Genomic DNA, 57,671 nt, shown 5'->3' on the forward strand with positions numbered 1-57,671 from the left:
GGACATATCACCAACATCTGTAGCAATAGAGGTTAAACGCTGATTCGCCCCTTCTAATAAAACAAGGGGGAAACTTTCACTATACGATGTTAATAAATTTATATGCGCTGCGGCATATAAATTCTTTGCATCTTCACGATGTCCTAAAAATAGAACTTTATCTTCTAATCCTTTTTGTTTCACTGTTTCTTTTAACTCATTCTCCATCGGTCCATCACCAAGTAACAGCACTTTAATTTGGGGAATTGTTGTGTTTTGCAACGCTTCAAATAATATTTCATGCCCTTTAACAGGGTGTAAACGGGCTACTTGAATTGCTGTAAATACATCTTCTTGTATATCAAAATTCTCTTTTAAATCATAAGGCTTTGCTGGCGTATGATCATATTCAATCCCGTTATAGATTGTACAAATTTTCTCTTCTGGTACACCTAGTGTTACCGTATTCATCTTAAAACGCTCTGTAATAGCAAAAAATAAATCAACTTTCTTAAACGAACGTAAATTTAACTTTGTAAAAATCCAACCTTTTAAACCACTCGTCATAAAATCTAACGTTGGATCACTGTGAATGGTTGTAACCCATTTTGCTTTTATCTTTCTTTTTAATAAAGAAAGATAAAAGTTGGCTCTTGCCCCGTGTGTATGCACAATATCAAAACCTTCTTTATTAATAAAAGAACGTATTTTTGAAAGAATAGATATATCATAACGAGATGATTGTGAAAAAACGTGTACTTTTATCCCTAATGCCCTCGCCTCGCTTGCTATTGCACCTTCTTCAAATACCGCTAATTCTACTACATCTTTTGGGAATTGTGACAAAAGTGAAATAATATGCGTTTTTCCGCCACCTGTTTCTGCTCCAGCATTCATATGTAACACTTTCATCTTTTTTCCTCCATTAAATATATTTTCTTATTTTTTACTATAGCAAAAAATAAAAGCTAACATAATGCTAGCTTTTATTTTTCCATTATTCTATTTCTAAATCAACGATTAAATATGCTAATAATACGACAAAGTAAATACTTACTCCCGGTGCCGTTAGCACATGTCCTGCTGTAAATGCAATTCCTAATGCTAATCCAAGGCCTGCTGCTAACAATGCGTACTTAACTGTCAATACTTCACGGAACCTTGTTATTAATACCATTAAGATTCTCAAACCATAATACAAAAACGGAATCATAAGAAAAATGAAACCGATAATTCCAAAAGTATAAAACCAATCATGGAAATCTCTCTCAATTATTTTTAGTTCTGAGACATCTTTAAGGTTACCACCATACCCCATACCAAGTAATTTCTGAGACATAGGTGCTTGTTTATAGAACTCTTTATACGTTTGCATAAATAATTCACGTCCGCTAAAAATAATAGCTTGTGTCTCAGCCTTTTTCTCTTCTTCTTTCGTTTTTTCTGTCCCTTTTACCGTTTCCTCTTGTTTAACATGATTCTTTTGTTGCCTTTCTTCCTCTTGCAATTTAAATACTTTATGACTGATCCCTGTATTTTTATATATTGGAGATAATGGAAAATATCCTGCTACTCCTACTAATATAACTGTTGCAATTAAACCATTTAACAAATATGGCTTTTTATTACGCTCTTTCCGTTGTAAAAATGCTTGTATAAAGCACATAAAAACAGCAATAACAACTGTGCAGACAATAGCTCCAGCCCCTACTTTTGTACCAATTGCAAACAATGAAAATATGATTAAAAGAGACGGAATCCAAAAATAACTTTTTGCTAAGCTTGTTGTTTTTTCAATAGAATATAAAACAACAACTGGGCATATAATCGCTAAAATCGATCCAAGTTCGTTTCCTGCAAAAAACCAGCCACGAGAACCTTCTTTAAAATAATCATAACTATTATAATCCGTTCCAGTTGCGATAGCTGCAACCATCGTTACATTTATAATTAGAGCTGCATATGCTATATAATTTCTCATCTTTGTATGCATTGTTTCTTTCATCTTTAATGACTTGAATACGAGAATATAGCAACTTATCATCACAAATGGATATAACGCCTTTGCAATAAACTTAAGGTCTTCCATTTGTAACATCGGATGTTTAATCATTTTATTATTTAAAAATCCTAATCCAAGGACAATTCCTAACCCAAGTAAATAGATAACATATTTTCGATTTTCTTTCATACGGGCTTGTGTAAGAATATAAATGCCACCAAGAGCCATAACAAATAAGCGTGTTATTACTCCAACCGTTGCATCGATTTTAAGCTCTAAAATACAAAACGATGTAAGTAAATCTATAATTGGTTGTAATATAATAAAAATCAATAGAAATTGTTCAAATTTATAACTTAAACTATTGTGATTTAACATCTTTACCCCCTATAAATATAGTTGCGTCATTCCAAATACTTATTATAGCATAAGTTTTCAATTGACTAGATGGTATTTTAATTGAATCATAAAATCCTATAAAATGTAATTTTCATTTCTTCCTTATCTACTTGCAAATACGGAAATCATCGCTATGCAAAATAAAACATATCCGTCACTCCAAGAACATTTATCCCGCTATTTGTGGGCAGTATTAAGATTAAGAGAGAAGAGTTGTCCAGCTCTATCAGCTAGAATCTCCGGGCATTTCATCCCCTCGGGAGAGGAAAAAAGTCCCTCTCCACCTTGTGCGTGGGCGCCCTGCGATTCTGAGCGAGCTGCTTCTGCCTTTCTAAAGAAGATAAGTGGGAATAGCTGTTCATAAATTCCCGATTGGTGAGGGTTTTCCATCAGTGGGATACAAAGAAGAAGTTTCACTTTATATGGCATTTTCAAACGCTTTCTTTCCTTATTCTTTCATTTTTTTTACATGTAGCGAAACAGTAATTGTTATTTTTATAACTTTAGTGTATATTCTTTCCTTGGAACATCTTTAGAAAGAAGGGATCGGAGCGATGTTTTTAATTGATGTGTTTACGTTTCTCGGCCTTATCGCAGCTGCCATTTCTGGTACATTAGTAGGTTTAAAAAAAGAACTTGATTTATTTGGTGTCCTTTGTTTGTCTGTAGCAACTGCACTTGGCGGCGGGATCATTCGAGATGTTATGATTGGAAACTTACCTCCAGTTGCATTTGTTCAACCCATTTACTTTTTTATTAGTATTTTAGCAGCATTATTTACTTGTATGTTTTTTGAACGAATTCATAAATTACAAGTTGTAATTATGCTCTCAGACGCCGTCGGTTTAGGCGTATTTACTGCTATCGGTGCAAATGCGGCCATTACTCATCATATGAATGCTCCTTTCTTAGTTGTTTCTATGGGAGTCATTACAGGTATTGGTGGTGGAATTTTACGTGATATGTGTGCGCAAGATATTCCATATGTCTTTCGTAAAGAAATTTATGCAATTGCCTCCATCCTAGGCGCAATTAGCTTCCTTATTACTTATGAGATGGGATCACACGTATTAGCTTTCTATATTTGTTTACTCGTAACATTTTTTATACGTGTAGTAACTTTTATCTATAATGTACATTTCCCAGTCTTTTTTAAAACACATGCAAAAATCCATAAAGGTCATTGACCTATTTTATAAAAAGGGAATTCTTTCATGGATTCTCTTTTTTTATATCAAATAAATCCGTTTAATTTCATATAACGATATGGAGAAATTTCAATAAAGTATATATAATAAATAAGGCACAGATATTGGAAATGCTTTAACAAGGGGTTTTTTACAAGTAGAGAAAGACATATATACAGGGGGACGATTATGCTAAATTTTTTTAAAAGGGAAAGTAATCAAACGAAAGAAAGAAGTATAAAAGAGCAAAGTAAAGATAAAACTGTAACATTTCTTGTACCCAAAGATTCCGATTTAGCCGCACAAATGAACATGTTACACGTAACAAAAGAAGATTTACAGATTGTAAAAGTGCTACAACCTTTTATTTATGAACAATTGGATTGGATTACAAAGAAATTCTATGAAAATATTACAAAGCAACCATACCTTATACAAATCATTGAAAAACATAGTTCCATTCAAAAATTACAAATAACATTAAAAAAACATATTGAACAACTATTTAGCGGTGATATTGACGAGGATTTTATTCAACGTCGCGTTCAAATTGCACGAAGACACGTAAAAATTGGTTTACATAGAAAATGGTATACATCTGCATATCAAGAATTATTCCGTTCCATCATTAAAATTTTCAAAGAGAAATTCACAAAAATTGAGGATTTTTCCTGCGCTGTACATGTACTAAACAAACTCTTTACGCTCGAGCAGGAACTTGTTTTAACGGCATATGAACAAGAATATGAAGCGATTCGAAAAGAACATGAGCAAGAAAAAGAAATGACCCAAATGACAATCAGCCATATCGCTCAAGAACTTGCTGTTGTATCAGAGAAAACAAATGCCTCCATTCACCAATTAACACAGCAATCAGAGAATATGATTGACATTGCCAAAACAGGTACATCACTAGCAATACAATCAGAACAAAAAGCAAATCAAGGAAAACAGCAGCTACATATTCAAAATCAGCAAATGGAAAGCATGAAGGGCAGCATGCAAACCATTATTCAAGATACACAAGAGCTACTTGTCATTTCCAAAAAAATTAACGAAATCATCGACATTGTAAAATCGATTGCTGATCAAACAAACTTACTTGCCTTAAACGCAGCGATTGAATCTGCACGTGCTGGTGAATTTGGAAAAGGATTTGCAGTTGTAGCAGGGGAAATCCGTAAATTATCAGAGCAAACAAAAGAATCTATTTCAAATGTAACGAAGCTTGTCGAAAAAACAAATGAACAAATTACACATGTTTCATCTTCTGTTGAACAAATTAATAACTTTGTCTCTGATGGAACAAATAGCATGAATGAAACCGACAGTTACTTTGAAGAAATTGTAAAAGATATGTCGAATTCAAAAGAACAAACTCAAAAAATTGAAAGTGAACTTGAGTTAATTACACATGTTATAAAAACAATTAAAGAGGCTTCTACAAAAATGTCCCTAACAGCTGATAGTTTAATGTCAGAATTAAATCGATAAAGCGAAGCTTCCATTCGTGGGGATTTTACTATCAACGAATAACGTGATAAAACAAAACTCCTATGAGTGCGGAATCAAAACATCCACACTCATAGGAACTTTACTTTTTAAAAAATAACTTTTGACAATATTGATTTATCATATATATCCCATAGCTTTGTAATATCAATAGACTTGGGACTAATACACCCTCATATACAATATGCATATTCATAAACTTTGTATACAAATGGCTCGCAATTATGAGTAGAAACAGCATATAATTTCTATTTTCCTGTTTTTGAACTAGAAGATGTAACATAGAGATTGCCGCAAATATCGTAATCATCATGTATATAAAATATCCACCTTTTATAAAGGTGTTTTTCATTTCTTGTTCCTCTAGCTTTCCTAAACTCATTTGAATAGAAGAAAAACGATCCTTCTCTATTTTATTCAACTTTTTGTTTATAAAATCCATATTATATTCTTTTTTCCCTTGTTCTGCTCTTTTTTCATTTTTTCCTACTAGGACAGATTGAATATACCCCTCGTTTGTAAAGGTGTATCGCGAATTACTTGATGTTCCAAGTGCATAACTTACTGCGTAATGAACACCATAAAATATAACACATACACCTACTAGTCTAATCAACATTCCTTTTCTATCTGGACTTTGTAAAACTTCTACTAATACAAGATACAAAACAAGAACTATAATTAAAAATAAGCCTAATGGACGAATCATATTACTGAAAGCAAATAAAGCAACGGCGACTCCCCACATATACGAATGACTTAATCCTTTATGTATAAGTAAGTAACAGGCAAAATAAAATAAACATGTTGCCAAATGCTCATTCGTTAACACAGAACAAAGCATGATATTAGGAATATACAAAGCATATAATACCGCTGCAATTCGGCCACATTCTTCATGAAATAGTTTTGAAGCAAGCTGATAAATAAAATAAGCGGTAGCTCCGCAATATAAAACATTACATACCTTTAAGACAAACGTTGCATCTCCGAAAAAACGAATTAAAAAGGATTCGTACATAATAAAAGGAGATTGAACTACAGTTTCTAGACTGCTAAAAATAGTATTTCCTTGTGCAACTTGTTTAGCAGCTTCATACATCACATTCATATCACTTTCGATCGGATCTTTCATTAATACAATAGATAGAAACCGGAGTAACACAGTACCAGAAATGAGAAAAATAATAAATTGTTTATCCGTAAATCGATATTGTAAAATAGAGGTAGTCAGCAAAAGTAAAATGATACAAACGCCTAATACAATCGCTAAACTAGAAGATTTTACATCAAAAACAGTTTTTGCCTCTCCAAAAGAATACCAAAAGGAATATGCAAAAAAGAGGAACATGAGTCCAACTACTACCTTGTAAAAAAAAGCTGAAAAACCTATCTGCATCTTGTCCATAACTTTATCCTATCGCACCTCTTTTTTCTCTTGTTAATAGGTATATATACCCTTAACTTCATATTTGTAACAAAACGATTTTATCACGAATAAAGAGAATACCGGTACTCTATTTCTATGACAAAGTTAGTAACATCGTATATTCTCCTTGCAATGTAAGCGAAATCTCTTTTACACTACAATCTATATACAGAGAAACTTTCATCCACTATTTCTAATGAATGATGGATGAAATAAATTAAGTTCTGATGAACATCATTAGAACACACGAAACAGGAGTAGATAACATGGAAAAGAAATTTATGAGAGAGTCAAGAGCGATAAAAACAACACGTGTTTTCCCCAATGACTTAAATAACCATCAAACATTATTTGGCGGAAAATTATTAGCAGAAATTGATAGCATCGCATCTATCGCCGCTGCCCGCCATAGCCGTGAGCATTGTGTAACTGCTTCTATCGATTCTGTTGACTTCTTAACACCAATTCATCAAACCGATTCTGTTTGCTATGAAGCATTCGTTTGTTATACAGGAAGATCTTCTATGGAAGTGTTCGTAAAAATCGTTGCAGAGGATTTATTAGGCGGAGAACGCCGCATTGCCGCTACTTGCTTCATCACTTTCGTCGCATTAAGAGATGGAAAACCAGCCTCTATACCAGGTGTAATTGCTGAAACAGAAGAAGAGCTCTGGTTATATAACACGGGCGGGGAACGTGCAGAAAAACGAAAAATGAACCGATTAAAAAGTAAGGAAATGGCAGAAGTACTAACAATTCAAAAACCGTGGAATGTGTAACTCCACAACCTCTTCTTGGCGAATGTATTCGCCAAGTTTTTTATATTTATGAAGAAATACCAAGCCCCCTTATATGCTATTTCCATACATTATATGCTATTTTTAATACAATTAAGAAAAGAATCGACTGTTGCTTTACAAAGTTTATCTGCGGTAAACTTATATCCGTAATTACTTAGAATGAAATACCTTACATAATTTGTTAGCTAGAAAAATATTTCGTACATATCACTCAATAAAAAAATCTTATACTATATATACAAGTTATAAAACCGGCCTAAAAACCCTTTTCTTTTTAGGAGAGACGAGGGAATTTGGCCTCGCATAAAGGCTCGTATGCAAAGCTTAAAACAAAGGTAAAAAGCGAGTACAGATCATATAGCAGCGACTTATATGTCGAAATTTAAAATGAATTTATATAAAATGGAATTGATTCACAATATCCGGCAGGTCATAACAGTCAAAATTATAGAATTAAAAATGCAAATTAGACTTCCAATATTGAATTCCTTTCAATAGAAAACACAAAAACATTTTATTTCAAGAACTATCAATGAAAGGTGAAATTATGCAAAAATCAATTGTATCAAATATTTTTTATAAATTATTGCTCAACACCTTTAATATCATCCTTCCACTTCTAGTAGGTCCATATGCATATCGAATGCTTGGGTCTCATTCAATGGGGACAGTTAACCTTAGCGAAACAATTTTTAATTATTTCTTTGTTTTTGCTACATTTGGCGTATATCAATATGGTTTACGTGAAATTAGCTTAGTAAAAAAAGATAAGAAAAAAACTTCACAATTGTTTACGAGTTTATATCTTATTAACTTTACAACTAGTATCCTTGCTTTAATTGCATTTTTACTTTTTAGTTACATTGGATATGGAAATAAAGAGGAGTTTCCAGTCCTTCTTATTTTTGGATTCAACTTTATTTCAAGTTTATTTTATGTAGAATGGTACAATGAAGCACATGAAAATTATGATTTCATTGCGAAAAAAACAGTTATTGTTCGTCTCATTTATGTTGTCCTTCTATTTATTTTTATTCATGGTGCAAATGATTACAAACAATTTGCAGGTTTATTAGTTTTATCAACATTTTTAAACCATTTTATCAGTTTTATATATGTAAAACGTCAAGTTAAGTTTGATTTTTCTAACATAACCATTGTTCCGCATTTAAAACCATTATTTTTAGTTGTTATTTTTTCAAATGCAAGTATCCTGTATACACAATTAGACCGACTTTTATTAGGGGAGTATGCTGGTAAATCCGAACTTGCTTACTATGTAATGGCTTTTCAAATTATGACGATTATTAATACACTTATGTTAAGTGTAATTCAAGTTACCGTTCCGCGGCTCTCTTATTTATCAGGAAATGCAGATGAAAAAGAGTATGAAGCATTATTAAATAAAATCTCAAAAGTGTACTTTATTACATTATTTCCAGCAGCTATTGGCTTAATGCTTATCGCTCATGGAACTGTTGTTATTTATGGAGGAAGTGAATATGCTAACGCTGGTAACACATTAGTTGCTTTTGCATTATACATGATTTCAATAGGTATCGAGTCCATCTTATCTAATCAAATTATTTACGTAAAAAAGAAAGAAAGCATTTTAGTACGTTTTTTATTCATTGGTGGTTTCCTAAACCTGATTTTAAATATCTCGCTTATCGTCTTTCATGTATTCACACCAACAACAGCAATTGTCACAACTACGATTGCTTACTGCTTGTTAATTGCACTGGAATATATATATGTAAAAAAGAAACTAAAAGTAAACTATACATTATTCGATATGTCGAAACTGAAATATCTCTTCTACTCACTTACATTTATACCGTTATCATTTCTCGTCCATATAACAATAGCAGGAAAAATCCTTTCTGTTCTTGTTACAATCATCACATGCGGATGTGTATATGCCTTGATTTTATTGATAACAAAAGATGAGATATTGTTTATGTTTTTAGATAAAATTAAAGGAAAACTGAAGAAAAAATGATGTAAGTAACAAAACACCATCTTGCTTGTTTAAGTGAATGAAACTTCTTTAAAGGAGCTGTTCCGATTGAAATTCTCTTTAATCATGGCGACCTGCGGCAGACGTGATGATATTATAGATTTACTAAAATCGTTAGAAAAACAAACATATAAAGGATTTGAACTCATTGTAGTCGACCAAAACGATACACCAATCGCTGATTTATTTAATGACTATAAAGAAAAATTCCCAATCAATTATATATACACACCAATCAAAGGGCTTTCCCGTGCACGAAACACAGGTTTAAAAGTAGCTGATGGTGATATTATCGCTTTTCCAGATGACGACTGTATTTACGAAACAAACGTGTTAGAAAACATTCAAGAAACGTTTAAACAAAATAAAAATATTCATTTTATTTCTACCAATACAACAAATGTAGAAGGGACAGGCTCTTTAATACACGCTCCTAAAACAGATATTATTTTAAATAATAAATATGGATTCATGGGTCCTTCCTTTGCCCTTTTCTTCACAAAACAATTTGTACAAGATGTAGGCACTTTTGATGAAGACTTAGGAGTTGGAGCGGGAACAATTTACGGAGCTGGTGAAGAAACTGACTTTGTACTTCGCGGTATGAAGAATGGGTATACAGGTTTATTTAAAAAAGATCTTTTCGTATATCATCCAGTAAAAGAAGAGATTATTAATGAACAATCATTAAAAAGAGCTATTTCCTATGCCGGCGGTTTCGGAAGAGTCATTCGCTTACATTATGGATTCCCTTACTTTCTACGCGCCATTGCCGCTGCTTCATTCCGTGCAGTGCAAAACGTCTCTACTGATAAACGAAAATTCCATACAAATCGCTTAAAAGGGATTGTTAGAGGATACTTTAAATAAATAAGTTCAGCAGTAAGCCCCCTATTTTAGCAGGGGGTTTACTGCTGGAAAATAGCACAATCAACTGACGCTTCCAACAGCTAATCTCAAATAAATAGAATAAAAAAACAACTGTCCAATACAGGAACAGTTGCTCTTTCTACAAGGGGTCTTTTCGTAAAAACAAGGGGTTTCTTTATAATCTCTAAACAATTATAAAATGAATAGACTAATGACTATTTATCATATTGGTATACAGCACACATTATCGTAGTTTTTTTATCATTATGTTTATTCACCTTTACAGTGTTTGTACCACCTTACTAACTAAAGTTTATAATATATACAAGAACTCCACTATCGATTTAGCTTACAAGAACATTACAATATTGTAATAAAAATCACATTATCTCAATAGAAAATCCCATAAAATTACAGTCGATTTTCATAAGGAATATGCGATAATTCAAAGATAAAAGATAGCATTATATTTAAGAATTTAGTATCATGATTCAAGATACTATTCTAAATAAAAATTGAAAAACCGACCTAAAACCTCTTTCTTCTTAGATAGGCAAGAGCATCTGAACATATAAGGATGAAAACAAAGGGAGAAAGTGAATGAGGTCATTTTTTATGCTGCGTAGCAGCGACTTTTATATTGAAAAATTAAAATGAACTTATAGATTTGAAATAGAGCGGAGGACACTATGAGCTTATTAACAGTTGAAAACCTAGGTCATACTTTTGGTGATCGTACACTATTTAAAGATGTATCAATGCGTTTATTAGCAGGAGAACATGTTGGATTAGTCGGTGCAAACGGAGTTGGAAAATCAACCTTTATGAATATTATTACAGGACAACTGATTCATGATCAGGGACGTGTAGAATGGACACCTGGCACCCACTATGGATACTTAGATCAGCACACAATTTTAACACCTGGACGAACTATTCGTGATGTATTAACAGATGCGTTCTTATCTTTATTTGAAAAAGAAAAAGAATTAAATACGATTGCTGAAAACATGGCAACAGCATCACCAGAAGAATTGGAAGAACTACTTGAAAAAATGGCAGAAGTGCAAGATGCACTTGAAGCAGGCGGCTTTTATTTATTAGATATTAAAATTGAAGAAGCGGCACGCGGTCTTGGAATTGATGCAATTGGCCTAGATCGTGATGTTTCGGCGTTAAGTGGTGGACAACGTACGAAAGTATTGCTTGCAAAGCTATTACTTGAACAACCTGAAGTACTATTACTCGATGAGCCAACTAACTATTTAGACGTTGAACATATTCAATGGTTAACAAGCTATTTAAAGGAATATCCTCATGCGTTCCTTTTAATTTCCCATGATACAGAGTTTATGAACAAATGTGTAAATGTTATTTTTCATCTTGAATTTTCAAAAATGACACGTTATACAGCAACATATGAAAAGTTCTTAGAACTAGCAGAACTGAACAAAAACCAACATTTACAAGCATATCAAAAACAACAAGAATTTATTAAACAGCAAGAAGATTTTATTGCACGAAATAAAGCGCGTTATTCAACAACTGGACGTGCAAAAAGTCGTCAGAAACAACTCGATCGCATGGAACGTATTGATCGTCCAGAAACTGCTATGAAACCGGAGTTTTCTTTTAAAGAATGCCGTGCAAGCAGTCGTTTTGTCTTTGAAGGAGAAGGTATAGAAATCGGCTATACGCACCCTCTATTACCAAAATTAACAATGACTGTTGAACGTGGTGAAAAAATTGCTATTGTTGGATGTAACGGGGTCGGAAAATCAACATTACTCAAAACAATTCTTGGAAAAATTAAACCGCTGAACGGGAAAATTAGCCTTGGTGATTTTTTAGAGCCTGCTTATTTTGAACAAGAAGTTAAGGCTGAAAATATTACACCAATTGATGATGTATGGAATGCGTTCCCACACTTAGATCAACATCAAGTACGTGCAATGCTTGCAAAATGCGGCTTAAAAAATGAACATATTTCTCGTCCATTGAGCCAATTAAGTGGTGGTGAACAAGCAAAAGTTCGTTTATGCAAATTAATGGCAACAGAAAGTAACTGGCTATTATTTGACGAGCCAACAAACCATCTTGACGTAATAGCTAAGGAAGAGTTACAGCGTGCTATGAAAGCATATAAAGGTACAATTATTCTTGTTTGCCACGAACCTGACTTTTATGAAGGTTGGATTACAAAAGTTTGGAACGTAGAAGAATGGGCAGAGAAAGCGGCTCAACAATAAAGTTTAACCAATTGGAGTCTTACTATTTACACATAGTGAGATAAAAGTATGCCTCTTGTCTAAAACAAGGGGCATATTTTATTATTTTTCTTCTTGAAAAACATTTTACCTTGTTGAAAAAAATTGTATTCTTATAAAGTGAAACTTTGAGTTCTTAAACGCCATAAATAGTGCTCTTTATTCCTGTATAAATCATTCTATTCAACAAGGGGTGTATCAAATCATGCTATCTATACAATGGAATCGTTTCAATTCATTTTTAGCAAAATGCTTCGTAATTTTGTGCTTATTTATCTTTTCTTTTTCTATTTGGAATTCTTATTTAACTGTTAAAGAAACTCTATTCGTTCGAACACTTATTAGTGCTCCCAGTATAATTATCATCATGATTTTGCTTATACTACTAACTTATCTTTGTAATACATACTTTTCAAAAACTACATTTATTATTTTATTAACACTTTGTGCGTTTATCACTCGATTCATTTGGATTCTAAAAATCCCAACACCAATTGAATCTGACTTTGCATTAATGTATAAGGGGGCTGTACAAGCGGCTCAAGGTGACTATAGTTTTTCAAGTTCTCCATACTACACAACATGGGTGTATCAACTTGGATTTACAATGTACCAAGCTTTCGTCATCAAATTATTTGGTAACCATATATTTATTTTAAAGTTGTTAAATGTTCTTTATTGTACAGGAACTACACTATGTGTATATAGCATTACAAGCGAAATTTTCAATGAGTGGACTGGACGCATAGCTGGATTATTGTATGCTTTTTTTATTCCAAGCATTATGATGAGTTCAGTCTTAACTAATGAACATCTTGCAACATTTTTATTTTATTTAGGGTTCTATTTATTAGTAAGGTTGTACAGTAAATATACTTGGATCTTTGTCGGAATTACACTAGCATTTGGTGATATAATACGCCCTTTAGGTAGTTTCGTCTTATTAGCTGTTATCATTTATCTACTCCTTCATGAATTTCTTGGAAAAGATAAAAAAACAATGTTTACTACAACAAAGAAACTTATTGGTATTCTTGTTACCTTTTTCGCGGTCCATTATATTGTAAGCTCTATATTCATTGCTACAGGAGTTACAAAGTATCCTTTATCTAACCGTGATCCTCTTTGGAAATTTGTCTTAGGACTTAATTCCGAAACAACAGGGACATATTCAGCGTCAGATGCTGAACAAATCATGAGTCTAGAAATAGGTGAAGAACGAAAAGCAATAGAAATGAAACTCATTAAAGAACGAATTGCTGATAAAGAAAAGCTATTCACACTCTTTGGAGATAAATTTTCCTCTATGTGGGGTGATACTGACTCCGCTGGTTACTGGAGTTTAAATCAATTAAATAAAAAAGAATTAATTGATACATCCATGAAGTATGAAAAATATGTGTATATGGCAACTATGTTATTTGGTGTGATAGGATCATTATCCCTTCTTTTCACAAAACAGAAAAACCTTCAATATACATTATTTCTCTTACTTATTATCGGATATATAGCTGTGCATTTTTTAATAGAGATACAGACAAGGTATCGATATTTTATCATTCCTAGCTTCTTCATTATTCAAAGCTATGGAATCTATGTAATTCATCGATATATGAGAAAAAAACCTCTTTCTTTTTAAGGTAGAGACCAGAGCATCTGGGCTGTCAGGGCCTTTTCTTGCCACATGCGGGGGTAAGTGCAGGTCATATTTTGAGTAATCTATATGTTTAAACGTCACTATAGATATATAAACTTGTAAATTTCATTGTTCTTTAAATTACATGTAAAATATTCACACCCAAAAAGATACTGGTGATTTCTGAATCGTCGATTGTGCCAGATGTGTTCCAATATAATAACAGCCTGTCCAAAAATGAAATAAACGGAACAGGCTGTTACATTTTTAGCGTCTAAACAGGATGAGAAAATCCCCATATCCCTCTTTTTCTAAATCCTCTTTAGGGATAAAGCGTAATGCAGCAGAGTTAATACAATAGCGCAAACCATTTGGTCCCGGTCCATCTGGAAATACGTGTCCCAAATGAGAATCTGCCTCTTTACTGCGCACTTCCGTTCTCGTCATATTATGACTTACATCTGTTTTTTCCTTAATACTTGCTGATAACATTGATTTCGTAAAACTGGGCCACCCACAACCGCTATCAAATTTATCTAACGAACTAAATAAAGGCTCTCCTGACACGATATCAACGTAAATACCTTCTTCTTTATGGTTCCAATATTCATTTTGAAAAGGTGGTTCTGTTCCGTTTTCTTGCGTAACATAAAATTGCATGTCAGTAAGCTTTTCCTTTAAATGAGCATTATCCTTTGGCCAATATCTTTTGATAAACGCATCACGCCCTGAACCTTGGCGATATAAAGCGTATCGAAACGAATTTTTCTCATGGTAACCTTGATGATAATCTTCCGCAGGATAAAATGTTGTAGCAGGTAAAATTTTTGTGACAATCGGCTTCGAAAAGCGCCCACTTTCTTCTAACTCACGTTTAGACGTTTCTGCGGCTTTACGTTGCTCTTCATTATGATAAAAAATGACTGTTTCATATGATTGTCCACGATCATGAAATTGACCTCCGGCATCAGTTGGATCAATTTGTTGCCAATATAAGCACAGCAATTGCCCATACGACATACGCTCTGGATCAAAAGTAATTTGTACCGCTTCATAATGCCCAGTTGTTTCTGAGCAAACTTCTTTGTATGTTGGATTTTCCTTATGTCCACCTGTATATCCAGATACAATCTTTATAACGCCATCCATTTCCTCAAATGGCGACACCATGCACCAAAAACAGCCTCCAGCAAATGTTGCAAATTCATATTTTTCATTTACAACCACTTCTTCACCCCATTATCTTTTTTTACAGTATGGCATACAAAAATGTAAGTTATAAATAAAAAAGCATCAAAATAGATGCTTTTTATTTCTTATTTACCATTTCTTCTTTCTCATCACTTATTACTTCTAACACATCGAGTAAAAACATAAAAATTGGAATTCCTATAATCAATCCCCATACACCTAAAAAATGTTCAGAGAAAATTAAAATCATAAATGTATAAAATATAGGTAAATTTGTTTTTTCTGACATAAACTTTGGATTTAAGAAATAACTTTCAATCGCATGAATAACTGCCACAATAATTAAAACATATAAAATATAAACCATGCCACCGGTATTATAAGCAATTATACAAAGTGGAAACAGCGAAATAATTACACCCGCGACTGGAATAAGCCCCAACAAGAAGATCATTAACGCTAGTCCAAGTAACTGTGGGAAACCTAAAATCCAAAGTGCAATGGTCGATAACACACAATTTACAATCGCAATTAAAAATTGCGCCTCAATCACTTTTCCGAATGAGCGAGCAAATTTTCTTCCAAAATACTCAATTTCATTATAGAAAATGGCTAGTTTACTCTCTTTGAACTTCGCTGTAAACATAACAATTCTTGACTTTTCTAGCAAGAAAAATAAGCTCAAAATAAGTGAAAGTAAAATTTGCAAACTTACTTTCCAAACGTTTGTAAGTGAATTATAAATAATATCAACGCCTTGATTCACATACTTCGATAATTCCACATGATCAATTGCAGAAACTAGATATCTAACTACCTCATTATCAGGTGGATTTCTTATAAATACATTAAACTGATACACAAGTTGCGTAATTTGTACCATTAAAACTGGTACATATTTGTATAATGTAATAACGATTCCACTAATTAATGCTGCATATAAAAATGCAATAATTATTTTCCTATTAATTGGTAAAAAATGTTCCAACTTGCGAGAAATAAATTTTTGAAATCTATCCATTAAATACGTAAGAATAAATGTAATCAAAATTAAATTAAACATGCTTTTCATCCCATATAAGATGAGCACAAGTAACCCTAATATGGCTAATCTCTGAAACCCTTTACTTTGAAACAGGTTTTTCATTTGCATAATCGAAGCGTGATCTCTCCTGTCCTTATAATTCATTTTTATTTTATTGTACAATATAAACGATACTTTCAGAACGTATTATTATAAACTAAATAAAAAGTTTTATTATGAAACATTAAAAACTGACGTATAAACAGTCAGATACAAGGTTTAAGAAAACCAGTACACGCCACAGTAACTTATAGCAAAATTTAAATGGATAGAAAAAACCCTCATCTGCTTTAACTATAGATGAGGATTTTTTCCATATACTCCACTTGCTTCTGTTTCACATTAATGTCTTAACTAAAGAATAGAGCAAATCTTTTTGTTGTTCAGTTGTCATAGTAAACCACAAGTTTTACAAACTTTTATCCTTATAGAGTAGGTATTTTCTTTCTGCTCCTTCTACAAATTGCGTATGCTCAGCAACTAAACGATAATTTTCACGAAGATAAGGAACTGTAACCTGATTTGGGCTCATTTTTGGATCGACTCTTAATACAACAAATTTAACTTTTCTCTCTTTTATATAACGATGTTGTTCATCCATATTTTCAGGATATTCATTATAATCAATGTTTTGTCTTTCAAAATAGCGGATATTCGGTACAATATCTGCCACCAAATAAAACCCTCCGTCTAACTCACCATAATTTAATAACGTTGGATTCGGTTCTTGATGCATGATTTCTGCAAATTTTTCTTGTGCAAGAGGTTCCTTCTGATAGAACTTTGAAGACTTCATATTTGAATTATAACCGAAGCAAAAGAAAATTGTTGCCATTGCCATCATTGATAGGGCAAACCATTTACTTTTATCAAGAGTAATCTGTGACTTGATATTAGCATTTTGAATAAAATGAGCGATTGCTATCAATCCAAATAGTCCTAAAGGAGTTATAATAAGGAAGTAGTATGGATAGCCTCTTCCCCCAATATATACTCCTACTATTAGGAAAATGATCGTACTTAAAAGCATCCATTTTTGGCTTCTATCTTTAAAATACTTCCATGTAAACATAAAATCAATTAGACCAACAAGAATTAACACTTTACTTTCGAAATTACCATTAAATGCATCTCCAAAAGTAAACGCAAAATTGGCTAGTTTTTCAACTTTACCAACTTGTGATGAATAAGTACCAAGATTAAATTTTAAATACACATCTATCAAATCTTGAATTGCATGATTCATACCAAAATAGATAAACCATGGAATACTTGCAAGAACTAGCCCCGCAAACGTGAAAACAATTGCGTTCACTAAGTCCTTCCATCTTTTTTCACCTATACAAATAATTAAAATTGCAAGATAGAATCCAATCCAAGCCCCGACAAGGGTAAATTTAATCCAAAATACACAGGCAATCATAATCCCATTTAGAAGAAAAATTCCTCGTTTAAATAGAGAATCAGAGCCATACTTATAATATTTAAATATCATATAAAGAAGTGTCATTATGAAAGGAATTGAAAACTCTTCAGCACTATCCCCAAAACGAAATGCATTTTGATTTAATACTAATACTGGGAAAAAAATAGATATAAGTGCAGAAGGCATCCACTTCAAATAAAGACGGGAAATCTTGAATGCTAAAACAACGTTAGCAAACATCGCAAGACTTTCCAGTATGTATACTCCAACGAAAGTAGTATGAGAAAACGAATAAGCTAATGCATGCAAACCATATAACAAAGGACCCTTTTGTTCAAAAATATCTTGATAAGGGACTACTCCATTAGCCATACCTTTTCCAACTGTAAAAAAGGCATTAGAGTCTACCCACTCACTTAACGTAAAGAATGGAGATGTCTGCGTAAAAAACAGCATAATAAAAAAGGAATAAAAAAATAAAAAGATATTTAGTTTTTCAAATGATATTGTATTTATCCTGAGATCATTAAATCTAACTGACTTTTTCATTTCTTTTAAGTCTTCCTCTCATTCATTTAATTAAGGCCAGGAACATTTGATAGCTAGCTTTAAATGCCACGCTAATGTAATACCTACCCTAAAAATTCATCCCCATCTTCAGACACGTACTAGGCAATAACCCAGCAGTAAGATGGGGATGATTTTGATTAGACACAGCCTAAATAATTGTTAGTAAATACTTATAAGGTTTGTCCATCCTAAGAATATTTTTCTATGGAATTCTCCTTAGCCATACATTCAACGAAAAACTTATACTAGACTCATAGCTTTTTTACGAATATCCACTCCAAAATACTTTTGTGAGGATGAATTTTCTTACTTTTCATTTACTTTTTGATCAAGTCTGATACGTACTCTTTTTGTTTCTCAAGAACACTATTTTTTTCAATTGTATACCTCGGTCGCCCTTTTGTTTCTTTGAAAATTTTCCCTATATATTCACCAATAATTCCAATTGCCAACAACTGTACTCCTCCAACAATCCAAATGGATAGCATTAACGAGGTCCAGCCACTAGTTGTATATGAAAAAACTTTTGCAAATAATGCATAAAGAGCAATTCCGATCCCAATAAGCACCATTAAAAACCCTAAATATGAAACGAATCTTATTGGTGCAACGCTAAATGAAGTAAGTCCGTCAAAAGCGAAGGCAATCATTTTCTTTAATGGGTACTTCGATTCGCCAGCAAATCTTTCTTTGCGGTCATAATAAACATTAGTAGATTTAAAACCTAATAGAGGAACAATTCCGCGAATAAATAAGTTTTCTTCTTGATATTTTATAAATTCGTCTAACGCTCTTTTGCTCATTAAACGATAATCTGCATGGTTGGGTACTAACTTAACACCCATTTTTCCCATTAGACTGTAAAACCATAAAGCAGTATTTCTTTTAAATTTAGTGTCAGTGTCTCGCTTATCCCGAACCCCGTATACAATCTCATAACCCTCTTGATATTTATCAATAAATTGATAGATAACGTTAACATCATCTTGAAGGTCAGCATCTATTGAAACTACGCAATCTGAAAACTCTCTTGCTGATTCTAAACCCGCGATTAACGCTCCTTGATGACCAAAATTTCTACTTAATTTTAAACCTTGAACATAAGGGTTTGTTGCTGTTTTCTCTTCAATTATGCCCCAAGTATTATCAGCGCTTCCATCGTCTACATAAAAAATGATACTTTCATCACTTATTTTGTTATTTGCAACTAAATCGTCCATAACCCTTGTTAGTTCTTTTGTTGTTTCTTCTAATGTAGCTTCTTCATTGTAGCAAGGAACAACAATCGACAATAGAGGTACATTGCGTGCCATTTTTCCACTCCTTAATTTTCAAAAAACTCTATTTCATATATCTTAAAAATTTTTAGCTTCAGTAATGCCTCAACTATTTTAACATATCCAGTTATAAAATGTAATAATACCCAGTAGCTTTTCAATTAAAATTAAAATTATTGTTAAGTATTTCTTTAACGTCTCTCCTAAGCAATGAGGAGCCTATTTGCTTATGGGAAGGTTTTCTTTGACTAATTTAGTTATAAAATGAAACTTCCATCAGTGGGGACTTACTGTCCGTTAATGCTGATAAACTTTTTAGCACTGACCTAATAAAAATTAATTTTTTATCCCTTTCGAATCCCAAAATAAAAAAGAAGAGAAATATTGATTCCTTTATTTCTCTTCTCCTTTTCATTCAGTTGATACCCTTAATCGTAATGAACCTTATCTACTTATGATAAGGTTCATTACGATTAATTCGAAATGCTCTATATACTTGTTCTAACAGTACCAAACGCATCAACTGATGCGGCAACGTCATTTTCGAAAACGACAATGACTCATTAGAGCGTTTCATCACTTCTTCACTTAATCCAAGCGATCCCCCAATAACAAATGCCACTTTGCTCTTCCCATATGTAGCAAGACGGTCTAAGTTTGCAGCAAATTCTTCTGATGATTTTTGTTTTCCTTCAATTGCTAATGCAATCACATGCGTATCATCAGAAATTCTATCCAAAATACGAATTCCTTCCTTTTCTTTTACCATTTGCATTTCTGCTTCACTCAAATTTTCTGGTGCTTTTTCATCTGGCAATTCAACAACTTCCACTTTCGCATAAGAAGATAGTCGTTTTAAATATTCTTCAATACCTTGTTTTAAATATTTTTCTTTTAACTTTCCGATTGAGATAATTAAGATATTCACATGTACTCCCCACTTTACAAACACATTATCCACAGAAGTTATCCACATATCCACATGCATCATCCACATATTGTGTGGGAATCTGTGTTCGACACAACATATATCGCCTTATTTTGACAAAATTCACATATTTTTTTCTCGTCTTCTGCATTATCCACATTGTGGATAACTGGAGCTACTTCACATTCATCCACAATGATATCTAGCGCCAACTCTACATGTTCTAAACAACAAGGTAACTTCATAATTTTCACCTCACTTATCCACAATAGAAAACAGGAGGGGGCCGCCTCCTGTTTTAATACTGCTGACTGCCTAATTTTACAGTTGTTGTTACTCGTTTTGCACCACGATAATATGTAATCGTCATCTTATCGTCAATTTTCTTATTGTATAGAATTTTTCGGAATGCAATAATATCCTGGACTGTTTTTCCATCAACCGCTACAATGACATCATATTCATGTAAACCAGCATCGTTACCTGGCGATGGACTTTTTACATCTAAAATACATACACCTTCCGTTACATTAGCTGGGATATGCAATGTTTTATCCCAATAATAAGTAGGAATTTCATTTAAAGATCTAAGCTCAACTCCAACATAAGGCCGTCTTACTTTCCCATACTTTTCGAGCTCATTCATCACAGGGACAGCTCTTGCAACAGGAATTGCAAGTCCAATTCCCTCTACCTCTTTTGCAGCAATTTTCATGGAGTTAATGCCAATAAGTTGCCCTGCTTCATTTACAAGAGCCCCACCACTATTACCAGGATTAATCGCAGCATCTGTCTGCAATACTTCTACTTGCCAATCATAATGTCCATCTTGATCTAAATCAACCGGTACAATGCGTTCATTGGCTGAAATAATCCCTTGTGTTACAGTACCTGAAAATTGTAAACCTAGTGGATTTCCGATTGCAAGTGCAGCTTCACCACGTTTAACTTTCGTAGAATCACCAAGATCAATAATCTTTTTCGCATATTTTTCATCAATTTGTACGACAGCTAAATCTGTTACAACATCGGTTCCTAAAATTTTTCCAGGAACTTTTTTTCCATCGCTCAAACTTACTTCAATGCGATTTGCTCCTGCTACGACATGATTATTCGTTACAATGTACGCGTGTCCATTTTCTTTCTTATAAATCACACCAGACCCTGTTCCTGCTTCTGAATCTGCTTCTGAAAAATTATCACGCTGAATGTTAATAATACCAACAACTGCTTCTGAAGCGCGGTCAACAGCCTTAACAAAACCATCTCCGGTATTCGCAACCTGAGGAGTAGACTGTGCTATATACTGTTTCTCTTCACTCGCCTCTGTTTCTCTTATTGTAGTCCAACCTAATTTCGAAAACGTTGGAATAGCAAAAGCAAATAATGTAGCACCAATGACTGTTCCCGCTACACCAGAAATAAAAATATGTTTATGCTTTTGCTTTCTTTTTCGTTTCATTTGCATATCTTCTTCATCAATAAAGGACATGTTTGCTCACCTAACCTTCCGAAAGCATCTCTATTTTCCTTTATTGTTTACCAAAATGAAGAATTATACGTATTGAATTTTAGTTGGCGCTTTCGGATCAGTATCGTGCAGCTGGAACGCTTCTCCTACAGCAAGTCCTCTTTCTTCAAGCACTTGCGCAACAGACATACGAGCAAGTTCTTTCATATTGTTATCTAAACTAAGGTGAGCCAAATAAATATGCTTTGTTTCATCAGTAATTACATCAGTCATTGCTAGAGCTGCATCTTCATTACAAACATGCCCTACATCACTTAAAATTCTTCGTTTAACACTCCATGGATAACGTCCCATTCGGAGCATTTCAACGTCGTGATTACTCTCAAACACAAAAGCATTGGCTCCCTTAATAATCCCTTTCATTCGGTCGCTAACATACCCAGTATCTGTAATAAGCGCTAATTTTCTTCCGTTATGATGAAACGCATAAAACATTGGCTCCGCAGCGTCATGTGAAACGCCAAATGATTCCACTTCAATATCTCCAAATGTTTTCACTTCTCCAGTCGAGAAAACAAATTTTTGCTCCGTTGAAATATTGCCAATTAAGTGCTCCATTGCATTCCATGTTTTCTCATTTGCATAAACAGGTAAATGATACTTACGAGCCAACACACCTAGCCCTTTAATATGATCACTATGTTCATGTGTGACAAGAATACCAGATATACTATTTATATCTAATTCGGCTTGGTGAAACAACGCTTCCATTGCTTTCCCACTCAATCCCGCGTCTACTAATAATTTTTCACGTTCTGTCCCTACATACAGCGCATTTCCCGTACTGCCGCTTGCGAGTACACTAAAATGCAAACTCATTTAGCCTCACTCCATTGCTCAATTTCCTTGTTGTCCTTACCTAATTGAATAATTTGTCCTTCTATTGCATTTACAAAGTAGTCCATTTTGTCTGTATACAAATTCCAGGTTGGAACAAGAACTTGTACATTTGAGGAAGAAGGAGCTACCACTGTTGCATAGCCTAATTTTGCTCCTTTTATATGAATCCCTTGTTTCAATTCAGTTTTCGTATATAACGTTTCTAATGCATTTCGGGCAGAAATAATATCCAACTCTTTATTTCGATCTCCCATCTCTTTAAATTCATACAGCATTGTTTGCGTATACGATACAATTTCCTTCTTTTCATTTAGTTCAGCAACAATCATCCCATGTTGATTATAAAAAAGTGGTTTATCCTTATATTTTTGAAAAAAATACACTCTCGATCCTTCCACTTTTCCTGCAGCACTGTATTTTTGTCCATCAATTACATAAGAACGTAGAAATTCACTATAATTATCACTTGCTGTTGTTTTTGCATTCCAAAATGGCTCTTTAAGCTTACTTACAAGTGTATTTGTCTCTTGTAGAGACACCGTTTGATTTTTTAAAGAATGTATATCTTCATCGGAAAAAACTCTATTTTTCGCCATAATATACGTATCTTTCGTCGGTTCTTTCGGAAAATTCTCAGCTGTAATTTTATCTGCCTTCATTTGTTCTTCAATATTCGTTTCCGTCGTATAATCAAGTTGGCTACTATCTTTTTTGTCTACAAACTGAAAGACGAGGAAGAGATCTAAAATGAAAAAGGTAACAATAAAAATTGTTTTAATCCTATTCCAATCCAATGAGCTCTCCCCCCTTCTCTTCACACCACTCTTGAACTTTATTGTCTTCACCGTACACAACATACCAAATAGGTTTTAAATTTACTGCAGCAATATTTTTCCCATCTGTCCCTGACTCCGGTGTAAGCTTATAACCTAATCGAATATCCTGAATTAATTTCATATCCACATTTTCATTTTTCCCCAGGGATTGTATAACAGTCTTACCATCCGCAAGAGAGATTGTTTGATCATCACCATATTTCCATGATAGCTTAAACAATGGACGCTTATAGGAAATTAATTCTTCTCCCCCCCATACTTCTTCTAACGTTGCCATGCCATTTTCGTTAAATACAGGTAAGCTATCAACATATAAACGATACGTTGTTTGTCTTTTTCTAGGGTTCATATATTCAAAACGATAAGCATCTGTTAAACCACCATGACCATTAATAAAATCAAAACTACGTTGAACAAGCGCATTTCCAGATATATTTGCTTGTTCTGATACAGCTGAATTTGTGTACTGTAACATTTGCTTTTTCTTTACTACCTGCATGAGGCGAATTCCATCTGTATATGTGTTTTCACGTTCATCAGATACTTTTTTTACATAACGAGGATCTGTAAATAGTGCATTTATAAATACATCCTCGGATATGTCACTTACTAAATACCCCATACTCTGCATATCCGTTTTCGTATCTGGTAAAAATATCTCTCTCGTTTCACTTAGTGCGTATTGAGAGTAATCCCTCGCACTAGCTGCAAATTGATCACGTGCCGTTTCAAGCTCTCGAAGCATAACTCCTTTTAATACCATATGATATACCTTGTGATGTTCATATGAAATGAAATATACAGGAATATTACCATCCCGACTTTTTTGTAAATCAATCATTATACGATTAAAGCTATATGACTCTGGGATTTTTTCTTTAATGGAAAAAACGCCTCTCGTAGAATCCAATGGTATATGTGTAGGAAAAATCATTTCAATCTTGTTTTTACCACGAATAAAGGAGAAGAATTGCTGTTTTGGGATATCATTTGATATATCTTTAAAGTCGGACAATTCTCCTCTTTCAAGCAACTTATATAACGGGTCAATGCTATCCATATTTTCGCTTCCAAGATGCGTATTCTCTTTATGAAAAAGAACTACAGAAGGCAAAATTACATTTACAAGGCTCTTCTGTTCTCCTTCTGTATTATCTTGTAAATATTTCGCATTTTGCAACTTACTAGAATCAGGTACATAGGTCCATAAATTAAAAGTAAGAAATATACTAATAACAACTAAGTTAATTAGCAAGACTGATTTTAATTTCTCAATATTCATTCCCAGTCATCCTCTTCTTCCTTTTCCATTGGAAGCGTGAAATAAATAGTTGTCCCTTTTCCTTCTTCGCTTTTTGCCCAAATGGAACCGCCATGAGCTTGAATCATTTCCTTGGCAATTGCTAGACCTAATCCTGTTCCGCCCAATTTACGTGAACGCGCTTTATCAACGCGATAGAAACGTTCAAAAATCTTATCTACGTTCTCTTTCGGAATCCCCATTCCTTGGTCGCTAACGCTTATTTCTAACATATCTTCTCTTTCCCGTAAACGATATGTTATTGTTCCACCTTCTGGAGAATACTTTAATGCATTTGAAATAATATTATAAAGAACTTGTGTAATTTTATCTTCATCGATCTCAATAAAACGTGTTCTCTTAGAAAATGAACGTTTAAACGATACATTCTGCTCTTTCGACATTTCAAAACGATCAATGATATTACTAAAGAATTGTGTAAAGTCTACCCATTCTTTCATTAAACGATATTCTGTACTATCTAATTTTGAAAGTTGTAGCAATGCGTTAACAAGTCGAATCATTCGCTCCGTTTCTTCTTGTGTTACCTGTAAGAACTGCGGTGCAATATTCGGATCTTGCCACGCCCCTTCACCCAATGCTTCCAAATAGCTTCGCATCGTTGTTAATGGTGTACGTAGTTCATGAGAAACGTTTGCCACAAATTCACGACGTTCCCCCTCAATTCGTTCCTGTTCTGTCACATCATATAGTACAGCGATGAAACCATTTACCTTTCCATTGTCTTTTTGAATAATAGAAAAGCTAGCTCGTAAAATATATGGCTCATCTCTTGTACTAAAATCTAATATAACTGAGTCTGGTTCTTCATATAAGTTCTCTAATGTGTAATCTTCTTGGATGCCTAATATTTCTAAAATTGATTGATCTAATGCCGTTTCACGTGAAACGTTGAGCATTTTTTCTGCCGGATCATTTAATAAGATAATATCTCCTTTTCGATCCGTCGCAATTACTCCATCTGTCATATGAGATAATACAGACGAAAGCTTCCTTCTCTCGCTCTCTGTAGAAGAACGGGCTTGTTGCAACTTCTTTGATAAGTTATTAAATGCCAATGCTAATTGACCAATTTCGTCATTACCATGCACTTTTACTTTACGAGAGTAATTTCCCTTTGCCATTTCAATAGCTTGCTTTCGCATATCTGAAATTGGTCTTGTAATGGTTTGTGCTAATAAAATACCTAGCACAGCTGTTACTAATAATGCGATAACTGTTCCCGTTGCAAAGATTTGATTAATGAGCTTCATTTGTTTATAAACATCTTCCATAGAAGCAACGATATAGATTACACAAGGTTTATCATTATTTGCTTGGATGGGCACCTTGATTGGAGTAGCAACAACCTGCACACGATTTCCTGTATTACGGTCTATTTCCAGTTTTTCAACAGGTTTTTCTTGCACTAAAGCTCGCTTTACCAATAAATCCGTTGTTTTTTTTCCGACAATACCTTGATTATGTTGATTTGATGTTGCTAACACACGACTATTCTCATCAATGACGCGAACCTCTTGGATGTCTGCTTTTCGATCAGAAGCAAAATCTTCTATACTCGTCTTAAGTGCTTCTTCAAGGGTAGAATCTTTTGTTTTATCTCTTTCTTTTGCAAATTCCTGCTTTAAATTGTAAGCAAGTAAGTTCGTTCGTTGTGTTAATGATTCTTTAAAACTCTTCACAAGATTTTTCTCTAACTCTCGAACGAAATAGACACCAATAATTTGCATTGCCATTAAAATTAATAGCATGTAAATTAATACGAACTTTAAGTGAATAGACTGAAAAAAACCAACTTTCTTCATAATATTACTCCTGCTCTGGATCGCGTAAGTAATATCCCACACCACGTCTTGTTACAATTAAAGTCGGATGACTTGGATTATCTTCAATTTTCTCACGTAAACGACGAACCGTTACATCTACTGTACGCACATCACCAAAATAATCATAGCCCCAAACGGTTTGTAATAAATGTTCACGCGTCATAACTTGTCCTAGATGCTTCGCTAAATAATGAAGTAATTCAAATTCGCGATGTGTTAACTCAATATTTTCCTCGCGTTTTGTTACACTATATGCATTTGGGTTAATCACAATTGGACCAATAACCATCTCTGCATTTTCTTCTTTTTCAGCTGCCCCTCCTTGTTGATGACGACGTAAATTCGCTTTTACTCGTGCTAATAATTCACGTGTACTAAACGGCTTTGTTACATAGTCATCTGCCCCCAGTTCTAATCCAAGAACTTTATCAATTTCAGAGTCTTTTGCTGTTAGCATAATAATTGGCATTTCATAGTTTTTTCGTATTTCACGACAAACTTCTAAACCATCTTTTCCCGGTAACATAATATCTAATAAAACCATATCTGGTTGTTCTTCATTTGCTTTTTCAATAGCTTCATCACCATCATGAGCCATTACAATTTCAAAACCTTCTTTTTCTAAATTAAACTTTAAAATATCTGCAATTGGTTTTTCATCATCAACGATTAAAATTTTCTTTCCCATCATATTAGTTTCCTCCTAAACATTTAATGCCTTCCTTACAGAAAAACCTCTAGCTTCAAATGCTAGAGGCTTCCTTTCATTCTATTTTAAAAGAACTAATCCCATTTGTAAAATTGCACAATATAAAAAGGATATTAAGCGGGCCCACTTAATATCCTGGAAGTGGCTCGGGACGGAATCGAACCGCCGACACGAGGATTTTCAGTCCTCTGCTCTACCGACTGAGCTACCGAGCCAAAACATATATATAAAACCACTAATTGTGGTATTAAACAAAAGTGGCGGTCCCGACCGGGGTCGAACCGGCGATCTCCTGCGTGACAGGCAGGCATGTTAACCACTACACCACGGGACCAAAACATACTATATAAAGAAGTGACCCGTACGGGATTCGAACCCGTGTTACCGCCGTGAAAGGGCGGTGTCTTAACCACTTGACCAACGGGCCACGAAAATAAAAATGGTGAGCCATGAAGGACTCGAACCTTCGACCCTCTGATTAAAAGTCAGATGCTCTACCAACTGAGCTAATGGCTCGTGTTCACCAATGTCATGTTTTCGTGACGACAGGATTTATAATATCATGAAATGTTTTCTTTTTGCAATACTTTTTTAAAATTTTTTATAAAAACGTGAAAAAAGAACCCATTTAATGTGGGTTCTTTTTTAATATACCGTATTTTTAAGAAAAAGACAAGATTAGATACCGTATACGTTACGAACAATATTTGTTTGGCTACGGTCTGGACCAACTGAGAACATAGATAATTGAATTCCTGTTAATTCAGAAACACGCTCTACATATTTTCTTGCATTTTCAGGAAGCTCATCTAATGACCTTACACCAGTAATATCTTCCGTCCAACCTGGAAGCTCTTCGTAAACAGGCTCACATTTTGCTAAAATGTTTAAGTTTGCTGGAACTTCATCTAAAACTTCTCCGTTGTATTTGTAAGCAACACAGATTTTAACAGTTGGAATACCCGTTAATACATCGATAGAGTTTAATGATAAATCCGTTAAACCACTAACACGACGTGCATGTCTTACAACAACACTATCAAACCAACCTACGCGGCGTGGACGACCTGTTGTTGTACCATATTCACGACCAACTTCACGAATTTGATGACCAATTTCATCATGAAGTTCAGTAGGGAATGGACCGTCACCAACACGGCTTGTATATGCTTTACACACACCTACTACACGATTAACTTTTGAAGGACCAACACCAGATCCGATTGTCACACCACCAGCAACTGGGTTAGAAGATGTAACGAATGGGTACGTACCATGGTCAATATCAAGCATAACACCTTGTGCACCTTCAAATAATACGCGACGGTTGTCATCTAATGCATCATTTAATACGACAGATGTATCGCATACATATTGTGCGATTTGTTGTCCATATTCGAAGTACTCCTCAAAGATTTCTTCTACACTGAAACCTTCTGTATCGTACATTTTTTCAAATAAACGATTTTTCTCTGCTAAACTGCGTTCAAGCTTTTCTTTAAATGCTTCACGATCTAATAAATCAGCCATACGGATACCAATACGAGCAGCTTTATCCATATATGCAGGACCGATACCTTTTTTCGTAGTACCGATTTTGTTATCGCCTTTACTCTCTTCTTCTAACTCATCTTGTTTTAAGTGATAAGGTAAGATAACGTGTGCACGGTTACTAATACGTAAGTTATCAGTGCTTACACCACGATCGTGTAAGTATTTTAACTCTACAAGTAATGCTTTCGGATCTACTACCATACCGTTTCCGATTACACAAATTTTTTCTTTATAGAAAATACCAGATGGAATTAAGTGTAATTTATATTTAACTCCGCCAAAAACAATTGTATGCCCAGCGTTATTTCCACCTTGATATCTTGCAACTACTTCCGCATGCTCAGAAAGAAAATCAGTAATTTTACCTTTTCCTTCATCGCCCCACTGTGTTCCTACAACTACTACTGAAGACATTATTCAAGCACCTCCGAAATTTTCAAACGAACTTTTCAAACAATATAATTGTACCAAAATGCAAAGAGAAGTCAATTTAAAAACGAACATTTTTTTATCTTTTATCTTTTTCGTTCGTAAGAACTTCTCTTTACCTATGTAAAGCATGATTTTTTACAAACAAAAAAAGAAACACATTTTATTATAAGAAATGTGTTTCTTTTTTATACTCTCACTATGCCGGCGGTGCATGCCCATCATCAAAGCGCCGTTCTAAGTTTACGAATTTGTTAAATTCCTTCACAAACGCCAGTTCAACTGAACCTACTGGACCATTACGCTGCTTAGCAATAATAATTTCAATTGTATTTTTATTTTCTGTTTCTCGGTCATAGTAATCTTCACGATATAAGAATGCTACTATATCAGCATCTTGCTCAATACTTCCTGATTCACGAATATCCGACATCATCGGACGCTTATCTTGACGAGATTCTACACCACGAGAAAGCTGAGATAAAGCAATAACTGGAACTTCTAGTTCACGCGCAAGCCCTTTTAGTGTACGAGAAATCTCTGATACTTCTTGCTGACGGTTTTCGCCAGATTTCCCGCTACCCTGAATAAGCTGCAAATAATCAATTAGAATCATTCCAAGACCATGTTCTTGTTTTAAACGTCTGCACTTTGCTCGAATTTCACTAACACGAATACCTGGTGTATCATCAATAAAAATACCTGCATTTGAAAGACTTCCCATTGCCATCGTTAGTTTCGCCCAGTCTTCTGAAGTTAAAGTCCCTGTACGAAGACGCTGTGCATCAATATTTCCTTCTGCACAAAGCATACGCATAACAAGCTGGTCAGCACCCATCTCCAAACTAAAAATCGCAACGTTTTCGTCCGTTTTCGTCGCAACGTTTTGAGCAATATTTAAAGAAAATGCTGTTTTCCCTACAGATGGACGCGCCGCTACAATAATTAAATCATTGCGCTGGAAACCCGCTGTCATACGATCTAACTCGGTAAAACCAGTTGGAATTCCTGTAACTTCACCTTTTTGATTATGCAGTAATTCAATTTTATCGTAAGCTGCTACAAGGACATCTTTAATGTTTTGAAAACCTTTTGTATTCGTACGCTGAGATACTTCTAATATTTTTTTCTCAGCTTCATTTAATAGGCTCTCAACATCATCTTCTCGTTCATAACCATCCGACACAATATGCGTTGCTGTCCGAATAAGCCGACGCAAAATCGATTTTTCCGCGATAATACGTGCATAATATTCTACATTGGCAGCCGTCGGTACAGCTTCCGCTAGTTCAGCTAAATAAGAAACACCGCCAATTTCTTCTAACAAATTTTGATCAGCAAGTGCTGCTGTTGCAGTAACTAAATCAATGGGCTCTCCTTTATCAGAAAGATCAAGCATCATCTGATAAATTTTTTGATGTGCCGTTCGATAGAAGTCTTCTGGCATTAGCATTTCCGAAGCTGATGTTAACGCTTCTTGATCGAGAAAAATAGCTCCTAATACGGCTTGTTCAGCCTCAATATTATGCGGAGGGGTACGATCAGCAAATACGTCACTCATACGTAAACCTCCTCTTCAATCTTTTGTTTATTGTTCAGTAACATGCACTTTTACTGTTGCCGTTACTTGTGGATGTAATTTCACAATAACGTTCGTATATCCTAATGCACGAATCGCATCGTCCATTTCAAATTTACGTTTATCAAGTTTAATATTATGCATTTTTTGTAAGCTATCTACAATTTGTTTACTTGTAATAGAACCAAATAAACGGCCACCTTCACCAGATTTTGCTTTTAATTCTACTGTTAACTTTTCTAGAGTTTCTTTTAATTCTTTGCATTTTTCAAGCTCTAATTCTGCATCTTTTTCTTCTTTACGCTTTTTCGCATCCAATGTTTTCACATTTGCATTTGTCGCTTCAATTGCAAGTCCTTGCTTTAATAAAAAGTTATTCGCATAACCATCTGGTACGTTTTTTGTTTCCCCTTTTTTCCCTTTACCTTTTACGTCTTTTAAAAAGATTACTTTCATAATTGTATTCCTCCCTCTAAATACTCATTTATAACAGATTGTAAGTTCATTTCTGCTTCATCAATTGATATGTCTTGTATTTGCGTTGCCGCATTCGTTAAATGACCGCCCCCGCCTAAATTCTCCATAACAAGCTGTACATTTACTTCCCCTAATGAACGTCCACTAATTCCAATCACACTTTCACTGCGCTGCGCAATCACGAAAGAAGCAACCACTCCTGTCATTGTAAGTAATGTATCAGCTGATTGGGCGATTAATACTTGATCATAAAACCCATCACCATCTACCTTTGCAATTGCAATACCATTTTTATAAATGTACGCATTTCGAATTGTTTTTGCAATTTGTAAATAATGGGCCATATCTTCTTTTAATAACTTTTGTACCAATATAGTATCCGCTCCATGAGAACGAAGATAGGAAGCTGCATCAAACGTACGTGCTCCAGTGCGGAATGTAAAACTCTTCGTATCCACTATAATACCTGCTAGTAAAGCTGTTGCCTCTAGCATATTCATTTTCAAACGCTTAGGCTGATATTCCAACAGCTCTGTTACAAGTTCTGCTGTAGATGATGCATAAGGCTCCATATAAACAAGCAACGGATCTTCAATGAAGTCCTCACCGCGGCGATGGTGATCAATTACAACAACATTTTCAATCTTATCAAGTAACTTCCTTTCCATAACCATAGATGGTTTATGCGTATCTACTACAACCAGAAGCGAATCATCATTCGCAAATTCAAGAGCCTGCTGCGGTGTAATAAAGCGCGACCATAATTCTTCGTGCTGCTTAACTTCGTCCATTAAACGCTTAATCCCTTTATCAGAATCATTTTCATCTAATACGATATATCCTTCGCGCTCATTCAGTTGTGTTACTTTTAAAATCCCAATTGCTGCTCCGATTGCATCCATATCCGGCGCTCGGTGCCCCATAATAATGATATTGCTACTTTCTAACACAAGATCTTTTAAAGCATGAGAAATCACTCGTGCACGTACACGAGTACGTTTTTCTACAGGATTCGTTTTCCCGCCATAAAACTTTACTTTCCCTGTCGCTTGTTTAATAGCCACTTGATCTCCACCCCGACCAAGCGCTAAATCGAGACCAGATTGCGCCATAGCTCCAAGTTCTACTAATGATAAATCACCAGAACCAACACCAATACTAAGAGTAAGAGGAATATTTCGTTTAGACGTCTCTTCACGTACTTGATCTAAAATATCAAATTTCCCTTTCTCCATCTGCATTAAAATACTTTCATTTAATACAACGAAGTATCGTTCCGATGAAGCTCGCTTCAAATACGCCCCATGCTTCACAGCCCATTCATTTAGCAAAGATGTAACATGACTTGTAATATTTGTACGCAATTGATCATCTAATCCTTGTGTTACTTCATCGTAGTTATCTAAATAGATAACAGCAAGTACCGTCCTTTGGTCTTCATACATTTTCTCAATTTCTGTTTGCTCTGTTACATCAAAGAAATAGATTAACTTCTCTTCTTTCCTCGCAAATACACGAAATTTCCGATTGTTTAAAGATACAATATCATTAGCTGTTTCCCCTTTTGTAAATAAAAGCAAGGTTTCTGATAGATCATACAAGTGCCATCCAGCTAAAGAATGTTGTCCTAAACAAGAAGATAAATATGGATTTGCCCAGTCAATCCCGTAATCCTTATTATATAGTAAAATTCCAATCGGCATTTGATTGAAAGCCTCATTACTTACTTTTTTTACCCTTGTAATCGTATCATTCGTATACTTTTCAACACTTTTTTGAAATGCAAGTTCAAATTTAATAACGAAAAATAAGACAATACAAAAAACAACAAAGGAAATCATCCCTGTCATCCAATGAAAATAAAGAAGAATGGTAATGAGCAAAAATGCTAAAAACGCCAATACATAAACAGGATATAGAAACCGCTGTTTCTTATAAAATTCAGGCATATATACAACTCCTATAAAGTGAAACTTCCATCAGGTAAGTTTTTATCCTCTACTGATGTTCAGTCGAGTCAGCTACACTTATCCTAGACGATCAAAGCCTGACCGTTTAGGATAAAAGCTTCGATTTCTATGTTTCGTTACAAAAAAGCCTTATAAAAGCACTTTTTTTCAAATATTTATTTTACCTGTACTTTCGATCGTAACGAAAAGCCTAAATCAATTATACCTAAGATTGTCATAAGAGGAAACAAAACCGGCACAAACAAACCTACAACAAAGATTAAGATTGGAACAGCTTTAGTATATCCTTTTGTATTTGTAAAAAAAGCAAGGAACGAAAAACCTTGAAACAACAGTAAAAAGGTAAAAATTGTTGATAAATTCAAGAACATCATTTCTACATATGAACCAGCTTCTATTTTTACAAAAGAAGCGGACAAAATAATCACGACATACAACCAAACAATACTCTTTGGAATTTGTATATCACGAAATTTGGGCCAAGATGCCGCCGTGTACTTTAATCGTTTTAAAACACGATTGGCAATTAAAATAGTAATCCAAGAAGAGAATAGCGAAGCCATAGCAAGTACAGTTGGTAAAAGCATCCCAATTGTATTAACCGCTTTTTTCAATTCAGCTAGCTGCCCTTCATTTACAGATGCACCCGCCATTTTCATAAACTTCTCGCTTTGTTCCATCGATTGTTTGAACATATCTTGCATCTGTTTCACAATATCTATATTAAAAAACTGTATGCTAACAATATACAGCAATACAAAACTTACAAGATATACAAGTGTCCCAACCAATAAAATTTCAATAACACTTTTTTTCTTTTTATACATATACCCTAATATAACACCTGTTACTCCGAACATAAGTGTATTCGCAATACTAAGAGGCGAACTCACAATAAGCGTTACTAGAACTGCCGCTCCTAATAACATACAAGCACCACTTAACTGATATCTTATCGTAAAAATAAGAAATGGCAACGGCAATGCAAACATAAATATAGCCCCTAAAACAGGCATATACAGAGAAGCAAGAAGCAAAATAGCATATAAAGCAAGTAATACTGCTCCTTCTGTAATGAGTCGTGTGCGTTTCATTTTTCACACCCTCTTTCTATAAAGTGAAACTTCTATCATGGTTAACAAAAAGAAAAGAATAGCAAAATGCACAGTAGAGTATCACTCTACTGTGCATTTCATACCTTTTTATTCACCAACATATGGTAAAAGTGCCATTTGACGAGCACGTTTAATTGCAACTGTTAATTTGCGTTGGTATTTTGCGCTAGTACCTGTTACACGACGTGGTAAAATTTTACCACGCTCAGAAACAAAGCGTTTTAGTAAATCAACATCTTTATAGTCGATGCGAGTGATACCGTTAGATGTAAAGAAACACACTTTACGGCGTTTCGCACGTCCACCTTTGCGTCCTCCTGCCATGTTCATTTCCCTCCATTTCGTGTTAAAATGTTCCGTCTACCCCATTAGAAAGGTAAGTCATCGTCTGAAATATCAATCGGTTGACCTACATTTGCAAATGGATCGTCATTTCTAGTAAATCCAGCATTATTGCCATTGTTACCAGATTGACCAAATGGGTTTTGAGAGCCTTGATTTCCGAACCCTGCTCCCGATGGTTGCTGATTGAATGAACCGCGTTGCTCACCACCGCTATTACGCGGCTCTAAAAATTGTACGTTCTCCGCTAGCACTTCTGTTACATATACACGCTTACCATCTTGTCCATCGTAATTACGAGTTTGAAGACGTCCGTCTACGCCTGCTAAGCTACCTTTTTTCAAATAATTTGCCACGTTCTCTGCTTGTTTACGCCATATTACACAGTTAATAAAGTCAGCTTCACGCTCACCTTGCTGATTCGTAAATGCGCGATTTACAGCTAACGTGAAAGTAGCTACTGCAACACCATTGGGCGTGTAACGTAAGTCAGGGTCCTTAGTTAAACGACCAACGAGTATAACACGATTCATCAATCGAACCACTCTCCCTATATATCTTAATGATTATTCTTCTTCTTTAACAACGATGTGACGAATGATATCTTCGCTGATCTTAGCTAAACGATCGAATTCATTAATCGCTTCTGGATTAGAATTTACGTTTAAGATCATGTAGAAACCGTCACGTAAGTCGTTGATTTCGTAAGCTAAACGACGCTTACCCCAATCTTTTGTGTTAATGATTTCTGCACCATTTTCAGTTAAAACGCCTGCAAAACGTTCAACTAAAGCTTTTTGAGCTTCTTCTTCCATGTTTGGACGAATGATGTACATGATTTCGTACTTTTTCATTACACTTTCACCTCCTTTTGGTCTAAACGGCCCATATTGGGCAAGGAGCAATTAATTTATAGTAATTACTCACGAGTTTAGATTATATCATAGTAAGTTAGAGGAATCAACTCACGAAAACATAAAAAACTTGGCAAATCCAATGAATTTGCCAAGTTAAATACTTTATTTTTTCCTAGGAAATAAAAATATTATACATTAAAGCGGAAGTGTACAACATCTCCGTCTTTCATAATGTATTCTTTTCCTTCTAAGCGTACTTTTCCAGCTTCTTTAGCAGCTGTCATAGATCCATTTTCTACTAAATCATCATAAGATACTGTTTCTGCACGAATAAATCCACGTTCAAAATCCGTATGAATGATTCCAGCACATTGTGGTGCTTTCATTCCTGTTTTAAATGTCCAAGCACGAACTTCTTGTACACCAGCTGTAAAATAAGTAGCTAATCCTAATAAATCATAAGCTGCACGAATTAATTGATCGAGACCAGATTCTTCAATACCTAGCTCTTCAAGAAAAACTTTTTTCTCTTGTTCATCTAACTCTGCAATTTCTGATTCGATTTTTGCACAAACCACAATTACTTGTGAATTTTCTTTTGCAGCAAACTCTTTTACAATTTGTACATATTTATTTCCAGACGGATCGATTACATCGTCTTCAGAAACGTTTGCTACATATAGCATTTCTTTTATTGTTAATAAGTGAAGACCTTTTACTACTTTCATTTGCTCCTCAGTAAATTCAACTGTACGAGCCGGCTGTCCTTCTTCAAATGCTTCTTTTAAACGAACTAAAATTTCATGTTCAAATACAGCATCTTTATCTTTTTGTTTCGCTAATTTTGTAACGCGTTCAAGACGCTTATCAACAGATTCTAAATCCGCTAAAATAAGCTCTAAATTAATTGTTTCAATATCTGCAATTGGATCTACTTTTCCTGCTACGTGCGTAATATTCTCGTCTTCAAAACAACGAACTACTTGGCAAATTGCATCTACTTGACGAATATGAGATAAGAATTTATTTCCTAACCCTTCCCCTTTACTCGCACCTTTTACAATACCTGCAATATCTGTAAATTCAAATACAGTTGGCACAGTTTTCTTTGGTTCTACAAGCTCAGTTAATTTATTTAAACGATAATCTGGAACTTCTACGATTCCAACGTTTGGATCTATTGTACAGAATGGGTAGTTCGCAGATTCTGCCCCTGCTTGTGTAATTGCATTAAATAGTGTTGACTTACCTACGTTCGGTAATCCAACGATACCAGCCGTTAATCCCATGTAATCCACTCCTATGACTCAATCTTCCATCATTATAGATAGTAACGAATAAAATGACAAGCTTCATCCAAACTTATCAAGTGAAACGAATAATCTTTTATAGACAATTTCTCCCCTTCCATCTTCCGCGGATTTCTTATAAATTTGAAGCGGGAATCTTACTACCCATTAATCGCTAAATAAAAAAACAGCAGCAACAACGCTGCTGTTTTCTATTTCATCTATTCTTCATGTTTTACAAGTACTTTCTTCACCTTGCGATCAAATTCTCTTCGAGGAATTAATACCGAATGGTTACACCCCTCGCACTTAATCCGGATGTCCATTCCCATCCGGATAATCTTCCAACGATTTTCGCCACAAGGATGAGCTTTCTTCATTTCCACTATGTCATGCAAGTTATATTGTTTTTGCTCCATTCTCTAAACTCCCCTCACTGCTAATTTACTTTCTCATTCATCAGTTCTTCACGGTTGTATAGAACCATACGCGGATATGGAATTTCAATCCCGTGTAAATCCAAACGATTTTTAATTTCTTTACGCAGTGCTCTCGCAACCACAAAATGTTGCATCGGTTCTACTTCAGCTGTAACCCTCAAAACAACCTCTGATGCTGCTAAACTCTGTACACCTAATAATTCCGGACGAGCAACCATTTGCTCATACCTTGTTGGTAATTCATCTAACAACTTTTCAAGAACTTGTTCTGCATGTTCAATATCACTTTCATATGAAATAGCTACATCTACAAAGGCAACACTATTAGTAACAGAGAAATTTGTTACTTCCTTAATACTTCCATTTGGAATAATGTGAATTTCTCCTGTCCATTTCTTCATTTTTGTTGTGCGTAAACCAATTTCTTGAATAACTCCTTCAAATTGACCTAAGCGTACATAGTCCCCTACTGAAAATTGATCTTCTAATAAAATAAAGAATCCAGTGATAACGTCTTTGACTAAGTTTTGTGCACCAAAACCAACCGCCAAACCTACAACCCCTGCACCGGCTAATAATCCTTTTGTATCAATTCCAAATACTCCTAAAATCGCAATTATTACAATAAAAAAGATAACATATGTTAAAATGTTTTCTAACAATTTCGCTACTGTCATCGTTCGTCTTTCAGAAATTTGAATTGGTGATTTGGCCTTCATTTTGAAAGCATTACGGATAATCACCCTGCCGAGCCGAATAACGACACTTGAAATAATAAAAATAAGTATGATTTTCAGCAAACCGAGACCGATATTCTCCCATAATCCTACGTTTAATAACCAATTTGTAAAGTCTGTATATAAGTCGTGAAATCCCTTCATCGCGACCTACCTTTCTATCTCATATTCATTATTTATTGTAACAGAATTTCTCCTATATTTTACGAAAAAAGTTCTTTCATACACTTTTATTTTCGCATTCCATGAGGTATAAAATAACACATTTTTTTATATACTAGTACTAGTATTCTCCAGACTACATGGTACGCTTCATCCTTTTTATACTTTATAAATCTATAAACAAGAGTGCCCTCTTCTTCTGCTCATATCATATCTTTTCAAACACTCTTATCCCATAAGAAAGCAACATCTACGCAGCAAGAATATCCGAATACCTAACATAGCATCAAGTTTCCCCTAGACTAAAAGTAAAATAGTTCTTACCTTAAGAGAAATATGTAATATGCAAAATCAAGTTTATCCCGCTATTTTGGGGCAGTAAGACTCCCACCTCAAGATTCTGAGAAAATGTTGTCCAATTCTAGCGGCTAGAACCTCCGGTCGTTTCGCCTCCTCGAACGAGGGCAAAAAGCACCTCTCCGTTGGGAGATCCAACGTCCTACGATTCTGAACGAGCCGCTTCCGCTTTTCTAAAAAAGATAGGAGGGAGATATAACTGCCCGTAAGAGCTCGATTGGGCAGGCTTTCCATCAGTGGGAGATGAGAAAAAACTCTCCACTGATAGGGGTTTCACTTTATATGAAATATACTAAATTCTATTAAAGGATGGATGCTTCATGAATATCGGAAGTTTTCGTTTACCTTTTTTTGAAAAAGATTCACAGCAGATTATGTATCATGATGCAAATTGCAATCAAACCATTAGTAGTTTTCTACTTTCTCATCTCCCAATCGAACAAAACTCTCCACTTATTATACTGTGTATTGGAACGGACCGCTCAACAGGTGATGCATTAGGACCCCTTGTTGGCTCAAAGCTACAAGACTGCAATATTCAAAATTTTCAGTTATACGGGACGCTAGAATCACCCGTCCATGCTTTAAACTTAGAAGAAACAATTACAGAAATACAAAAATCATTTATGAATCCCTTTATCATTGCAATTGATGCTTGTCTAGGAAAATCACAAAATATTGGTTCAATTACAGTTGGAAAAGGGCCCAGTAAACCTGGAGCAGCTATGAATAAAAATCTTCCCGCGATTGGTGATATGCATATTCATGGTATTGTAAATTTAAATGGATTTATGGAGTTTTTTGTACTACAAAATACAAGACTAAATCTTGTTATGAAAATGGCTACTGGTATTGCAGAAAGTATTATTGAAACTGATAAAAAAATTGCTGTAATGAAAAAAATAAACCATCTATAACTGAAGATGGTTTATTTTTTATCATTCTCCCGCTAAAATCTCTAAAATGCGTTGCAAATCATCTTTATTGAAAAATTGAATTTCAATTTTCCCTTTTTCTTGTTTCGTTTCTTTAATTTTCACAGATGTTCCAAATCGGTCTCGTAGTACCGTTTCTTGTTCCACAAAAAAGATATTTTTTTGTGGTTTTTGTTTCTTTGTTTCACGTGAAACATATTCATTCATCTGCTGAATAATTTGTTCCAACTGACGGACATTTAATCCTTCTTTTTTAATTCGTTGCAATAAATTGTTAATTTTTGTTTTGTCTTTTAACGCAAGTAGCGTTCGTCCATGTCCCATAGAAATGCTTCCATTTACAATCATGTCTTGTACGAAAGATGGGAGAGAAAGTAAACGAATGTGGTTTGCAATATGCGGTCTGCTTTTTCCAAGCCGCTTTGCTAACTGTTCTTGCGTTACCTTAAGCTCTTCCATGAGCATTTGATAAGCTAATGCTTCTTCAATAGGCGTTAAATCTTCACGTTGCAAATTCTCTAGTAGCGCAAACTCCATCATTTGTTGATCATTTAACTCTCGAACAACGGCAGGAACTGTTTTAATCCCTGCTTCTTTTGCAGCACGAAATCTCCGTTCTCCTGCAACGATTTCATATCCTTTAATACTTTTCCGAACAATAAGAGGTTGTAAAATCCCATGTTCTTTAATAGATAACGCTAATTCTTGAATTGCTTCATTATGAAAATATTTACGCGGCTGATATGGGTTAGGACGTAATTGATTTACTTGCAATTCTTGAATTGTTTCTCCCTCTTTCACATCTAAATCTGGAAAAAACGCATTAATTCCTCTTCCTAGTCCTTTAGCCACCTGCAATCACTTCCTTTGCTAAATCTAAATACACTTCTGCCCCCCTTGACTTAGCATCATACATCATAATTGGTTTTCCATGACTCGGTGCTTCACTTAAACGTACATTACGCGGAATAATGGATCTATATACTTTATCTCGGAAGTATTTCTTCACTTCATCAATTACTTGTAATCCTAAATTTGTACGAGCGTCCAGCATTGTTAGTAAAACACCTTGAATTGCTAAATCTTTATTTAAATGCTTTTGTACAAGGCGAACTGTATTTAATAATTGACTTAACCCCTCTAGGGCATAATACTCACATTGAACAGGGATAATAACAGAATCTGCAGCAGTTAATGCATTAATGGTTAATAAACCTAAAGATGGGGGACAATCAATAATAATATAATCATATTCATCACGAATTGGTTGCAGCGCACGTTGCAGACGAACTTCCCGGGAAATTGTCGGTACAAGTTCTATCTCGGCTCCTGCTAGTTGAATGGTAGCAGGGAGTACCTCTAAATTTTCAGTTGTTGTTCTCTGTATAACAACGCGAACATCCATGTCTTCCACCAGCACATTATAAATACATTCATTTAAATCTGATTTTTCAATTCCGACTCCTGTCGTTGCATTCCCTTGTGCATCAATATCAACAAGAAGTACTTTTTTTCCTGCTTGTGCCAATCCAGCTCCTAAATTTACCGATGTTGTTGTCTTTCCAACTCCACCTTTTTGATTAGCAATGGCAATGATTTTCCCCATGATGTCACCTACTTTCAACCTTTATATCTTATTCTTCAAATGATTATTTTCATTTTAACATGAAACAATCACGCTTCATTTGCTTCTGTATATTAAACTTCAAAATTTATTTACAAACTCCTTCTTAATTTTAAAAGAAAATATAGTACTTATAAAGTGAAACTTCCATCAGTGGGATGCTTTTCCCCGCTGATGGTTAGTTGAACCAATCGGGCTCTTAGGGGCAGTTATACCTCATCTTACTTCTTTGCTTTCCTTAAAATCTCAAGGTGAGGGATATTACTACCCCTTAGTAGCGGGATAAAGTGAAACTTCCATCAGTAAGACCTCACTATATAAATCAATTTTGATTTTTCGACATATAGATTGCTGCTATGCATTGTCAGATGCTCTCGTCCCTCTAAAAAGAGAGGGGAAGTGTCATTTTTTAATTTGAATTTATATAGTTTTTAATGCGTGACAAAACAAAAAGACCTCTACCGGGGGTTTGAGGTCTTTCTATTTTTCTTACTTCTTTTTGGGAATTTTAATTGTAATTTGATAGTATTCATCAAATTCTTCTTCTTCTGAATTCACATTTAAGCCACTATTCGCAACCATTTGTAAAGATTGACGAATGGTATTCATTGCAATACGCATATCACGGCTTACCGCTTTTTGTTTTGCTTTTCGTTTCGGTTTCGTTTCTTCTAACAACTTAGCAATTCTATCTTCTGTTTGCTTTACATTCAATTGCTTTTCAACGATTTCTTGCAAAAGTTGTAATTGAATCTCTTCATTTTTAAGTGGAATAAGAGCACGAGCATGGCGTTCTGTAATACTCTTCTCTAATAGTGCTTGTTTAATCTCTTCAGGTAACTTTAATAGTCTCAATTTGTTCGCAATTGTAGATTGTCCTTTGCCTAATCGCTGTGCTAATGCTTCTTGCGTTAAATTATGTAATTCAATTAACTTTTGATAAGCAACAGCCTCTTCAATTGCCGTAAGTTCTTCTCGTTGCAAGTTTTCAATTAAAGCAACAGAAGCAGTCTCAGTATCGTTCAAATTTTTTATAATAGCCGGAACAGTTTCCCAACCTAATTTTGTAGCAGCTCGAAAACGTCTTTCACCAGCGATAATCTCATATTTGCCCTCTTCATACTGTCGAACAACAATTGGTTGAATTAATCCATGTGTATGAATTGTAAGAGCAAGCTCTTCAATACGAGCATCATCAAAAATTGACCGTGGCTGATAACGATTCGGAACGATACTTGCTAACGGAATTTGTTTAATTTCTTCATGACTTTCTTCTTGTAGTGCTAATTCAGCCTCTTTATCTCCAAAGCCAAATAAACGAGAAAATGTGTTTTTCATACATATTCCACCACCTTGAATCCTATTGAATACTCTATACAAAAATGTTCCATGTGAAACATTTACGTTTTTATCCCGCATTAACAGGCAGCAATATCCCCATCTCAACATTTTTCCACACATTAAAGAAGGCAGGTTGAGATAAACTGTCCGCAAAAGCTAAATTTGTTGAACTAGCGATTAATAAGAAGCGCAGCCTCCCTACTAATCAAAGTTTCACTTTATTTCTTTCGCTCTAACGGGCAGTAAGCTCACGCCTTAACATTGTAATAAATCTAAAAGATAGGTGGTGGATAACTGCCTGTAAAAGCTCGATTCATTCAACTAACCATCAGTGCTAATAAAGTAGCTTACTGATATATAACTTAATCTTACGTCTAATAAGATTTATTTTTCAATAGGTAATTTATTCGGTGTTCCTGGTTTACGCGGATATTTCTTTGGCGTTTTTCTCTTTTTCTCAATCAATAAAACGTTACGATCACTTTCCTCAAATGGTAATTGAAACGTAAACATCTCTTTCAATTCGCCACCAAGCACTTGCAGAGCATACTTACCATTTTCAATTTCTTCGTTTGCAGCTGCACCTTTCATCGCAATAAATGTTCCCCCTACTTTCACAAGCGGTAAACACAATTCACTTAAGACAGAAAGGCGAGCAACAGCACGTGCCATTACAATATCAAAGGATTCACGTACTCCTTCCTTTTGCCCAAATGTTTCAGCACGATCATGACAAAATGCTACGTCTTGTAATTCCAATTTTGTTGCTAAATGATTTAAAAACGTAATACGTTTTTGCAAGGAATCGACAATTGTAATTTTTAAATTCGGAAAACATATTTTTAATGGAATGCTAGGGAACCCTGCTCCTGCACCAACATCACAAATAGAAAATGGCTTTGAAAAATCATGATAAAAAGCAGCTGTAATAGAATCAAAAAAGTGCTTTAAATACACGTCTTCTTTCTCTGTAATTGCAGTTAAGTTCATTTTTTCATTCCATTCAACTAATGTCTCAAAATAGATTTCAAATTGTTCTAACTGCCTATTAGAAAGAGTAATCCCTCTTTCTAATAGCATAGATTGAAATTGTTCTATATTCATCTCGCTATATCTCCTAACTATTTATTGGTTCGATACTCGTGCAATTTTTCCTTGTTCTATATACACAAGTAAGATGGAAATATCAGCTGGATTTACCCCGGAAATACGAGATGCTTGCCCCATAGATAGCGGACGGACATCTTTTAATTTTTGACGTGCTTCAGAAGCTATTCCAGAAATTGCATCGTAATCAATATCAACCGGAATCTTTTTACTTTCCATACGCTTCATTCGTTCTACTTGTTGTAAAGATTTTTCAATATATCCTTCATATTTAAGCTGAATCTCAACTTGCTCTGCTACTTCATCACTAACTTCTACTTCACTTGGAGCGAGAAGATGAATATGCTCATACGTCATTTCTGGACGGCGTAATAAATCACTCGCACGTATACCATCTTTTAATTCACTTCCGCCAGCTCCACGAATGAGCTCTTGTACTTCAGGACGTGGCTTAATAATAATGCTTGCTAAACGTTCTTTTTCTTTTTCAATTTTCTCTTTCTTTGCTGTAAAACGTTCATAACGTTCTTCTGGAATTAAACCAATTTCATGCCCAATCCCTGTTAAACGCAGATCTGCATTGTCATGACGTAATAATAATCGGTATTCTGCACGGGATGTTAATAAGCGATATGGCTCATTTGTACCTTTTGTGACTAAATCATCGATTAAAACGCCAATGTACGCATCTGAACGATTTAAAATTACTTCTTTTTTGCCTAATGAGCGGCACGCAGCGTTAATACCGGCCATTAAACCTTGTCCTGCCGCTTCTTCATAACCAGAAGTTCCATTAATTTGACCCGCTGTATATAAATTTTGTATTTTCTTTGTTTCAAGTGTTGGCCACAACTGCGTTGGTACAATTGCGTCATACTCAATTGCATATCCTGTACGCATCATTTCTACGTTCTCTAGGCCTGGAATGGTCTTTAACATCTCACGTTGCACATCTTCTGGTAAACTTGTTGATAAACCTTGTACGTATACTTCTTGTGTATTACGACCTTCTGGCTCTAAGAAAATTTGATGACGCGGCTTATCGTGGAAACGAACAACCTTATCTTCAATGGAAGGGCAATATCGTGGGCCTGTTCCTTTAATCATGCCAGAATACATAGCAGAACGATGTAAGTTTCCATCGATTAAACGATGCGTTTCTTCACTTGTATATGTTAACCAGCATGGAATTTGATCCATGATGAACTTTGTTGTTTCAAATGAGAATGCACGTGGTATATCATCACCTGGTTGAATTTCTGTTTTGCTATAATCAATTGTACTACTATCTACACGCGGAGGCGTACCTGTTTTAAAACGAACTAGTTCAAAACCAAGCTCTTCTAAATGCTCTGATAATTTGACAGATGGTTGTTGATTATTTGGACCGCTTGAATATTTTAAATCCCCAACGATAATTTCACCGCGTAAAAACGTACCTGTTGTAATAACAACTGTTTTCGCTGTATATTCTGCTCCAGTTTGTGTAACAACACCTTTACATACACCGTCTTCTACAACTAAGTGTTCAACCATCGCTTGACTTAATGTTAAATTTGGCGTTTCTTCGATTGTTTTTTTTAATTCATGCTGATACGCAAATTTATCTGCTTGGGCACGAAGTGCACGTACTGCAGGACCTTTTCCTGTGTTTAACATACGCATTTGAATATGTGTTTTATCAATATTTCTGCCCATTTCGCCGCCAAGCGCATCAATTTCACGAACAACAATTCCCTTTGCAGGTCCACCAACTGAAGGGTTACACGGCATAAACGCAACCATATCTAAGTTAATTGTTAACATTAATGTTTTTGCTCCCATACGGGCTGCTGCCAAACCAGCTTCACATCCTGCATGGCCAGCACCGATTACAATAACATCATAAGAACCAGCGTTGTATCCCATTTTCCATTCCTCCTTACAATTACTTTCCTAAACAAAATTGAGAGAATAACTGATCAATTAAACTTTCGTGTACAGTGTCTCCCGTAATTTCACCTAGTATTTCCCATGTTCTTGTTAAATCAATCTGCACCATATCAATTGGCACGCCGCTATGAATAGCCGCGATTGCATCACCTATCGTCTTTTCTGCTTGTGTTAATAAACCAATGTGACGGGCATTCGATACGTATGTCATATCAGCCGCTTCAATTGTTCCTTTAAAGAAGAGATCAGCAATTGCCTGTTCTAGCTCATCTACACCTTTCTCTTCAAGTAAAGCAGTTGTAATAACACGAGCTGAACCAGCTAATTTTGCAACACACTCCATATCAATTTGCTGCGGTAAATCTGTTTTATTTACAATAACGATAAAGTCTTTTCCTTGCACCGCTCGAAATAACTCTTCATCTTCATTTGTTAACACTTCGCTATAATTTACAACAAGAAGAACTAAATCTGCTTTATTCATCATATCTTTTGAACGTTCGACACCAATTTGTTCTACAATATCCTCCGTCTCACGAATACCAGCTGTATCAATCAGTTTCAGAGGTACACCGCGCACGTTCACATATTCTTCAATAACATCTCGGGTTGTTCCTGCTATATCTGTTACAATTGCTTTCTTTTCTTGTACAAGGCTATTTAATAGCGATGACTTTCCAACATTCGGCCTTCCGATAATAGCCGTTGCAATTCCTTCACGCAAAATTTTCCCTTGCTTTGAAGTTTGTAACAACTTTTCAATTTCTGATTTGACATAGGTTGCCTTCTCAATTAAAACACCATGTGTCATTTCTTCTACGTCATCGTATTCCGGATAATCAATATTTACTTCTACATGAGCTAACGTCTCTAAAATTTCTTGTCGCAAACGACCAATTAATTTTGATAATCGACCTTCCATTTGATTAATCGCAACGTTCATTGCACGATCTGTTTTAGCGCGAATTAAATCCATAACCGCTTCTGCTTGCGATAAGTCAATACGTCCATTTAAAAAAGCACGCTTTGTAAATTCTCCAGGCTCTGCCAAGCGAACACCTTGTGATAAAATAAGCTGTAATACTTTATTTACAGAAACAAGGCCACCATGACAATTTACCTCGACAATATCTTCACGCGTAAATGTCTTTGGTGCCCGCATAATTGAAACCATAACTTCTTCAATAACTTTATTTGTATCTAAATCCACAATATGCCCATACTGAATTGTATGAGATGGGACTGTCGTTAAATCTTTTCCTTTAAAAATACGGTTTACCTTCTCTACCGCATCATCTCCACTTACTCGAACAATGGCAATTGCACCTTCCCCAAGAGCTGTGGAAATCGCAGCAATTGTATCAAATTCCATGTTCTTTCACCTCACTTGCTTATTTCTCTATATTTCAACACGATTTTTTCTTTCACTAAATTATTAGGATACCATAACGAAACTGCGTAAAAAAGAATAATAACTTATTTTATTATGTCCTCACCTAAATCGCACTAAACTTATACACAGTGGATAAGTTTAGTGCAATTTGTTTATCCACAGTTTATTTTTCTGTCTTTATATTTTATCCAGTAAAAAACCGGCACTCAAACGAGTTACCGGTTTATCCCGCTATTCGCGGGCAAGTAATATTCCCACCTCAAATTTCAGCAAAAGCATTGTCCAGCTCTAGCGGCTAGAATCTCCGGTCGTTTCGCCCCCTTGGACGAGGCAAAAAACGCCTCTCTGTCGGGTGCGTGGACGCCCTGCAATTCTGAGCGAGCCGCTTCCGCTTTTCTTAAGAAGTTATGCAGGAGATAAACTGCCCGTAAAAGTCCGATTGGGAGGGCTAGTAATCAGCCTGGGATGCCCCCCACACACTGATTAAAGTTTCATTTTATTTCGGAGATACAACAACATGTCGATGTGGTTCTTTACCTTCAGACGTTGTAATCACATATGGATGATTTGAAATTGCTTGATGTATAATTTTTCTTTCAAAAGAAGGCATCGGTTCTAACACAACTCTTTTTTTCGTATTGCTAACTTGTTTCGCTAACCGAAGCGCAAGCGACTCTAACGTATTTTTTCGTTTATCACGATAATTTTCAGCGTCGATTGTTACACCGATATATTGTTTCGTGCTACGATTTGCAACAAGTTTTGTTACATATTGTAAAGAATTTAATATGTTCCCTCTTTTTCCAATTAATACACCTACATCACTACCAGAAAGTGTAAAGTGGACATCACGCCCTTTTACATCTGTTCCAACAATTACATCAACATTCATTTCTTTTATAATGCTTTTCAAATAAAGTTCTGCTTCTTCTACAGGATCTTTTTTTACAATGACCTCTACAATAGCAGGCCGTCCTCCAATAAAACCAAGAAAAGCTTTTTTCCCTTCATCAACAACATGTATCTCAACTTTATCTCTTGATACTTGCAATTGTTCTAATGCGAATTGCACTGCCAGTTCGACTGTTTGTCCTTTAGCAGTAATCATACTCACTTACTTGATCCTCCTGCCTTACTAGCCTTAAGATCCGGCCCTTTGATCAAATATGTTTGAGCAATACCAAAGATGTTACCTACCACCCAATAAAGGGATAATGCAGCTGGGAAGTTAATTGCGAAAACTAAAATCATAATAGGCATAAGCCAAAGCATCATCGCCATTTGTGGATTTTGTCCCGCAGTACCAGCCATTGCAAGCTTTTGTTGAATAAACGTTGTAATCGCTGCAACAATTGGAAGAATATACAATGGATCAGCATGACCTAAATCAAACCATAAAAAACTATGTTGTTTAATTTCTGCTGTTCTAATAATTGCATGATAAAATGCAAATAAAATTGGCATTTGAATAAATATTGGTAAACAACCTGCTAATGGATTGATACCATGCTTTTGATACAATTGCATCATTTCTTGTTGCAATTTTTGTTGAGTTGCTTGGTCTTTAGAGCTATATTTTTCTTTTAATTTTGCCATTTCAGGTTGTAATACTTGCATTGCTTTCGTACTCTTTGTTTGCTTAATCATTAATGGTAATAAAGCAAAACGAATGATAAGAGTCGTGATAACAATCGCTAAACCATAGTTATTGCCAAATAACTTTGCAAAATACGTGATTAATTGAGAAAGCGGGTATACAAAATATTCATTCCAAATTCCCGTACTTTGCGGTGTAATCGGCTGATTTGTTTGATTACAGCCAGCAGCAATTGCCATAACAGCAATAAGCATGACTAGTAAGCCTATCTTTTTTTTCACAGCCTGCTCCTCCTTGTTTAGGTATGTATATAGTGTAATTCATTTTCCTCTTTTTTCGCCATTTTTTGCCCGTTTAACTCCCGAGCGCTGCAGAGCATGAATTAAACTTTTCTTTAATTGTTCATAGTCCATGTCTGAACAAGGCTTCCTTGCTATTATAACAAAATCTTTCCCAGAATCTATCTCATCTTTTAATTCTGTAAAAGCTTGACGGATCATACGTTTAATACGATTACGCATGACTGCATTTCCTAATTTCTTACTAACGGAAAGACCAATTCGAAAATACGCTTGATCAGGCTTCTCTAACTGATATATAACAAATTGACGATTGGCATTTGATTTTCCATTTTGAAAAACAGCTTGAAATTCCTCATTCTTCTTTACACGATTCTTTTTCTTCATATCAATTGAACACTCCTGTATTTCGCCAGTGGAAAATTCATAATTACTAGAAAAAAAGACCACTGAACGATCAGTGGCCTACGCAGATAATACTTTTCTACCTTTACGACGACGAGCTGCTAGAACTTTACGTCCGTTCGCTGTGCTCATACGGCTACGAAAACCATGTACTTTGCTGCGCTTACGTTTATTTGGTTGATAAGTTCTTTTCATTATATGACACCTCCCTGAGGAATAACTGTTAAAGACAGTCCTATAAATTATAGTTAATTTGCTATGAAAATGTCAATGCTTCTAAAAATTTTAATCAAATATTCATTTTCTCCCTATTCACAAGGTTGTTCACAGCACACTCTATTTGTTGTGGATAATTTTTTTCGCCACTTTTTTCTATCCACAAATATTTTTTTCTTTTTTACACAGTATATCGTACTGTGGACAAGTTTATTCCACAAGGTATTGATTTTGTGGATAACTTTCCGAAATACATTGCTATCGCTATCTTTTTTTGATATTATAGTTGTGTTTTCACCTTGAACAAGTTTTTTATAATTATTTTTTATCCACAGTTTGTGTATAACTTGTGGACAGATATAATCACATGTGCATAAATAGTTTTCCACAATGTGTTTTTTTGTCGAAAACTCTATCTTATTATTTCAAGCGCTTTTTTCTTTTAAAAAGTGTTTCGTATAAATATACAGCGTTTTCCGCTTACGTTATACAAATATTAAACACACTGTTTACTCATCATCTTTTGTAAAGGAGGGACACCTATTGGAAAATATTTCGGATTTATGGAATAGCACCTTAAAAGAATTAGAAAAAAAAGTGAGTAAGCCTAGTTATGAAACTTGGCTTAAGTCTACAAAAGCGTATTCCTTAAAAAAGGACGTTTTAACAATTACTGCGCCAAATGAGTTTGCACGTGATTGGTTGGAATCCCATTATTCTGAACTTATTTCAGAAACAATTATTCATTTAATGGGAGCAGAACTTACAATTCGCTTTATCATTCCACAAAGTCAAACAGAAGAGGAATTTGACTATCCTCCTGTTCAAAAGAATAAAACGATGCATGATGAACCTAATCATTTCCCACAAAGTATGCTGAATCCAAAATATATATTTGATACTTTTGTAATCGGTTCTGGCAATCGCTTTGCCCATGCTGCTTCTTTAGCTGTAGCGGAAGCACCCGCTAAAGCATATAATCCCTTATTTATTTACGGAGGGGTAGGACTTGGAAAGACGCATTTAATGCATGCGATTGGTCATTACGTCATCGAACATAATCCAAACGCAAAAGTCGTTTATCTATCATCTGAAAAATTTACAAATGAGTTTATTAATTCTATTCGTGATAATAAAGCAGTTGATTTTCGCAATAAATACCGAAACGTCGATGTTCTGCTTATAGATGATATTCAATTTCTTGCTGGAAAAGAACAGACACAAGAAGAGTTCTTTCATACGTTTAATGCATTGCACGAAGAAAGTAAACAAATTGTAATTTCGAGTGATCGTCCACCAAAAGAAATCCCAACATTAGAAGATCGCTTACGCTCACGTTTTGAATGGGGACTCATTACAGATATTACTCCTCCAGATTTAGAAACAAGGATTGCGATTTTACGTAAGAAAGCAAAAGCTGAGGGGCTTGATATCCCAAATGAAGTTATGCTTTATATTGCCAATCAAATTGACTCTAACATTCGTGAATTAGAAGGTGCCCTCATTCGTGTTGTGGCATACTCTTCTTTAATTAATAAAGATATTAATGCGGATTTAGCTGCTGAAGCACTAAAACATATTATTCCAAATTCAAAGCCAAAAATTATTTCAATTTATGACATTCAGAAGGCTGTGGGGGATGTTTTCCAAGTAAAATTAGAAGACTTTAAAGCAAAAAAGCGAACAAAATCTGTCGCTTTCCCTCGTCAAATTGCAATGTATCTGTCTCGTGAATTAACTGATTCCTCTTTACCAAAAATCGGTGAAGAGTTCGGCGGACGTGATCATACTACAGTCATTCATGCTCATGAAAAAATTTCAAAGTTGTTAAAAACAGATACACAATTACAAAGACAACTTGAAGAAATTCGCGATATTTTAAAGTAATAATCAAATAATGTGAACAACGTGAATAACTATTCCTGTTTTACACACAGTCTATCCACATGTAGATAGACTGTTTTTCCGTCTTTTTCACGGGTTATCCACATATCCACAAGTCCTATTACTATTACTACTAATTTTTTATTATTATTAAATAAACTCAATTTCATACTTACCGGAGGTTTTCGATATGCATTTTTTAATTCAAAAAGACTACCTTGTCAGAAGTGTACAAGATGTAATGAAAGCTGTTTCCTCTCGTACAACCATTCCAATTCTTACAGGGATTAAAATTGTAGCAACTGAAGAAGGTGTTACATTAACAGGTAGTGACGCAGATATATCCATTGAATCTTTTATCCCAGTCGAAGAAGATGGGAAAGAAATTGTAGAAGTAAAACAACCTGGAAGTATTGTTTTACAAGCAAAATATTTCAGTGAGATTGTAAAAAAATTACCGAAAGATACAGTTGAAATTTCTTTAGAAAGTCATTTTATGACAAAAATAAAATCTGGAAAATCTGAGTTTAATCTAAATGGTTTAGATTCAGCTGAATACCCATTATTACCACAGATTGAAGAACATCATGTATTTCAAATCCCAACAGATCTTTTAAAACATATGATTCGTCAAACCGTATTTGCTGTATCTACATCAGAAACACGTCCAATCTTGACAGGTGTAAACTGGAAGGTATATAACAGCGAGTTGACTTGCATTGCAACAGATAGTCATCGTTTAGCACTTCGTAAAGCAAAAATCACAGGACAAACTATTGCGAATGAATTTCAAGCTAATGTTGTTATTCCAGGAAAAAGTTTAAATGAATTAAGTAAAATTCTTGATGAATCAGAAGAAGTGGTAGATATTGTTATAACGGAGTATCAAGTTCTATTCCGTACAAAACATTTATTATTTTTCTCTAGACTATTAGAGGGCAGCTATCCTGATACTACAAGACTAATTCCGCCTGATAGTAAAACGGATATTTTTGTAAATACAAAAGAATTTTTACAAGCGATTGATCGGGCCTCATTATTAGCGAGAGATGGACGTAATAATGTTGTGAAATTATCAACTTTAGAAAATCAAATGTTGGAAATTTCATCAAATTCTCCAGAAATCGGAAAAGTAGTAGAGGAAGTTCAATGTGAGCAATTTACTGGGGAAGAGTTAAAAATTTCGTTTAGTGCAAAGTATATGATGGATGCATTAAAAGCATTGGATAGTACAGAAATCAAAGTTAGTTTTACTGGTGCGATGAGACCATTTTTAATTCGTACTGTGAACGATGATTCCATTACTCAATTAATTTTACCGGTACGTACGTACTAAAATTATGATAAGGGTTACTAGTACAAATCTACTGGTAACCCTTTTGATTTCTCGCTATTACTTTCCTAATGCTTGTTTATTTAGTACAATGAAAGAATGAACACTTTTAGAAAGTGAGCGATTTATGATGAAACGTATTCAAATTTCGACAGAATATATTACATTAGGACAATTTTTAAAGCTGGCTGACGTGATTGATACAGGCGGAGCGGTAAAGTGGTTTTTACAAGAGTACGAAGTGTATGTAAATAAAGAGCTTGAAAATCGACGAGGCCGAAAATTATATACAAATGATATTGTTGAAATTCCGGAGATCGGAACATTTCAAGTTCAAGGATAAAGGGGGATCCCTTTGTATATTACAGAATTACATTTACAAAACTATCGCAATTATGAGAGGTTAGATCTTTCCTTCGAAGATAAAGTAAACGTAATTATTGGTGAAAATGCGCAAGGAAAAACCAATTTGATGGAAGCGATCTACGTATTAGCGATGGCAAAGTCTCATCGAACTTCTAATGATCGTGAACTTATCCGATGGGATGAGGATTATGGTAAAATAAAAGGGAAACTACAAAAAAGAAACAACTCTTTGTCTTTAGAACTAAATGTTTCTAAAAAGGGAAAAAAGGCAAAGTTAAATCAACTTGAACAACAAAAATTAAGTCAATATATTGGCGTAATGAATGTTGTTATGTTTGCACCAGAAGATTTAAATCTTGTTAAAGGAAGTCCTCAAGTACGAAGACGTTTTTTAGACATGGAGCTTGGACAAATAGCTCCTGTGTATTTGTATGAATTAAGTCAATATCAAAAAGTCCTTACACAGCGTAATCATTTGCTTAAAAAAATGCAAGGAAGCAGTAAGAATGATGAAACTATGCTAGATGTGTTTACACTCCAACTCGTTGAACATGGTGTAAAAGTGTTAAAAAAACGTTTTGAATTTTTACGTCTATTGCAAGAATGGGCAGCTCCAATTCATCGAGGAATTAGCAGAGGACTTGAAGAGCTAGAAATAGTTTATAAACCAAGTATAGATGTATCAGAATCCATGGATTTGTCGAAAATAGAAGAAGTATACTATGAAAGTTTCCAATCTGTGAAACAACGTGAAATCTTCCGTGGTACAACCTTAATTGGGCCTCATCGTGACGATTTGCAATTCTTTGTTAATGGGAAAAACGTTCAAGTTTTTGGTTCGCAAGGACAACAACGAACGACCGCGCTGTCCCTAAAGTTAGCTGAGATCGAATTGATTTATTCAGAAGTTAACGAATATCCAATCCTTTTATTAGATGATGTGTTATCGGAACTAGATGATTACAGGCAATCACATCTGCTTAATACGATTCAAGGAAAAGTGCAAACGTTTGTAACAACGACAAGTGTTGATGGAATTGAGCATGATACATTAAAACAAGCAAAAACAATTCATGTAACGAACGGCACAGTGGATTGTGGAGAAGAAGATAAATAACTTCTGTCTAAATGGAAAAGTAGGTGATCTTTGTGTCAATGGAACAAAAGCAAATGCAAGAGAATGCATATGATGAAAGTCAAATACAGGTGTTGGAAGGACTAGAAGCAGTTCGAAAACGTCCAGGGATGTACATTGGTTCGACGAGTGGAAAAGGTCTTCATCATCTTGTATGGGAAATTGTTGATAATAGTATTGACGAAGCATTAGCGGGATATTGTGATGAGATTAATCTAGCTATTGAAGAAGACAATAGTATTACAGTAACAGATAATGGTCGTGGTATTCCAGTTGGGATGCACGAGAAAATGGGTCGCCCCGCTGTAGAAGTTATTATGACAGTTCTTCATGCGGGTGGGAAATTTGGTGGCGGCGGTTATAAAGTTTCTGGTGGTTTACATGGTGTAGGTGCTTCTGTCGTAAATGCATTATCAACGGAGTTAGAGGTATTTGTTCATCGTGACGGGCAAATTCATTATCAAAAATATGAACGTGGTATTCCAGTTGCAGACTTAAAGGTTATTGGAGATACAGATCACACAGGAACAGTAACGCGTTTCAAACCAGATGCAGAAATTTTTACTGAAACTACGGAATATGAATTTGATACGTTGGCAACTCGTTTACGAGAACTAGCGTTTTTAAATCGTAATATTAAACTAACAATTGAAGATAAACGTGAGCATAAACAAAAGAAAGAATTCCATTATGAAGGCGGTATTAAGTCTTATGTTGAGCATTTAAATCGCTCTAAAGAACCGATACATGAAGAGCCGGTATATGTAGAAGGTGCGAAAGATGGAATTCAAATTGAAGTTGCTCTTCAATACAATGAAGGATATACAACTAACATTTATTCATTTACAAATAACATTCATACGTATGAAGGTGGTACGCATGAGGTAGGATTTAAAACAGCATTAACACGTGTGATTAACGATTATGGTCGAAAAAATAATATTTTAAAAGATGCTGATAGTAATTTAACAGGTGAAGATGTTCGTGAAGGTTTAACGGCTATTGTATCCATTAAACACCCAAACCCACAATTTGAGGGGCAAACGAAAACAAAACTTGGAAATAGCGAAGCGAGAACAATTACAGAATCAGTTTTCTCTGAAGCGTTTGAAAAGTTTTTACTTGAAAATCCAAATGTTGCTCGAAAAGTTGTAGATAAGGGAACGATGGCAGCACGTGCACGTGTAGCGGCAAAAAAGGCTCGTGAATTAACACGTAGAAAAAGTGCGCTAGAAGTATCGAGCTTACCAGGAAAACTTGCAGATTGCTCTTCCAAAGATCCTTCTATTAGTGAAATTTATATCGTAGAGGGTGATTCAGCGGGCGGTTCAGCAAAACAAGGGCGCGATCGTCATTTCCAAGCAATTTTACCGCTTAAAGGGAAAATTATTAACGTAGAAAAAGCTCGTTTAGATAAAATTTTATCAAACGATGAGGTACGTACAATTATTACTGCGCTTGGCACTGGTATTGGTGGAGACTTTGAGATTGAAAAGGCGCGTTATCATAAAGTTATTATTATGACGGATGCTGATGTCGACGGTGCTCATATTCGCACCCTATTATTAACGTTCTTCTATCGTTATATGCGTCAAATTATTGAGCACGGTTATATATATATTGCACAACCGCCATTATATAAAGTGCAACAGGGTAAACGAGTTGAATATGCTTACAACGATAAAGAACTTGAAAGTATATTAGCGGAGATTCCGAAGCAACCAAAACCAGGTATTCAACGCTATAAAGGTCTTGGAGAAATGAATCCAACGCAGCTATGGGAAACAACAATGGATCCAGAAGTACGTTCGCTTCTTCAAGTTTCGCTTCAAGATGCAATTGAAGCGGATGAAACATTTGAAATTTTAATGGGTGATAAAGTTGAACCACGTCGTAACTTTATCCAGGAAAATGCAAAATATGTAAAAAATCTTGATATTTAATGATTGATGACAGGAATCGGAGTATTCCTGTCTTCTACGTATAAATGAACATGATATATCGATCGGAAATGTAATGAGGAGGTGCTGGTTGATGTCAGACAACCAACAACAAGGCCGAATTCGAGAAATTAATATTAGCCAAGAAATGCGTACCTCGTTTTTAGATTATGCGATGAGCGTTATCGTATCTCGTGCACTGCCAGATGTTCGTGATGGATTAAAGCCTGTTCACCGCAGAATTTTATATGCGATGAACGATTTAGGAATTACTGCTGATAAAGCGTATAAGAAATCTGCACGTATTGTTGGTGAAGTAATTGGTAAGTATCATCCACACGGTGATTCAGCGGTATATGAAACAATGGTGCGAATGGCCCAAGATTTTAGTCAACGTTATATGCTAGTAAATGGACATGGTAATTTCGGTTCTGTCGATGGTGATTCGGCGGCTGCAATGCGTTATACAGAGGCAAAAATGTCCAAGATTTCTATGGAACTATTGCGTGATATCACAAAAAATACAATTGATTATCAAGATAACTATGATGGTTCGGAAAGAGAACCCATTGTATTACCCGCACGCTTTCCTAATTTATTAGTAAATGGTGCAACTGGTATCGCGGTTGGTATGGCAACGAATATTCCACCGCATCAGCTTGGGGAAGTAATTGATGGGGTATTAGCATTAAGTCATAATCCGGATATCACGATTGCAGAATTAATGGAGTATATTCCTGGACCGGATTTCCCAACAGCTGGTCAAATTCTTGGAAGAAGTGGAATTCGAAGAGCGTATGAAACAGGGCGTGGTACAGTAATTCTTCGTGCAAAAGTAGAGATCGAAGAGAAGGCAAATGGAAAACAATCTATTATTGTAACTGAACTACCATATCAAGTGAATAAAGCAAGATTGATTGAAAAGATTGCGGAGCTTGTTCGAGACAAAAAGATTGATGGTATTACAGATTTACGTGATGAATCAGATCGAAATGGTATGCGTATCGTCATGGAATTACGACGAGATGCTAATGCAAATGTGTTATTGAATAACCTATATAAACATACAGCACTTCAGACAAGCTTTGGTATTAATATGCTATCGCTCGTAAATGGAGAGCCTAAAGTATTAAATTTAAAAGAATGCCTATATTATTACCTGGATCATCAGAAGGTCGTCATCCGTAGACGTACTGCATATGAATTAGAGAAAGCG

At 35.0% G+C, this 57,671-nt stretch carries 50 protein-coding genes, 4 tRNA genes and 1 pseudogene (2 of these 55 cut by a window edge); 15 read left to right on the plus strand and 40 right to left on the minus strand.

Annotated elements, in window-relative coordinates:
- A protein-coding gene (locus tag PLX19_RS19510) for a glycosyltransferase family 4 protein (RefSeq protein WP_272190446.1) crosses the window boundary here: on the minus strand, positions 1-891 show its 5' portion. Its footprint begins 240 nt before the window's first position; only the first 891 of its 1,131 coding nucleotides appear in the window; it begins with the start codon at positions 889-891; its stop codon lies beyond the left edge, outside the window.
- Between the two features lie 85 nt (positions 892-976).
- Entirely contained in the window at positions 977-2,359 is a 1,383-nt protein-coding gene (locus tag PLX19_RS19515) for an O-antigen ligase family protein (protein ID WP_272190447.1), read from the minus strand.
- A gap of 575 nt (positions 2,360-2,934) precedes the next feature.
- On the opposite strand from PLX19_RS19515, the gene PLX19_RS19520 reads away from it, so the two are divergent.
- From PLX19_RS19520 to PLX19_RS26260, 3 genes and pseudogenes are all read left to right on the plus strand, one after another.
- A complete protein-coding gene (locus PLX19_RS19520) occupies positions 2,935-3,567 on the plus strand; it encodes a trimeric intracellular cation channel family protein (protein WP_272190448.1) in 633 nt (210 codons plus the stop codon).
- A gap of 189 nt (positions 3,568-3,756) precedes the next feature.
- Positions 3,757-4,305 (plus strand): annotated as a pseudogene (locus PLX19_RS26255) (protoglobin domain-containing protein); the annotation flags it as partial.
- Positions 4,306-4,449: 144 nt separating this feature from the next.
- Positions 4,450-5,061, plus strand: a complete 612-nt coding sequence (locus PLX19_RS26260) for a methyl-accepting chemotaxis protein (protein ID WP_442869072.1) — start codon at positions 4,450-4,452, stop codon at positions 5,059-5,061.
- A 100-nt stretch (positions 5,062-5,161) separates the two neighbouring features.
- Here PLX19_RS26260 and PLX19_RS19530 read toward each other — a convergent pair whose 3' ends face one another.
- Complete coding sequence (locus PLX19_RS19530; RefSeq protein ID WP_272190450.1) at positions 5,162-6,487, minus strand: glycosyltransferase family 39 protein; 1,326 nt, start codon at positions 6,485-6,487, stop codon at positions 5,162-5,164.
- Positions 6,488-6,774: 287 nt separating this feature from the next.
- Here PLX19_RS19530 and PLX19_RS19535 point away from each other — a divergent pair, with 287 nt between their 5' ends.
- From PLX19_RS19535 to PLX19_RS19555, 5 genes are all read left to right on the plus strand, one after another.
- Positions 6,775-7,287: an acyl-CoA thioesterase gene (locus tag PLX19_RS19535; protein ID WP_272190451.1), complete on the plus strand. Its 513-nt coding sequence runs from the start codon at positions 6,775-6,777 to the stop codon at positions 7,285-7,287.
- Positions 7,288-7,855: 568 nt separating this feature from the next.
- Positions 7,856-9,310, plus strand: a complete 1,455-nt coding sequence (locus PLX19_RS19540; RefSeq protein WP_272190497.1) for an oligosaccharide flippase family protein — start codon at positions 7,856-7,858, stop codon at positions 9,308-9,310.
- 66 nt (positions 9,311-9,376) lie between these two features.
- Positions 9,377-10,198, plus strand: a complete 822-nt coding sequence (locus PLX19_RS19545) for a glycosyltransferase family 2 protein (RefSeq protein ID WP_272190452.1) — start codon at positions 9,377-9,379, stop codon at positions 10,196-10,198.
- Between the two features lie 689 nt (positions 10,199-10,887).
- Positions 10,888-12,447, plus strand: coding sequence for an ABC-F family ATP-binding cassette domain-containing protein (locus PLX19_RS19550; protein WP_272190453.1), 1,560 nt, complete (start codon positions 10,888-10,890; stop codon positions 12,445-12,447).
- 223 nt (positions 12,448-12,670) lie between these two features.
- Positions 12,671-14,104 (plus strand): glycosyltransferase family 39 protein, encoded by a 1,434-nt coding sequence (locus tag PLX19_RS19555; protein WP_272190454.1) that lies wholly within the window; start codon positions 12,671-12,673, stop codon positions 14,102-14,104.
- A gap of 264 nt (positions 14,105-14,368) precedes the next feature.
- Here PLX19_RS19555 and msrB read toward each other — a convergent pair whose 3' ends face one another.
- The 27 genes from msrB to PLX19_RS19690 form a co-directional block, all read right to left on the minus strand.
- Complete coding sequence (msrB, locus tag PLX19_RS19560; RefSeq protein WP_272190455.1) at positions 14,369-15,328, minus strand: peptide-methionine (R)-S-oxide reductase MsrB; 960 nt, start codon at positions 15,326-15,328, stop codon at positions 14,369-14,371.
- An 82-nt stretch (positions 15,329-15,410) separates the two neighbouring features.
- Complete coding sequence (locus tag PLX19_RS19565; protein ID WP_272190498.1) at positions 15,411-16,445, minus strand: AI-2E family transporter; 1,035 nt, start codon at positions 16,443-16,445, stop codon at positions 15,411-15,413.
- A gap of 340 nt (positions 16,446-16,785) precedes the next feature.
- Positions 16,786-18,258: a hypothetical protein gene (locus PLX19_RS19570; RefSeq protein ID WP_272190456.1), complete on the minus strand. Its 1,473-nt coding sequence runs from the start codon at positions 18,256-18,258 to the stop codon at positions 16,786-16,788.
- 431 nt (positions 18,259-18,689) lie between these two features.
- The gene (locus PLX19_RS19575) at positions 18,690-19,685 is read right to left on the minus strand and encodes a glycosyltransferase family 2 protein (protein WP_272190457.1); all 996 of its coding nucleotides are present in this window, start codon (positions 19,683-19,685) and stop codon (positions 18,690-18,692) included.
- Positions 19,686-20,097: 412 nt separating this feature from the next.
- Positions 20,098-20,577 (minus strand): 23S rRNA (pseudouridine(1915)-N(3))-methyltransferase RlmH, encoded by a 480-nt coding sequence (gene rlmH, locus PLX19_RS19580; protein WP_272190458.1) that lies wholly within the window; start codon positions 20,575-20,577, stop codon positions 20,098-20,100.
- 59 nt (positions 20,578-20,636) lie between these two features.
- Complete coding sequence (locus tag PLX19_RS19585; RefSeq protein ID WP_272190459.1) at positions 20,637-20,822, minus strand: CxxH/CxxC protein; 186 nt, start codon at positions 20,820-20,822, stop codon at positions 20,637-20,639.
- A 53-nt stretch (positions 20,823-20,875) separates the two neighbouring features.
- On the minus strand, positions 20,876-22,069 hold the full coding sequence (locus tag PLX19_RS19590) for a S1C family serine protease (protein WP_272190460.1): 1,194 nt from the start codon (positions 22,067-22,069) through the stop codon (positions 20,876-20,878).
- 63 nt (positions 22,070-22,132) lie between these two features.
- The gene (locus PLX19_RS19595) at positions 22,133-22,927 is read right to left on the minus strand and encodes an MBL fold metallo-hydrolase (RefSeq protein WP_272190461.1); all 795 of its coding nucleotides are present in this window, start codon (positions 22,925-22,927) and stop codon (positions 22,133-22,135) included.
- Positions 22,924-23,742, minus strand: coding sequence for a two-component system regulatory protein YycI (locus tag PLX19_RS19600; RefSeq protein ID WP_429756588.1), 819 nt, complete (start codon positions 23,740-23,742; stop codon positions 22,924-22,926). The genes PLX19_RS19595 and PLX19_RS19600 overlap by 4 nt, the downstream gene beginning before the upstream one ends.
- The gene (locus PLX19_RS19605) at positions 23,729-25,066 is read right to left on the minus strand and encodes a YycH family regulatory protein (RefSeq protein ID WP_272190462.1); all 1,338 of its coding nucleotides are present in this window, start codon (positions 25,064-25,066) and stop codon (positions 23,729-23,731) included. The genes PLX19_RS19600 and PLX19_RS19605 overlap by 14 nt, the downstream gene beginning before the upstream one ends.
- The gene (walK, locus tag PLX19_RS19610; protein ID WP_272190463.1) at positions 25,063-26,910 is read right to left on the minus strand and encodes a cell wall metabolism sensor histidine kinase WalK; all 1,848 of its coding nucleotides are present in this window, start codon (positions 26,908-26,910) and stop codon (positions 25,063-25,065) included. The genes PLX19_RS19605 and walK overlap by 4 nt, the downstream gene beginning before the upstream one ends.
- A 4-nt stretch (positions 26,911-26,914) precedes the next feature.
- On the minus strand, positions 26,915-27,622 hold the full coding sequence (gene walR / locus PLX19_RS19615; protein ID WP_272190464.1) for a cell wall metabolism DNA-binding response regulator WalR: 708 nt from the start codon (positions 27,620-27,622) through the stop codon (positions 26,915-26,917).
- Positions 27,623-27,782: 160 nt separating this feature from the next.
- Positions 27,783-27,855: transfer RNA gene (locus PLX19_RS19620), tRNA-Phe, on the minus strand.
- Positions 27,856-27,898: 43 nt separating this feature from the next.
- Positions 27,899-27,974, minus strand: a tRNA-Asp gene (locus tag PLX19_RS19625).
- Positions 27,975-27,995: 21 nt separating this feature from the next.
- Positions 27,996-28,067 (minus strand) — tRNA-Glu (locus tag PLX19_RS19630).
- 13 nt (positions 28,068-28,080) lie between these two features.
- Positions 28,081-28,156, minus strand: a tRNA-Lys gene (locus PLX19_RS19635).
- Between the two features lie 162 nt (positions 28,157-28,318).
- Positions 28,319-29,608, minus strand: coding sequence for an adenylosuccinate synthase (locus PLX19_RS19640; RefSeq protein WP_272190465.1), 1,290 nt, complete (start codon positions 29,606-29,608; stop codon positions 28,319-28,321).
- Between the two features lie 214 nt (positions 29,609-29,822).
- Complete coding sequence (dnaB, locus tag PLX19_RS19645; protein WP_272190466.1) at positions 29,823-31,184, minus strand: replicative DNA helicase; 1,362 nt, start codon at positions 31,182-31,184, stop codon at positions 29,823-29,825.
- 27 nt (positions 31,185-31,211) lie between these two features.
- Complete coding sequence (rplI, locus tag PLX19_RS19650) at positions 31,212-31,658, minus strand: 50S ribosomal protein L9 (RefSeq protein ID WP_272190468.1); 447 nt, start codon at positions 31,656-31,658, stop codon at positions 31,212-31,214.
- On the minus strand, positions 31,655-33,628 hold the full coding sequence (locus tag PLX19_RS19655; protein ID WP_272190469.1) for a DHH family phosphoesterase: 1,974 nt from the start codon (positions 33,626-33,628) through the stop codon (positions 31,655-31,657). Before PLX19_RS19655 ends, rplI begins: the two co-directional genes overlap by 4 nt.
- Before the next feature lie 176 nt (positions 33,629-33,804).
- Positions 33,805-34,743 carry a YybS family protein gene (locus PLX19_RS19660; RefSeq protein WP_272190470.1) on the minus strand — a complete coding sequence of 313 codons (939 nt, stop codon included), beginning with the start codon at positions 34,741-34,743 and terminating at the stop codon, positions 33,805-33,807.
- A gap of 108 nt (positions 34,744-34,851) precedes the next feature.
- A complete protein-coding gene (gene rpsR, locus PLX19_RS19665; RefSeq protein ID WP_020059677.1) occupies positions 34,852-35,088 on the minus strand; it encodes a 30S ribosomal protein S18 in 237 nt (78 codons plus the stop codon).
- Positions 35,089-35,132: 44 nt separating this feature from the next.
- On the minus strand, positions 35,133-35,642 hold the full coding sequence (gene ssb / locus PLX19_RS19670) for a single-stranded DNA-binding protein (RefSeq protein ID WP_154710359.1): 510 nt from the start codon (positions 35,640-35,642) through the stop codon (positions 35,133-35,135).
- A gap of 30 nt (positions 35,643-35,672) precedes the next feature.
- The gene (rpsF, locus tag PLX19_RS19675; protein ID WP_272190471.1) at positions 35,673-35,960 is read right to left on the minus strand and encodes a 30S ribosomal protein S6; all 288 of its coding nucleotides are present in this window, start codon (positions 35,958-35,960) and stop codon (positions 35,673-35,675) included.
- A gap of 191 nt (positions 35,961-36,151) precedes the next feature.
- Positions 36,152-37,252: a redox-regulated ATPase YchF gene (gene ychF, locus PLX19_RS19680; protein WP_272190472.1), complete on the minus strand. Its 1,101-nt coding sequence runs from the start codon at positions 37,250-37,252 to the stop codon at positions 36,152-36,154.
- A gap of 221 nt (positions 37,253-37,473) precedes the next feature.
- A complete protein-coding gene (locus PLX19_RS19685) occupies positions 37,474-37,671 on the minus strand; it encodes a DUF951 domain-containing protein (RefSeq protein WP_272190473.1) in 198 nt (65 codons plus the stop codon).
- A 20-nt stretch (positions 37,672-37,691) separates the two neighbouring features.
- Entirely contained in the window at positions 37,692-38,573 is an 882-nt protein-coding gene (locus tag PLX19_RS19690) for a mechanosensitive ion channel family protein (protein ID WP_272190474.1), read from the minus strand.
- A gap of 695 nt (positions 38,574-39,268) precedes the next feature.
- Here PLX19_RS19690 and yyaC point away from each other — a divergent pair.
- A complete protein-coding gene (yyaC, locus tag PLX19_RS19695) occupies positions 39,269-39,865 on the plus strand; it encodes a spore protease YyaC (RefSeq protein WP_272190475.1) in 597 nt (198 codons plus the stop codon).
- Between the two features lie 21 nt (positions 39,866-39,886).
- Here the strand turns inward: yyaC and PLX19_RS19700 are convergent, their stop codons facing one another.
- The 10 genes from PLX19_RS19700 to rpmH form a co-directional block, all read right to left on the minus strand.
- Positions 39,887-40,735 (minus strand): ParB/RepB/Spo0J family partition protein, encoded by an 849-nt coding sequence (locus PLX19_RS19700; RefSeq protein ID WP_334313770.1) that lies wholly within the window; start codon positions 40,733-40,735, stop codon positions 39,887-39,889.
- The gene (locus tag PLX19_RS19705) at positions 40,728-41,489 is read right to left on the minus strand and encodes a ParA family protein (protein ID WP_272190477.1); all 762 of its coding nucleotides are present in this window, start codon (positions 41,487-41,489) and stop codon (positions 40,728-40,730) included. Before PLX19_RS19705 ends, PLX19_RS19700 begins: the two co-directional genes overlap by 8 nt.
- Positions 41,490-41,996: 507 nt before the next feature.
- Positions 41,997-42,845: a nucleoid occlusion protein gene (gene noc, locus PLX19_RS19710; RefSeq protein WP_272190479.1), complete on the minus strand. Its 849-nt coding sequence runs from the start codon at positions 42,843-42,845 to the stop codon at positions 41,997-41,999.
- A 387-nt stretch (positions 42,846-43,232) separates the two neighbouring features.
- Positions 43,233-43,952, minus strand: a complete 720-nt coding sequence (gene rsmG / locus PLX19_RS19715; RefSeq protein ID WP_272190481.1) for a 16S rRNA (guanine(527)-N(7))-methyltransferase RsmG — start codon at positions 43,950-43,952, stop codon at positions 43,233-43,235.
- A 21-nt stretch (positions 43,953-43,973) separates the two neighbouring features.
- On the minus strand, positions 43,974-45,863 hold the full coding sequence (gene mnmG, locus PLX19_RS19720; protein WP_272190482.1) for a tRNA uridine-5-carboxymethylaminomethyl(34) synthesis enzyme MnmG: 1,890 nt from the start codon (positions 45,861-45,863) through the stop codon (positions 43,974-43,976).
- A gap of 19 nt (positions 45,864-45,882) precedes the next feature.
- Positions 45,883-47,259 carry a tRNA uridine-5-carboxymethylaminomethyl(34) synthesis GTPase MnmE gene (gene mnmE / locus PLX19_RS19725; RefSeq protein WP_272190483.1) on the minus strand — a complete coding sequence of 459 codons (1,377 nt, stop codon included), beginning with the start codon at positions 47,257-47,259 and terminating at the stop codon, positions 45,883-45,885.
- A gap of 517 nt (positions 47,260-47,776) precedes the next feature.
- A complete protein-coding gene (gene jag / locus PLX19_RS19730; protein ID WP_272190484.1) occupies positions 47,777-48,394 on the minus strand; it encodes an RNA-binding cell elongation regulator Jag/EloR in 618 nt (205 codons plus the stop codon).
- Positions 48,391-49,158 (minus strand): YidC family membrane integrase SpoIIIJ, encoded by a 768-nt coding sequence (spoIIIJ, locus tag PLX19_RS19735; RefSeq protein ID WP_020059662.1) that lies wholly within the window; start codon positions 49,156-49,158, stop codon positions 48,391-48,393. The genes jag and spoIIIJ overlap by 4 nt, the downstream gene beginning before the upstream one ends.
- Before the next feature lie 39 nt (positions 49,159-49,197).
- Positions 49,198-49,563: a ribonuclease P protein component gene (rnpA, locus tag PLX19_RS19740; RefSeq protein ID WP_272190486.1), complete on the minus strand. Its 366-nt coding sequence runs from the start codon at positions 49,561-49,563 to the stop codon at positions 49,198-49,200.
- 78 nt (positions 49,564-49,641) lie between these two features.
- On the minus strand, positions 49,642-49,776 hold the full coding sequence (gene rpmH / locus PLX19_RS19745) for a 50S ribosomal protein L34 (RefSeq protein WP_000831901.1): 135 nt from the start codon (positions 49,774-49,776) through the stop codon (positions 49,642-49,644).
- Between the two features lie 564 nt (positions 49,777-50,340).
- On the opposite strand from rpmH, the gene dnaA reads away from it, so the two are divergent.
- From dnaA to gyrA, 6 genes are all read left to right on the plus strand, one after another.
- Positions 50,341-51,684, plus strand: coding sequence for a chromosomal replication initiator protein DnaA (gene dnaA / locus PLX19_RS19750; RefSeq protein ID WP_272190487.1), 1,344 nt, complete (start codon positions 50,341-50,343; stop codon positions 51,682-51,684).
- A gap of 187 nt (positions 51,685-51,871) precedes the next feature.
- Entirely contained in the window at positions 51,872-53,017 is a 1,146-nt protein-coding gene (gene dnaN, locus PLX19_RS19755) for a DNA polymerase III subunit beta (protein WP_272190488.1), read from the plus strand.
- A gap of 127 nt (positions 53,018-53,144) precedes the next feature.
- Positions 53,145-53,357, plus strand: a complete 213-nt coding sequence (gene yaaA, locus PLX19_RS19760) for a S4 domain-containing protein YaaA (RefSeq protein ID WP_035433842.1) — start codon at positions 53,145-53,147, stop codon at positions 53,355-53,357.
- 12 nt (positions 53,358-53,369) lie between these two features.
- Positions 53,370-54,497 carry a DNA replication/repair protein RecF gene (gene recF / locus PLX19_RS19765; protein WP_272190489.1) on the plus strand — a complete coding sequence of 376 codons (1,128 nt, stop codon included), beginning with the start codon at positions 53,370-53,372 and terminating at the stop codon, positions 54,495-54,497.
- Between the two features lie 38 nt (positions 54,498-54,535).
- Entirely contained in the window at positions 54,536-56,458 is a 1,923-nt protein-coding gene (gene gyrB, locus PLX19_RS19770) for a DNA topoisomerase (ATP-hydrolyzing) subunit B (RefSeq protein WP_272190492.1), read from the plus strand.
- Positions 56,459-56,549: 91 nt separating this feature from the next.
- On the plus strand, positions 56,550-57,671 hold the 5' end (the start) of the coding sequence (gene gyrA / locus PLX19_RS19775) for a DNA gyrase subunit A (RefSeq protein WP_272190493.1). The gene runs 1,353 nt beyond the window's last position; the window shows 1,122 of its 2,475 coding nt (coding positions 1-1,122); it begins with the start codon at positions 56,550-56,552; its stop codon lies off the right edge, out of view.

Source organism: Bacillus sp. BP-3 (assembly GCF_028401955.1).
GTDB lineage: Bacteria > Bacillota > Bacilli > Bacillales > Bacillaceae_G > Bacillus_A.

Coding starts and splice junctions, on each gene's coding strand:
- PLX19_RS19520 (WP_272190448.1), top strand. CDS start 2,935: ATGTTTTTAATTGATGTGTTTACGTTTCTCGGCCTTATCGCAGCTGCC.
- PLX19_RS19530 (WP_272190450.1), bottom strand. CDS start 6,487: ATGGACAAGATGCAGATAGGTTTTTCAGCTTTTTTTTACAAGGTAGTA.
- PLX19_RS19595 (WP_272190461.1), bottom strand. CDS start 22,927: ATGAGTTTGCATTTTAGTGTACTCGCAAGCGGCAGTACGGGAAATGCG.
- walK (WP_272190463.1), bottom strand. CDS start 26,910: ATGAAGAAAGTTGGTTTTTTTCAGTCTATTCACTTAAAGTTCGTATTA.
- mnmG (WP_272190482.1), bottom strand. CDS start 45,863: ATGGGATACAACGCTGGTTCTTATGATGTTATTGTAATCGGTGCTGGC.
- PLX19_RS19640 (WP_272190465.1), bottom strand. CDS start 29,608: ATGTCTTCAGTAGTAGTTGTAGGAACACAGTGGGGCGATGAAGGAAAA.
- dnaN (WP_272190488.1), top strand. CDS start 51,872: ATGCATTTTTTAATTCAAAAAGACTACCTTGTCAGAAGTGTACAAGAT.
- PLX19_RS19655 (WP_272190469.1), bottom strand. CDS start 33,628: ATGCCTGAATTTTATAAGAAACAGCGGTTTCTATATCCTGTTTATGTA.
- PLX19_RS19690 (WP_272190474.1), bottom strand. CDS start 38,573: ATGAAGGGATTTCACGACTTATATACAGACTTTACAAATTGGTTATTA.
- PLX19_RS19705 (WP_272190477.1), bottom strand. CDS start 41,489: ATGGGGAAAATCATTGCCATTGCTAATCAAAAAGGTGGAGTTGGAAAG.
- gyrB (WP_272190492.1), top strand. CDS start 54,536: ATGGAACAAAAGCAAATGCAAGAGAATGCATATGATGAAAGTCAAATA.
- yyaC (WP_272190475.1), top strand. CDS start 39,269: ATGAATATCGGAAGTTTTCGTTTACCTTTTTTTGAAAAAGATTCACAG.
- ychF (WP_272190472.1), bottom strand. CDS start 37,252: ATGGGATTAACGGCTGGTATCGTTGGATTACCGAACGTAGGTAAGTCA.
- rsmG (WP_272190481.1), bottom strand. CDS start 43,952: ATGAATATAGAACAATTTCAATCTATGCTATTAGAAAGAGGGATTACT.
- yaaA (WP_035433842.1), top strand. CDS start 53,145: ATGAAACGTATTCAAATTTCGACAGAATATATTACATTAGGACAATTT.
- PLX19_RS19540 (WP_272190497.1), top strand. CDS start 7,856: ATGCAAAAATCAATTGTATCAAATATTTTTTATAAATTATTGCTCAAC.
- rplI (WP_272190468.1), bottom strand. CDS start 31,658: ATGAAAGTAATCTTTTTAAAAGACGTAAAAGGTAAAGGGAAAAAAGGG.
- rpsF (WP_272190471.1), bottom strand. CDS start 35,960: ATGAAAAAGTACGAAATCATGTACATCATTCGTCCAAACATGGAAGAA.
- rnpA (WP_272190486.1), bottom strand. CDS start 49,563: ATGAAGAAAAAGAATCGTGTAAAGAAGAATGAGGAATTTCAAGCTGTT.
- PLX19_RS19585 (WP_272190459.1), bottom strand. CDS start 20,822: ATGAAGTTACCTTGTTGTTTAGAACATGTAGAGTTGGCGCTAGATATC.
- PLX19_RS19660 (WP_272190470.1), bottom strand. CDS start 34,743: ATGAAACGCACACGACTCATTACAGAAGGAGCAGTATTACTTGCTTTA.
- PLX19_RS19685 (WP_272190473.1), bottom strand. CDS start 37,671: ATGGAGCAAAAACAATATAACTTGCATGACATAGTGGAAATGAAGAAA.
- walR (WP_272190464.1), bottom strand. CDS start 27,622: ATGATGGGAAAGAAAATTTTAATCGTTGATGATGAAAAACCAATTGCA.
- noc (WP_272190479.1), bottom strand. CDS start 42,845: ATGAAAAACACATTTTCTCGTTTATTTGGCTTTGGAGATAAAGAGGCT.
- PLX19_RS19590 (WP_272190460.1), bottom strand. CDS start 22,069: ATGTCCTTTATTGATGAAGAAGATATGCAAATGAAACGAAAAAGAAAG.
- rpsR (WP_020059677.1), bottom strand. CDS start 35,088: ATGGCAGGAGGACGCAAAGGTGGACGTGCGAAACGCCGTAAAGTGTGT.
- PLX19_RS19605 (WP_272190462.1), bottom strand. CDS start 25,066: ATGAATATTGAGAAATTAAAATCAGTCTTGCTAATTAACTTAGTTGTT.
- mnmE (WP_272190483.1), bottom strand. CDS start 47,259: ATGGAATTTGATACAATTGCTGCGATTTCCACAGCTCTTGGGGAAGGT.
- PLX19_RS26260 (WP_442869072.1), top strand. CDS start 4,450: ATGATTGACATTGCCAAAACAGGTACATCACTAGCAATACAATCAGAA.
- PLX19_RS19550 (WP_272190453.1), top strand. CDS start 10,888: ATGAGCTTATTAACAGTTGAAAACCTAGGTCATACTTTTGGTGATCGT.
- PLX19_RS19575 (WP_272190457.1), bottom strand. CDS start 19,685: ATGGCACGCAATGTACCTCTATTGTCGATTGTTGTTCCTTGCTACAAT.
- PLX19_RS19535 (WP_272190451.1), top strand. CDS start 6,775: ATGGAAAAGAAATTTATGAGAGAGTCAAGAGCGATAAAAACAACACGT.
- PLX19_RS19570 (WP_272190456.1), bottom strand. CDS start 18,258: ATGCTGTTTTTTACGCAGACATCTCCATTCTTTACGTTAAGTGAGTGG.
- dnaB (WP_272190466.1), bottom strand. CDS start 31,184: ATGAGTGACGTATTTGCTGATCGTACCCCTCCGCATAATATTGAGGCT.
- PLX19_RS19515 (WP_272190447.1), bottom strand. CDS start 2,359: ATGTTAAATCACAATAGTTTAAGTTATAAATTTGAACAATTTCTATTG.
- rpmH (WP_000831901.1), bottom strand. CDS start 49,776: ATGAAAAGAACTTATCAACCAAATAAACGTAAGCGCAGCAAAGTACAT.
- PLX19_RS19555 (WP_272190454.1), top strand. CDS start 12,671: ATGCTATCTATACAATGGAATCGTTTCAATTCATTTTTAGCAAAATGC.
- PLX19_RS19565 (WP_272190498.1), bottom strand. CDS start 16,445: ATGCAAATGAAAAACCTGTTTCAAAGTAAAGGGTTTCAGAGATTAGCC.